This is a genomic window from Streptomyces sp. AK02-01A (assembly GCF_033795305.1).
Lineage (GTDB): Bacteria > Actinomycetota > Actinomycetes > Streptomycetales > Streptomycetaceae > Streptomyces.
The window spans coordinates 1-42,252 of the sequence record NZ_JARBAE010000054.1 but is presented as its reverse complement, the minus strand read 5'-3'; the positions used below and the strand labels follow the sequence as shown (position 1 = coordinate 42,252).

Sequence of the window (42,252 nt, the reverse complement as noted above, 5' to 3'; positions counted from 1 at the left end):
CGGCACCGGCATCCGCGCCCTCGACGAAGACGGCACCCCCTGCTCCTCCGACTACTACCTCCGCCTCACCGCCGACGGCGGCCGCATGCTCAAAGGCGAGATAGCACTGACGGCGGTACGTCCGACCGTGCCACTGCCCGGAGGAGGCGGGCCGCAGCCACCGACCGGCGACCTCGCTCTGCGCAAACCCGCCACGGCCAGCGGCTACACACAGGTCTACGGACCCGGTAACGCCGTCGACGGAGACACCAGATCGTACTGGGAGAGTGTCAACAACGCGTTCCCGCAGTGGGTCCAGGTCGATCTCGGAGCTACGTACGCCGTCAAGCGCGTTGTGCTCGCTCTCCCTCCGGACCCGGCGTGGGCCACCCGTACCCAGACCGTGGCCGTCCTCGGCAGTACGAACGGCACCAGCTTCACCACGCTCGCGGATGCGGCCGGCCGTGTCTTCGACCCCTCCAGCGGAAACAGCACCACGGTCACGCTGCCGACAGCCGCCAACACCCGTTATGTGCGGGTGCAGTTCACCGGCAACACGGGCTGGCCCGCCGGACAGCTCTCGTCCCTGAGTGTCTACGCCACCTGAGCCCGCCGTCCGGCGGAGGTGATATCTCCCGGGCGCGCACCAGGACCGGGGCGGCGGCCGACGAGCCGCCGCCCCAGTCCGGTCCCGGCCGACGGGAGCCGACCGGGACACGTACTCCGCCGGGCACCACGGTCGCACGGCAACGGCGCCGATTCGGCACCGGACAACGTTCATCCATTTGTAGCGTGTTGGTAGTCCGATACCAGATCTACGCGCGCAGACTGGCTCAAGCTCCTCCTCTTGTCGCTCCGCCCTCACCACCACTCCCCCACACGGAGGTTGACGGATGCTCAGGTCCAGACAGTCCCGCTTCCTGCTCGCCGCCGCGGCGACGGCACTCGGCGTCATCGCCGCGGGCTCGGGCTTCTCCGCCCAGGCCGCCGGCCCGGCCGCCGCCGCGACACACCGCGTGCTGTTCGACAACACCAAGGCCGAGACGGCGGGAAACGCCGACTGGGTCATCGGCTCCAGTCAGCCCGACCCACTGGGCCAGGACTCCACACCCTCGAAGGAGACGGACTGGACCGGCGGCCTGTCCGCATGGGGAGTGGCGCTCCAGAAGACCGGCGACTACACACTCAACACACTGCCGCCGGGCAACACCATCACCTACGGCGGTTCCGGCGCGCTCGACCTGAAGAACTTCGACACCTTCGTACTGCCCGAGCCGAACATCCGCCTCAGCGCCGCGGAGAAGACCGCGGTCATGAAGTTCGTGCAGAACGGCGGAGGTCTCTTCCTGATCTCCGACCACGACGCCAGCGACCGGAACAACGACGGCTACGACTCGCCCAAGATCATCAACGACCTGATGACCAGCAACGGCGTCGACAACACCAACCCGTTCGGCTTCTCGGTGGACATTCTCAACATCGGCTCCGGCAACCCGAAGGCCATCAGCGACAGCGGCAACCCCGTCCTGAACGGTCCCTTCGGCAGGGTGACCGGCAGCCTGATCGCCAACGGCACCACCTTCACCCTCAAGCCGGCCGACAACCCGTCGGTCAAGGGCCTGCTCTGGCGTTCGGGCTCCAGCACCACCGGTACCACCGGGGCGTTCTTCGCCACCAGCACCTTCGGCAGCGGCCGGGTGGCGATCTGGGGCGACACCTCGCCGGTCGACGACGGCACCGGCGCGCCCGGCGACACTCTCTACGACGGCTGGAACGATCCGTCCGCGACCAACGCCGCCCTCGCCCTCAACGCCACCGCCTGGCTGTCCGGCGACGGCGGTACCGGAGGCGGCGATGGAGGCGGCGGCGACTGCGCCTCCGGTCAGCTTCTGGCCAACCCCGGCTTTGAATCCGGCGCTTCGGGCTGGTCCGCCTCCAGCGGCGTCATCACCTCCAGCACCAGCAAGGCGGCCCACTCCGGCTCGTACAAGGCATGGCTGGGCGGCCACGGCACTTCCGGCACCACGACCCTCTCCCAGCCGGTGACCATTCCATCGGGCTGTGACGCCACACTCGGCTTCTGGCTTCACATCGACACCGCCGAAACCAGCACGACCGCCTATGACACGCTCAAGGTCCAGGTGGTCAACAGCTCGGGAAGTGTGCTCTCCACGCCGGCGTCGTACTCCAACGTCAACGCGGCCGCCGGCTACACGCAGCGCACCTTCGACCTCAGCGCCTTCGCCGGGCAGACGGTGACTCTGAAGTTCACCAGCACCGAGGGCTCCAAGCTGCAGACCTCGTTCGTGGTCGACGACACCGCGCTCACCGTCGGCTGACCCGGGCCCTGTCCGACAGATCCCGCCCGCTCAACGCGCTCCCGCTCTGTGGGCCGCTCCCGTACCGGGAGCGGCCCACAGAGTCGTATGGACGACGACCGCCGCCGGCTGACGGCCTGAAACGCCAAGGGAACGTCAGTCCAGGGAGCCTCACCGCCTTGTTCCTCCACTTCTCGAACAACAGCCCGCGCCCTCGCCACAATAAGGACATAGCGCCATATCGTTTGAGATGACCACTTTTCAGCGGGAGGAGACCCATGGGACAGCTCGACGGCAAGACAGCGGTCGTGACCGGTGGCAGCGCCGGAATCGGCCTGGCCGCCGCTCGTCGGTTCGCCGACGAGGGAGCACATGTGTTCGTGACCGGTCGGCGCCAGGCCGAACTGGACGCCGCCGTGAAGACGATCGGCCGCAACGCCACCGCTGTGCGGAGCGACGCGGCCGATCTGGCGGATCTCGACCGGCTCTATCAGACGGTGGCCGGCAGAGGCGGTGGCATCGATGTGCTCTATGCCAACGCGGGCGGCGGCTCGTTCGCGCGGCTTGAGGAGGTCACCGAGGAACACTTCGACAACGTCGTCGGCGTCAATGTGAAAGGCACCCTGTTCACGGTCCAGAAGGCGCTGCCACTGCTGAACGACGGGGCCTCCGTCATTCTGGCCTCGTCCATCGCGGGCAGCGCCGGCATGGAGGCGTTCGGCGTCTACTGCGCCTCCAAGGCCGCTGTACGGTCCTTCGCCCGGACCTGGGCCAATGAGCTCAAGGGCCGGGCCATCCGCGTCAACGCCATCAGCCCCGGGCCTATCGACACTCCGGGAGTCACCGGGCTGGGCCCGGACCGGCAGCAGACCTCCCCGATGGTCGAAGCCCTGGTCGACGCGACACCTCTGGGCCGCATGGGACGTCCCGAGGAAGTCGCGGACGCCGTCCTGTTCCTCGCCTCCGACCAGAGCACGTACATCACCGGCATCGAGTTGTTCATCGACGGCGGTGTCAACCAGATCTGACGGCACGCCGCGGCCCTGCCGGGCCACAGAACACCCACACGCCGCCGGCCGTCCGTCCGCCGGTGCGAGGGCCCTTGGCGGTGGTGTCAGGACCGACACGGAGGCCGCTCGCGCACCGTGCGGGCGATTTCTCGCACGGAATCCCATTTTTTTCTGTGCGCCACCGCGGGTGCGGCAGCACGGGCCCGGAGACCCGGAGAACCGGCTCCGCGGCCCGGCTGTCCGCCACGCGTACCAGCGAGTGTCGTTGCGCGACCGAAGCGACAACTGCCCCTGGAAGCAGCCCAGTCCACAGCGGACCGTGCGCGTTTCCTACTCCGGAGCCAAGATCACTTGCGACGGCGCGCCTCGACAACACTCCGCGCCTGTACGGCGGCGAAAGACCACTCACTCGCACACCTTCGCCCCCGAGTGACACCACAAGCCGCACTGTGAAGTCCCAACAGGGCCTACGCTTGCCGTACAGCGGTAATCCACGGGGCCCCCTGCGGCGGCCCACAGCGGAAAGACACCTACATGACATCCACGTCAGCGGTACCCGGAAACGTCGAAGCAACCACTGCCTCATTGCAGGCCGAACTTCCCCAACTCGAAGAACAGCAGCAGTCCCTCGAAAAGGAACTCGCCACTGTCACCGAGCGCCTGGAGTCGGTACGCGCCGCTCTGGGCGCGCTGCAGGCTCTCTCCCTCACCCGCCACATCCAGCCGGCGGCGCTTCCGGACACGGCGGCGGCAAAGCCCGTCGCCGCGACTGTCCAGAAGGCGGCACCGAAGAAGAAGCCCGAGCCGGTGGCAGGTCGGGCCGCCGCAGCCGTGGCCACCAAGACGCCCACGGCGGAGGCGCCGGTGGAGGAGGCTTCCGCGTCTGTACGCGCCAAGTCCCGCAAGGCCGCGGCCGGTACGAGCGAGAAGCAGAAGGCCGAGGAGCCCAAGGAGCAGAAGCGCCGTACGGCGAAGAAGCCCGCGCCCGCCGACGACACCGAGACCCGCTCGGCGAAGAAGACGGTTTCCGCGTCGGTGGACCAGCAGTCCAGTGGCCTGACCGAGCAGATCGTCGAGGTCCTGACGAAGTCGGGCAGCACTCCTGTCCGCGCCCGCGACGTGGCCCAGGCCCTCGGGCGCGACGACACTCCCGGCAGCATCAACGCCGTACGCAGCACGCTCGACCGTCTTGTCGCGACATCACGCGCCCACCGCGCCGGCCGCGGCCTCTACCAGGCTCCCACGAGCTGACCCGTCCTTCTCCCGTGTGCACAACACCCGCGGTGGCACGGGATGCTCGCGATGGCGGTCCCTCGGTGTGAGCTCGACCAAGGCGGAGCCGGGACAGCGATCCACGAGGAACCGGGGCGGAGAGCGCGGTGTGTTCATCCGGCGCGTCCGGCGCGACTGGAGACACTCGCACGGGGCCGCCACGGCCGCGCCCGCTCCGGATCCCGTCGGCCATGAGCTGTCCCGTAATCCCCCTGTACGCCGGCGCACGGCGTCGGAATGCCGTGCGCCACGAGGCGCGGGCAGGGCGTGTACATACGGTGCGGCGACGCGCCGCGACCACCGTGGTACGCGCGCCGGGGGTTGCGGGACGGCCCTTGGGCCTGTCTCCGAGCTTCGACCGCACACGGGAATCACATGCCGCCACGCTTGCCACAGCACTCACAGGCCCCAGCCAGGTCGTCCGGACGGCGCGCCGCTCGGGGGTGCGCGACGGCACCGGGATCACACCGCTACTTCGTCATGTCCAGGACGAAGCGATAGCGGACATCATTGCGGGCGAGGCGGTCCAGTGCCTCGTTGACCTGGTCCGGCCGCATGAGTTCGACATCCGCGACAATGCCGTGCTCGGCACAGAATTCGAGCATCTCCTGGGTCTCCACCGTGCCGCCGCTTCCGGCACCCGCCAGGTTCTTCGCTCCCACGATCAGGCTGAGGGGATTGAGCTTCAACTCGCCTTCGGGGATGCCGACGAGACAGAGAGTCCCGTCCATCGCGAGCGCGGACAGATACGGTTCCAGCGCGTGCGGCGCGCCGACCGTGTCGAGGATGAGATCGAACCGGCCTGTCTGCGCGGCCATCTGGTCCTCGTCCGTGGACAGGACCACATCGTCGGCGCCCAGTGCTCGCGCGTCCGCCGCCTTCTCCATCGACCTGGTGAACTGGACGACCTCGGCGCCGAGCGCGTGCGCGAGCTTCAGCGCGAGATGGCCGAGTCCGCCCATACCCACGATGCCGACCGTCTTGCCCGGGCCCGCGCCCCAGCGCCGGAGCGGTGAGTACGTGGTGATGCCGGCGCACATCAGCGGCGCGACACCGGCCGGATCGAGTCCCTGCGGCAGGGCGTAGACGAAGCGCTGGTCGAGGACGTACTCCGAGGAGAAGCCGCCACGGGTCGGATTCCCGTCCTTCCGGTCGACTCCGCCATAGGTGAGCGTGGGGAACTCGAAGCACCAGTTCTCCCGGCCGGCCCGGCACGCGGGGCACACACCGCAGGAGTCGACGATATTGCCGACCGCCACCTTGTCGCCCACCGCGAACCGGGAGACGTCACCGCCGACCGCGATGATCTCTCCGACCATCTCGTGGCCGGGCACCAGTGGATAGTCGCCGCCGTGGCGGATCGCGGAGATGTCGCTTGCGCAGACACCGCAGTACTCGATGCGTACGGCCACGTCCCCGCTCAGCGGATCCCGGCGCTGGAACTCCCAGGGCTTCAGCGGACCGCCCGGCTGTTGTGCTGCCCATCCGGTGACGTTTCGCATGATCTTTCGCTGCCTCTCGTTTTCTCGGACGGGCCGTGCTCTCCGGCTCCGCCGATCGTGGTCCGTACCGAGGACTCGTCCTCGCGCGGATCTCGCCCGGCCGGCGGGAAAGGGAAGCGCACGGCGGGCCCCGCTTCAAAACAAACTAGTTCGTTTACTCATCGGCGAACATAGCCTCGAAGCCCACACATGTCAAACAAACTAGTTTGTTTCGATGCGAGGAGGAGCGGGCCCCGCGCCCGGCCTCAGGAGATCCGCGTGCGGGGACGAGGGATGCCGTGAAGTCGCACCGAACGTCCCTCCAACCGGTCCGCGCCACGGGTGTCCGGACCGTAGACCTGCACATGAGAGAGGTGTGCGAGCTCGCCGAGCGGTGCCAGATCGAGCGGCTCTCCCGCCGTACGCGCCGTTTCGATCCGTACCGCCTCAAGGCCGGGAAACGCCTGGACCACCTGGTTCAGATCGAATCCGCTCTCGTCCGCGGTGAGCGTGAGCCGGGTAAGGGATGGCAGTCGCACATCGAAGATCCTCGGGTCGGAGCCGAGATAGAGCCTCAGATGCTTCAGCGTGGTCAGCGAACCAAGACCGACTGGCAGGGATCTGCCACGCTCCCTCGCGAGGAAGAGCGTGTGCAGCGCGAGGTCCGAGAGCGCCGAGAGATCCGAGATCCGGCGGCATCTGGAGAAGGAGAGATCACGAAGCTGACCGAAGCCGCGGAGGAATCCGAAATCGGTGAGGGCGTTGTTGTCGCGCAACGACAGCAGCGTCAGTTCGGCCGGGTTGAGGAGTTCTTCGAGGAGCCGGCCGGAGTGGTTGCCGTTCACCCGCATCTGCGCACGTCCTCCGGCGTGGTGGAGCCGGCGGAGTTGCTCCTCCGTATTCGCGATGAAGGTCTCCTCGCGCGGCAGTTGGGAGATCACATCGGTGAAGTAGCGTTCGGTGTCGTAGCGGGCCCAGGCGTTCATCAGGGCGCGGCGTGTGGTGGGGTTGGCCGGGACGAACCGCCGTAAGTAGCCGATGGCCGCGTCACTGGCGATGTGGGAGGCCGCCATCACACACAGGTTGGCCTGGGTGGAGGTCAGTCCGTCGGGCGGCGGCAGCAGCTCCAGGAGCAGAGGTCCCACGGCGGACAGCGCACCGGCCTGGGCCGCCGAGGCCGGCGGGATCAGTTTGTCCGCGTGCCGCTTCACCTGGTCGCGGATCGCCGGATCCAGGTCCGGTACATGCTCCAGGCAGGCCGTCGCGAGCAGATGCAGTCGTGCTTGTACGTCCGGTTCCTCGGCGCCACGGGCGAGGAGCCGGGTCAGCAGCTCGGCGCACTCACGCGGACTCGAATGCGCCACAGCCATCCGGATGACATCCTCCCACTGGCTGTCGTCCGCGTTCTTGACCAGCAGGCCGATGTCCCATGCCTCCACCGCGGCCTTCGCACCCAGGTAGTCCTGGAAGGTGCGGTGTACGAAGTCGACGGCGCCCGCCGCCGGTTCGCGCAGGATGCCGCTCCGCAGCAGGAGATGACGCAGGATCTGTCCGGCGTCTCCCTGCCGTTGCGCGTCGGGCACGGCGGGCAGCGCCTCGGCGATGATGTGCTCCGCACGGTCCCGGTCCAGTTCTGTCTGGCCGTTGCGGATCAGCCAGTACGCGAGTCGCTGGAGCAATTGGATCTGCGGCCGTTCGGCGAGCTGGACGTCTCCGGGCGCGTAGACATGGCGCTCCATGTCGCGGCGGGAAAGCAGCATGGAGAGTGCCGCGTCGTACAGCTCCTTGCGATCGGGCGGCAGATAGCCGCGGCGTGCCCGGTGCAGGGCGCAGATCAGGCCGCACATCAGCGGGTTGGTGGCGAGCCGGGCGAGGTCCTGTTTGCCGCGGATGGCGTCGTGCAGCGCGCCCTGATAACCGTCGAGGTCCGCGCGTTCCTCCTCCGTACGGCAGGTGGTGCGGGCGGCCTCGTGCCAGCGGCCGACGAAGGCGGCGATGTCCTCACGGCTCATCGAGGACAGGAGGAGTTCGGTGAAGCCCTGGTCCGCCAGCCAGGAGTCGGCGACGGCGGACGGGCGTGAGGTGACGAGCCAGAGGTTGCCGGGATAGGCGACGATGAGATCGGCGAGCCAGGCGCGGACCCGCTCCCGGTCGCGTTCCGGGATCTCGTCGATGCCGTCGATGAGCAGCAGCCCCCGGCGAGCCGAGAGCAACCGGTCGGCCCAGCCCTGCGGTTGGGCGCTGTGCAGCGGATTCTGCACGGCGGCCAGGAAGCCGTCGGGCAGAGGGAGCGCCGGCTGTCTGGCGATCGTGCGCAGCGGCAGGACGAAGGGAATGACACCGCGCAGATGTTCCATCCCTTCCGGCAGCCGTTGTCTGGCGGCGCAGACGGCGAGCCACTGTACGAGCGTCGTCTTGCCGGAGCCGGCGACACCGCGCAGCAGCACCTTGGCCTGGCCGGCCAGCGCCTGGTCGGCGGGGACGGGGCCGAGCGGCTGAGGGTCGGTGAGAGAGGAAGCGCATTCCTCGGACGCGACCGTCTCCAGGCTCAGATAGGCGGCGTCGAGCGGCCAGGTGGCCTCCGCGTGGCTGAGGTCCAGGCCGACGATCGTCAGGGTGCCGTACTTCTGCGAGATGTAGTCGGCGTACCGCTGTTCGAAGCGGGCGTCGAGTGTGGAGGCGGCCGGATTGCGTGTGACCAGAAGGTCGATCCTGGTGATCAGATCCGAAAGCTGGCGGCTCTGTTCGACCAGAGTGCGGGCGACGAAGTCGGAGCGCTGGGTGAAGAAGTGCAGGACATGCAGGCAAGTGGTTTCCAGCAGACTCCGGTAGAGCTCGGTGGCGTCCCATCCCAGGGTCAGTGTCAGCCCTTGGTCGAGTGCGAGGTCGAGAAGACGGCGGACCAGCGCGCGATGGCCGAGGCTCACGGCCTGGACGTCGTCCATGTCGAGTTCGCCGAGGGCGAGCAGTGTGCGGGCCACCGCGTCCGCGACCGCCTGGTCCTCCTCGGCGGGGATGGGACGTTCATGGGGCCCGGCGGTCTCGATGGCCCTGCTGACCAGCTCGGTCGAGAGCTTGCGGATGTCTTTCTCCGTGAGCGTGCGCTTTTCACCTCTGAAGGAGACAAGCCCGGAAATGCGTACCGGTTTGTCGACGAGGCCCGCTCCGCTGGCCTCGGACACGAACAGTTTCCTGATCAGCGGGGCGACGGCGCTCGAAGCGAGCCGGCTGCCGATGACTGCGGGATCCACGTGCCGCTCCCCGGGGCTGCGATGTACGACAGGCAGCGTAGCGGGGGCCGGGATCCGTTGGTCCTGAAACGGGAAGGCCGGTACCACCGGAGAGCCGGCCACGCAGGTGACGGACGCGCCCGGCACGGTGGTGGCCGTCGGATCCGCGGCCGGGACGGCGTCCCCCTGTCGCGCCGTTGCCGGTTACGCCCGTGGCCCGGAAGGAGCCGTGGTGTCTTCGTGCCGGGCACCGGGAGTCACGGGCCGATGCTCTGGACCGGCCCGAAGCACCTCGCACGGTGTCCGGGACCGCCCGTAACGTCCTGCCCATGGCCGGAGTTGACTCGGCTGACGGCCCAAGCGCTCGGAGGTTTCCCGTGACCGTATCTCCCTCCACCGACCGTGTCTCCGGCGCCGATCCGGAACTCGCGCGGTATCTCGCCGGGCATGCCGCTCCCGCCGCCTGCGCCGACGCTCTGATCCGCGACGACCAGGGCCGGATCCTGCTGGTCGACCCGACCTACAAGGCGGGCTGGGACCTGCCCGGCGGCATGCTGGAGGACGAGGAACCGGCGGTCGCGCTCGTCCGCGAGATCCACGAGGAGCTCGGTCTGACCATCGAGGTCGGCCGGCTGCTGGCCGTCGACGCCGTACCAGCCGGTGTCTACGGACGCACCGTGCTGGCTTTCCTCTACGCCGGCCATGTCCAGGGAGAGTGCGACGCGGCGGATCTGACACTGCAGGACAGCGAGATCCGCGCCGCCGGTTTCTTCGCCGAGGAGGAAGCACTGGAGCTGCTGCCGGAACAGCTCGGCCGACGTCTGGTCGCCGCGCTGCGCGCCGGGAGCGGCTCGCACACCGCGGTGCTGCGCGACGGCCGCCGGCCGCCGGTCCGCGAGCGCGACCACTACGCGCTGCTGCCGGCGCCGATGATGGCCGCCACCGCGCTGGTCACCGACACGGCCGGGCGCGTACTCGTACTCGATCCCGGTTACAAGGAGCACTTGGAACTGCCCGGCGGGATGGTGGAGGCCGGTGAATCTCCCGCGCGGGCCGCCGCCCGCGAGCTCGTGGAGGAGTTGGGACTGAGCGTCCCGGTCGGCCGGCTGCTGGCGGTGGACACCTCACCGGCGTCGGCGCGTGGTTATGGTCGCGCTCTGACCTGCATGGTCTTCACCGTGTCGCCGCTCACGCCCGAGCAGGCCAACAGCTTGGTGTTCGCCGACGGAGAGATCCGCGCCGCGTACTGGATGGACCGTGACGAGGCCGCGCGGCGACTGCCCGTCCGGCTGGCCGCCCGGGTCACGGCGGGCCTCGACGCCCTCGCCTCGGGCGGGGTCATTCACCTCGAACGCGGTGTGCCGGTCACCGTGCCGCCGGAGCTGACCGTGCGGGAGCGCGCGACCCAGGCCCGCGCCAAGATGGTCGAACGCCTGGCGGCCAAGGGCCTGTTGACCGACGTCCGGCTGCGCCACGCGCTGCTGGCGGTCCGGCGGGAGACACTGCTTCCGCGCTGCTACATCCGCCGGCCCACCGCCGCCGGCCAGCCGCCCGCATGGCAGTTCCTGGACGGCGCCGACCCACGTGACCAGGCGGAGTGGCTGGAATGGATCTACGACGGTGACTCGGTGCCGGTACAACACGGCGGAGAACCGCTCGACGGTCCCGAGCGCGGCCGGATCGTGACCGGCGGTGGTTTCACCGCGATGTCCACCGGCATGGACACAGTCGTCGAAGGACTGCAGGCTCTGAACGTGGTTGCCGGGGACCAGGTGCTGGAGCTGGGCACCGGCCCGGGTCTGGTCGCGGCGGCGCTGTGCGAAATCCTCGGGGACACCGCGATCACCAGCATCGAGACCGATCCTTATCTGGCGGAGGCCGCTCGCACCCGGCTGGCGCTGCTGGGACACCGGCCCCGGGTGGTGCGCGGTGACGGACTGTCTGGCTGTCCCGGCGAGCGGTTCGACAAGATCCTGCTGTCGTTCGCGGTCCGTAGTCTGCCCGTGGCCCTGCTGGAGCAACTCGCCGACGGAGGAACGCTGTTGGCGCCGGTCACCACCGGCTTCGCGGGCCGGCCGGCCCGGGCCACCGTGCACCGCACCGGACAGAGCCTGACAGCGGTGCTCCGGCCGGTCGCCTCCGGTCACCGGCCGGGCCGTGGGCTGGAGCTGGTCGTCCCGCCCACGCGGTGCTCCGACGGCCCGGTGACAGTCCGTACCAGCACATCGGTCCTGCCCACCCGCGCGGAAACCGGGTTCTGGCTCGCTGTGGGACATCTGCTGCCCGGCGTGGTCCACGACACGGGCGCCGACCAGGTGGCACTGTACGCACCGGCCGACGGCTCAAGCGTCACCGCCCGTCCCGAGGACGGTTCGTGGAGAGTGGAACGAACCGGCCCCCGCGACATCTGGCGCGAACTGGAGGATGTCCACGCCCGGTGGGTGCGGGCCGGGCGCCCGGATCATTACCGGATCGACCTTTCCGACTCCCTGACACAGCGGGTGACGGGCGGCTCCGGGCAACACCCACTGGAGTGGGAGCTCCCGTCGACGCCACTGGCCGCCGTACCTCCCGGACGCCGGGCAGCGGAGCCGGGCCTCACCGCCGCCGATCCGGCCGGTGGGCGCGCGACGCGCTGAGCGATCGCGCCGGCCCGCCGGGAACAACCAGACGCCACGCGTCCCGGCCCATGGACAGCCCAACGAACCATCACCTCAGAAGACCGGCAGGGACCAACGGTCACAGCACGAGGTCGGCCAGCCTGTCGACCTCGTCCAGACGGGCCACGGTAGGTGTGAACGTCAGCTCGTTCATTCCGATCGCGGCGAACTCCTCGACGATGCCGCGGATGCGCTCCGGTGTGCGGACGACACCTTCGGCGATGGTGTCGGCGTGGTCGCCCGCGTAGGCGTAGTACTGGCGGACGTAGCTGTCGGACTCGTCCGTGAACTTCGCGTCGGCGCAGAAGTAGGCGAGGCCGAGCAGCCGTGGCTCGCCGTCCCGGCCGGCCCGGCGCCAGGCGTCCAGGACCTCGCCCACCATCGGCTCCGCCCGCCGAGGTCCGCCGCCCGCGCCGGTCCAGCCCGCGCCCCAGCGGGCGGTGCGGCGCACAGCGCGTGTGCCATGGCCTCCGATCAGCACGGGCACCGGCTTTCCGGTCGGTGCCACGGCGCGCCGCTCGCCCGGGAAGTCACCTTCCTCGACGGCCTCGCCCTGCCAGGCGCGACGCAAGTACGCGAGCTGGCGGTCGAAGACGGCGCCGCGTCCCGCGAAGTCGCGTTCCGACGCGCGGTAGTCGGACTCGCGCGCGCCCACTCCCAGGCCCAGAGTCAGCCGGTCGCCGCTGAGTTGTGCGACCGTGGCGGTGATCTTCGCGAGCACGGCGTCCGGATAGGTGGGGCCCAGCACCGCGTTGGTCAGCAGTCCGATGCGGGAGGTGGCCGCGCCCACCGCGGCCAGCGCGGTCAGCGAGTCGTACGACGGATAAGGGACGCGGCCGATCGTGGAGACAAAGGCGAAGCCGCGCTCCTCCGCCCGCCTCGCCCAGTCCAGCACGAGTGGGCCGTTGGTGCCCGGAGTGGTGTTCGGGATGGCGATACCGATGCGCATGGCGCCATCTCCTTCCGTCTTCCGTCGTCGTTCAGGATCCGCCGGTTGACCGTGCCCCGCATCCCGGCACGGAAACCCGGACCGGACAGGGCCTGGCCGGCGCGAGACCGTACGACCTCAGGCGCGGGCGCGGTGGCGGTTCCTCAGAGAAGGCCGTGCGAGCCGTGGCCCAGTGCCTCCGGATGTGGACGCAGGGTCTCGATCCGCCGCTCGATCGCCTGCCGCGCTCCGTGTCTGCGGCCCGGCACATGGCCGCGCAGCGCGATGAGCGCCGGGGCCAGCGAGTGAGCCCGCGCCGGATCGTGGAGCTGTTCCCACTGGTGGTGTGCGCGGTCGACCGCGGCTTCGACGTCTCCGTCGTCGGGGGCCTGACCGCCCGCCAGGCGCGCCTCGGCCGCCGCCATCCACAACTCGCAGCTACGGGCCGCGTCCTGGGCGAGGCGGGCGAGGTCGGCCCGTACCTCCAGCCAGTGGATCGCCTGCGCCGAGCCGGGACCGTACATCCGGTGTGCCGCGCTCTCCCACAGGCCCGCGAGCGTCGCCGCCTCGGCGTGCCGACCGGCGCGAGCGGCGGCCAGGATCGCCGGATGCGGGTCCTCGTCGGGCCTCGCCGCCGTCTGCGGGACGGCCGGTGACCATCCCGGTGGCGCCGGCGTCCGCTCGTGGCTCACCGGCTCCGTCCCGGCGTGTGTCGTCGCCTGGACCGGCGGCAGGTCGACCGCCAGGAGCAGCGCGTCGTCCGCTCCGGCGCGTGCGGCGGCTTGCTCGTGAAGCTGGGCCAGCGGCGGCCTGGCGCCGCTGCGCCATATCGACGCGCACGCGGCCAGGTAGGCGGGAGAGGTGACCGTGCGGCGCGGCGGAGGCGGCGTGACGCGCCCGTACAGACGCGTGCCGTGGCCGAGCGCGATGCCCTCGGAGCGCAGCCGCTGCCACGCCTCCGTGTCGGCCACGAGATCCACCACCACCGTCGTGGTGCCGGGCCGGCGCAGCTTGAGCTCGCCGGCCAGCCAGTGCCAGGGCAGGCCGGTGTAGCGCACGGTCGCCGGTGTGGTGCGGGCCAGCGCGAGATGGACGAGACGCTGTTTGTGATCCAGGTGGAGCTGCCCCGCGATGTAGAGGGACAGCGGGCCCGGCGTGGCGGCCGCGGCGCGGATACGCGTGAGGACGGTCTGCGGGTCGAGTGGGTCGGCGAGTTCGATGACGGTCGCCGCGGCCGTTCCTGTCAGGGTGCTCGGCGAGACCACCGCGAGCGCGGCCAGTACGGATGCCGCGTCGATGAGGCAGCCTTTGCCGGCCGGCGCGGCAGCGAGCAGCAGCGCGGTCCCCGCGTCCCTGTCGTCCCCCATGGTCACCACAACGACACCGTATCCCGCTGGACCCGCCGCCGGTCATCAAGAGCACCTTCAGGTGTCAACTTCGGGTTGACGGCACGGAGGTGTCAACTTACGGTTGACACATGACGAATCCAGTCCGCATGACCAGTCCTGTCCGGCTCGACGACCTGATCGACGCCATCAAGAAAGTCCACTCCGAAGCTCTCGACCAGCTCTCCGGCGCGGTCATCGCCGCGGATCACCTCGGCGACCTGGCCGACCATCTGATCGGTCACTTCGTGGACCAGGCCCGGCGCTCGGGCGCGTCCTGGACCGACATCGGCAGGAGCATGGGTGTCACCAGGCAGGCGGCGCAGAAGCGTTTTGTCACAAAGGACTCCGGCGAGCAGCCGGATCTGGATCCCAGCCAGGGATTCAGCCGGTTCACCGAGCGGGCGCGGAACGTCGTGATGGCGGCGCAGAACGAGGCCCGCGCGGCGGCCAACGCCGAGATCCGTCCCGAGCACCTGGCGCTGGGTCTGCTGAGTGAGCCGGAGGCGCCGGCGGCGGAAGCGATCGTCGCGCAGGGTGTGCCGCTGGAAACCGTCCGGCGGGCCGTGACCGCGGCGCTGCCGCCGGCGGCCGGCCAGGTGCCGGACCTCATCCCGTACGACGCACGGGCGCGAAAGGCGCTGGAGCTCACCTTCCGGGAGGCCCTGCGGATGGGCCACAACCACATCGGGACGGAGCACATCCTGCTCGCCCTCCTGGAACTCGAAGACGGTACGGGCGTCCTCGCCGGCCTCGGCATCGACAAGGCGACCGCCGAGACCGCCATCGCCGCGGCCGTCGCCGCGGCCCAAGCGGCCGACGAACGGAAGTGAACTGACGGAGCGTCACCGCACCGGACCGGCGCTCTCCGGCGACGCGCTCCGGCCGGTCCGCCGTCCGGCGTCACTCGGCGTCCGGCGGACCACGCCGGTCCCGGCCCTTTCACGGTCCGGGACACCACTCGCGCCCGCCGCTTCCGGTCCGGCGCGTCCAGGGGATCACCGCGCGCGCGAGCGGGACCGCCGTAAACTGTGATGCGAGAAGCTCTGCACGGACAGATCGCTGACGCCCTGGACCGGAGAGGGCGGCAAGTCGATGAGAATCAGCAGCACCACGGATGACGGTGGCATGGCGAACCCGACAATCTTGACCGTTGACGACGACCCGGCGGTTTCCCGCGCGGTGGCCCGCGACATCCGGCGCCGGTACGGCGACCGGTACCGGGTGGTCCGCGCGGTCTCCGGCGACGAGGCCCTGGACGCGCTGCGCGAGATCAAACTGCGCGGTGAACAACTCGCGGTCATGCTCGCCGACTACCGGATGCCGGAGATGAACGGCATCGAGTTCCTTGAGGCCGCGATGGACCTCTTCCCGCTCGCCCGGCGGGTGCTGCTGACCGCGTACGCGGACACGGACGCGGCGATCGACGCGATCAATGTGGTCGACCTCGACCACTATCTCCTCAAACCGTGGAACCCGCCGGAGCAGCATCTCTACCCGGTGATCGACACGCTTCTGGACGCCTGGCTCGCGACTCCCGATCCGACGGCGACGGAGACCAGGGTGGTCGGACACCGCTGGTCCGCTCCGTCGTTCGCCGTGCGCGACTTCCTCACCCGCAATCTGGTTCCCTACCGGTGGCTCCTGTCCGACGAGCCGGAGGGAGCCCGGCTGCTGACCGCCGCCGGGGCCGCCGCGACCGATGTGCCGCTGGTCGTGCTGGCCGACGGCACCTCGATGGTGGCGCCCGCCGAGGGTGACCTCGCCGCGCGGGTCGGTCTGAGCACCGTCCCCACCTCCGACTTCTACGACCTCGTGGTGGTCGGCGGCGGTCCCGCCGGGCTCGGCGCCGCCGTGTACGGGGCCTCAGAGGGACTCCGTACAGTGCTGGTGGAGCGCGAGGCGACCGGCGGGCAGGCGGGACAGAGCAGCCGGATCGAGAACTATCTCGGTTTCCCCGACGGTGTCTCCGGATCCCAGCTCACCGAGCGCGCCCGTCGGCAGGCGCTGAAGTTCGGTGCCGAGATCCTCAGCGCCAGAGAGTGCGTCGCGCTGGAAACGGCCGGGTCGGCGAGAGTCCTGCGGCTGGGCGCGGGCGCCTCGATCACCGCCCATACGGTGGTCCTGGCCACCGGTGTCTCCTACCGCCGGCTGACCGCGCCCGGACTGGAGGACTTCACCGGCGCGGGGGTCTTCTACGGCTCCGCCGTCACGGAGGCACTGAGCTGCGAGGGCGAGGAGATCTTCATCGTCGGCGGCGCGAATTCGGCCGGCCAGGCCGCCGTGTACTTCTCCCACTACGCCCGGCGCGTCCACCTGCTCATCCGCGGCGGCGACCTGGTGCGGTCGATGTCCAGTTATCTGATCGACCAGCTCAACGCCATCGACCACATCGTGGTCCATCCGTGGACCGAGGTGGTCGACGGAAAGGGCAACGGCCACCTTCAGCAGTTGACTCTCCGGGACACCAGGTCGGGCGCGACGGACACGGTCAACACGTCCTGGCTGTTCGTCTTCATCGGCGCCGAGCCCCGTACGGACTGGCTGGACGGTACGGTCGCGCGCGACCCGCGAGGCTTTGTCGTCACCGGGCCGGATCTGATCGCGGACGGGCGGCGCCCGGCGGACTGGCCGCTGCACCGCGATCCGTACCACCTGGAATGCAGCGTGCCCGGAGTCTTCGCGGCGGGCGACGTGCGGGCCGCGTCGGTCAAACGCGTCGCGTCCGCCGTCGGTGAGGGTGCCATGGCCGTCACGCTGGTCCACCGCTACATGGAGGCGCAGTGACCGAATCGGACCGTCTGTCCCCGGAGCAGCTTCGCACCCTGTTCCTCTTCGAGTCGCTCGACGAGAGCCAACTGACCTGGCTGTCCGAGCGGGGCAGAGTGGAGCAGCGCGCCGGCGGAAGCGACGTGTACCGCGAAGGCGAACCGGCCACCTGCTTCTTCGTGGTGCTGAGCGGGGCGGTGACGCTCAGCCGCGGACTGCACGGCGATGACATCGAGGTCAACAGGACGGACCAGCGCGGTGTCTACGCCGGAGCCACCCAGGCGTATCTGGGCGACAGGGTCGACCAGGTCTATCCGAACACGCTGCGAGCCGTCAGCGACGCCGAGTTCTTCGTGCTGCCGGCCGACGAGTTCGCCGTCGCCATACGCACCTGGTTCCCGATGGCGCTCCATCTGCTGGAGGGCCTCTTCTTCGGAACGCGCGCGGCCAACACACTGATCAACGAACGCGAGCGGCTCCTCGCTCTCGGGTCGCTGTCGGCCGGCCTCACCCATGAGCTCAACAACCCGGCCGCGGCCGCCGTGAGAGCGACCGAGGCGTTGCGCGACCGAGTGGCCGGCATGCGCCACAAGCTCGCTCTGATCGCTGACGGCAGGCTGGACGGCACCAGGCTGCACAGCCTGGTGGAGTTGCAGGACGCGGCCGTCAAGCAGGCCGCCGCCGCGACCCCGCTGCCGGCCCTGGCCGCCGCCGACGCGGAGGACGAGCTCGGTGACTGGCTGGACGAACAGGGTGTGGTCAACGCCTGGGACCTCGCTCCGGCCCTCGTGGCGGGAGGCATCGGGCTGCCATGGCTCTCCACGGTCGCCGAGGCCGTCGGTGACGAACACCTGGACTCGGCGGTGCGCTGGCTGGCCTACACCGTCGACACGGAACTCCTGATGGGAGAGATCGACGACGCCGTGACCCGTGTCTCCGACCTGGTCGGCGCGGCCAAGCAGTACTCCCAGCTCGACCGCGCGCCTCAGCAGACCGTCGATGTGCACGCCCTGCTGGACGCCACTCTCACCATGCTGCGGGCCAAGATCCCGCCGACTGTCCGGGTGGTCAAGGAGTACGACCTGACACTGCCGAGGATCCCCGCCTACGGCGCCGAGCTCAACCAGGTGTGGACGAATCTGATCGACAACGCCGTCGACGCCATGAGCGGCACCGGCACCCTGACGCTGCGTACCTGGCGGGACGGCGAGCGGCTGCTCGTGGAGGTGGGCGACACCGGGACCGGGATCCCGCCGGAGGTCAGGCCGCGTATCTTCGAGCCTTTCTTCTCCACCAAAGCGGTCGGTGAGGGCACCGGCCTCGGCCTGGACATCTCGTACCGCATCGTGGTCAACAAGCACCACGGCGACATCCGAGTGGATTCGCGGCCCGGTGACACACGATTCCAGGTATGCCTGCCCATCACTCCCGAGCCCGACGAATCCGTCTCCGCGCGGACCGTCTGACCGTCCGGGAGCCGACGGCGCCGTGGCCTTCCGGCACGGCCCGGGCTGCGGGCGGCTCCGCGCCGCCCGATGATCGGATGCATGGCCCCGTCCGGCGCGCGTCCCGCCGCCTCGCTTCCCGTCGTCCGGCCGATGCTGGCCGTGCCGGGCGCGCTGCCCGCCGAGGACGAGGAGGCCGCGTGGGCGTTCGAGGTCAAGTGGGACGGCGCGCGCTGCGTCGTCGGTACGACCGGTGACGGGACGGTCAGGCTGACCAGCCGCGCGGGCAATGACGCCACCGTGACCTATCCCGAGCTGGGCGCGCTCGCCGAGCGGCTTCGCGGCCGGTCCGCGGTGCTGGACGGCGAGGTCGTGGTCCTGGACGCGCGGGGACACGCCGATTTCGGGCTTCTCCAGCGGCGGATGGGCATCGTGGACCCGCGCCGCGCCGCGCGGCTCGCCGTGGAGTGTCCCGTCCATCTGATGCTGTTCGACCTCATGTACCTGGACGGCCTGTCCCTGCTCGGGCTCCCGTACCGGGAGCGCCGCGCCGTCCTCGCCGGGCTGGACCTGGCGGGACCGCGCTGGAGCGTGCCCGCGTACATGGAGGGACACGGGCGGCAGGCCTGGGACGCCACGCTGCGGGCCGGATTCGAGGGCGTCGTGGCGAAACGTCTGTCGTCCCTCTACACACCGGGCGTGCGGTCGTCCCACTGGCGCAAGACAAAGCATGTGACGACTCTCGACGTGATCATCGGCGGCTGGTCGGAGGGCCGCGGCGGGATCGCCGGGCTGCCCGGCGCCGTCCTGGTCGGTCTGGAGGAGCCGGCCGGGCTGCGGTACGTCGGCTCCGTCGGGTCGGGACTGTCCGACACCGAACGGCACGACCTGGCACGGTACTTGGCGGTGATCGCCAGCCCCGGCCCGCCGTTCGTCAACCCGGTCCCGGTGCCCGGCGCCCACTGGGCCGAGCCCCGGCTCGTCGCCGAGATCACCTTCTCCGGCTGGACCGCGGCGGGAATTCTCCGGCACCCGATCTGGCACCGGCTTCGCCCGGATCTGACGCGCCTCGGGTGACACGCGGCCGTCGGCCCACCGGAGGCCGGGACGTACCGACCGCCGCTCTGACCGGCCCACACCCAAGTCTGCTTCCGGCATTCACTTGATCGACTGCGGATGAAGCCGCGTGTTTCTGCCCCGTTCTCCTGAGTCGATCAAGTTCCTCATAGCCTCCGGCCGCTGCGTGCGGCCGCGCTTGCGAGGTGCGTCAAGGAGATACGAGTGAGTGCTATGCAGGGCATCGATTTGTCGGAGACAGGTCAGCCCGCCGATTCCGTTTCCGGACCGGCGAGAGAAGGCGGAACACAGTACGAGGTTCTCGAAGCCATCGAGGCACAGGCCCGCCGCGCCCCTGACGCGCCGGCCCTGGTCGACGCGACGGGACGTTCCACCTACGCGGAACTGGCCGAGGAGAGCGCCGCTCTGGCCGACGCGCTCGCGGCTGCCGGCGTACTCCCCGGCGATCTGGTCGGGCTCTGTCTGCCGCGCGGCCGGGCGGCGGTGACGGCGATGCTGGCGGTGCTGCGGATCGGAGCCGGCCATGTGCCGCTCGACCCGGCCTATCCGCCGGCGCGGCTGGCTCTGATGATCGAGGAGGCACGGCCCCGGCTGGTGCTGGTGCCCTCGGACGCCGACGCTCCGCCGCTGCCCGCCGGGACCGAGATACTGCGGACGGGCCGGCCGGACCCGCTGCCCGAGGCGAAGCCCGTCGGCGAGTACGCGCCGGAGGATCCGGCCTATGTCATCTTCACCTCCGGTTCCACCGGCCGTCCCAAGGGTGTTGTGGTCCCGCGGCGCGCGCTGGCGCACTTCTGCCGGGCCGCGCGGGAGCGGTACGGCTTCACGCCGGAGGACCGCGTACTCCAGTTCGCCTCGCTGAGCTTCGACGCGAGCGTCGAGGAGATCTTTCCTCCGCTGACCGCCGGCGCGACCGTCGTCATCCGCGACGAGGACATGATCAGCCGGCCCGATCTGTTCCTGGACCGCTGCGCGGCGCTCGGTGTCACGGTGCTCGACCTGCCGACGGCGTACTGGCACGAGCTGGTCACGGCCATCGACCGGGACGAGGCCACGCTGCCCTCCTGTGTCCGCATGGTGATCGTCGGCGGCGAGGCGGTGCACGCCGAGGCGGTCGCGCGCTGGCGGGCACGCGTGGGCTCCGGCGTGCGGCTGCTCAACACCTATGGGCCGACCGAGACGACCGTGGTGGCCACCGCCGCCGATCTGACCGAGTGGTCCGGCGCCGGTCCGGTGCCGATCGGATCACCGCTGACGGGTGTGGTCTGCCGGGTCGTGGCGGCGGACGGCGCCACCGCGGCGGCGGGAGAGCCAGGCGAGCTGCGCGTCGGCGGCGCCGGCCTGGCCACCGGCTATCTGGGACGTCCCGATCTGACCGAGGAGCGTTTTGTCACGGGACCCGGCGGCGAGCCGGAATACCGTACGGGCGACCGGGTCCGGCAGCTCTCCGACGGAGCGTTCGAATATCTGGGACGGCTCGACCAGCAGGTGAAGATCCGTGGCTTCCGGGTGGAGCCCATGGAGGTCGAGACCGCGCTGCGGAAGCTGCCCGGTGTCAGTGACGCGGTCGTCCTGGTGGACGAACGGGCCGGGGGGCCTCGGCTGGTGGGCCATCTGCTGACCGAGCCGGACGGACCCGACGCCGCCGAGGTCCGGCGGCTGCTGGCGGAGGATCTGCCGCACTATCTCGTGCCCGCGGTGTTCTCCGTCCATGACGCCTTCCCGCTGACCGTCCAGGGAAAGGTCGACCGGGCGGCGCTGGCCGAGACGGCGCCGGTGGCGCCGGTCGCGGAGGACGGCGCAGCGCCGGTCCTCTCCTCGGCCGAGGAGCGTGTCGGCGCGGTGTGGCGGGATCTGCTCGCCGTCACCGCCATCGGTCCCACCGACGACTTCTTCGCCCTCGGCGGCGACTCGCTGCATGCCATCCGCATGATCAGCAGGCTGCGCCGGGAGTACGGAGCCGAGCTCACACTGAGCGGGCTGTACGCGGCGCCGACGCTCGCCGAGGTGGCGGCGGTGGCCGGTCAGAAGCCCGGGAAGCGGCAGGAGGAGAGTGCGGAGCCGGACAGCGCGGCCCCGGACGCCACCGGCCCGGTGACACTGTCCCTCACCCCGCTCCAGCGTGACTTCTGGATGTCCGAGCAGGTGTCCGCGGAGCTGCCCGCGCACACGCTCGGCATCCGCTACCGGTGGGCCGGTGCCGTGGAGCCCGCTCTGCTGGCCGACTGCCTCGGTGAACTGACGGCTCGTCATCCCGCTCTCAGGTCCCGCTTCCCGTACGAGGGCGGCGAGCCGGTCATGCTCGTCGATCCCGCCGGGACCGTTTCCCTGAGCGAGGTCGATCTGCGGGAGCTGGCGCCCGAGGACCGGGAGGCACGGGCCGGCCGGGCGCGCCGGGAGTTCACGCACGGGCGGCTGGACCTGGCGGAAGGTCCGTTGGCGCGCGCGGTGCTGCTGCGCACGGGCGGTGACGACGAGCTGCTGCTCGCCGTGCACCACCTGGTCTTCGACGGCTGGTCGGTCGGAGTGTTCGGCGACGAACTGGCGCGGCTCTACCAGGCGATGGCCGGCGGACGGGAAACGGCGCCGACCGCGGCCGAACGGCGGGAGACCGCGTCCCGCCAGCTCGCGGAGCTGGTCCGCCACCAGGCGCCCCGTACCGCCGGCGCCACGCTCACCGCCTACTGGCGCGACCGCTTCGCCGATGCCGACCTGGATCTGGAACTGCCGGCCGACCGGCCGCGTCCCGCCATGCAGTCCTTCGCCGCCGGGCGGGTGTCCAGGGCGCTGGCCCCGGCCGCTCTCGATGAGCTCCGCGCCTGCGCACGCGAGCATCACGCCAGTCTCTTCATGGTGGTCCTGGCCGGCGTGCAGACTCTGCTCAGCAGATACACCGGGCGCGGCGACGTGACCGTACTCGCGCCGGTCGCGGGACGCGACACCGCCGCGCGGGAGTCCCTCGTCGGCGCCGCGCTCAACATCCTGCCGCTGCGCGGCGACGTCTCCGGCGAGCCGACGTTCACGGAGCTGCTCGGCCGGGTGAAGGGATCCGTCGTCGGCGATCTGGAGCACCAGGATCTGCCACTGCCGGACATCATCGCGGCGATCGGACGGACCGCGGCCGGCCCGCGCAACCGGGTCAGTGGTGTCACCGTCACCGTGCACAACACTCCGGCGCCGGGACGTTCCCTCGTGCGGTACGCGGGTGAGGAGGCGCCGGCCGCGACCATGACGGATCTCGCGATCGGCCTGGACTTCCCGCTGGACGGTCCCGTCCTGACCGTCGACTACGCCGCCGAACTCTTCGACGCGGAGCGGATGGAGGCGCTGCTGGACCATCTGCTCGCGCTGCTGCGCGCGGCGGCCGTGGCGCCGGCCACGCCGGTGAGCGGGCTTCCGATGCTCACCGCCGCCGAGCGGGACCGGATTCTGTACGAGTGGAACGACAGCGCGGCCGAGGTGCCCGGCGCGGGCAGCCTGCAGGAGCTGTTCGAGCGGTGCGCGGCGCGGAGGCCGGACGCACCGGCGCTCACCTCGGGATCCGAGACCGTCAGTTACGGCGAACTCAACAGCCGGGCCAACCGGCTCGCGCGTGTGCTCCGCGGCAAGGGAGTCGGACCCGGCACACGGGTGGCGATCTGTCTGGACCGGGGCATCGAGCTGTTCGCGGCGATGTGGGCCGTGCTCAAGGCGGGCGGTGCCTATGTGCCGCTCGACCCGGCCTATCCGCAGGACCGGCTGCGCTACATGCTGGAGGACAGCCGGCCGGTGGCCATGGTCACGCGGCTCGACCTGGCCGGCGTGCCGTCCGCGCCGGACGGCGTGGCGGTCGTCGCGCTGGACCGTGACGCGGCGCTGACCGACGCCGAGGACGACAGCGATCCGGTGGTTCTCGGGACACCGGCCGATCCCGCGTATGTCATCTACACCTCCGGCTCCACCGGCCGCCCGAAGGGCGTCGTGGTCACCCACGAGAACCTCGTGCACGCGGTCCACATGTGGCAGCGCGCCTACGATCTGGACCCGGAGTGGACGTATCAGCAGGCCGCCAGCTTCTCGTTCGACATGTTCGTGGGCGAGACACTGCGCGCGCTGTGCACCGGCGGCCGGCTGGTGGTCGTCCCGCGCGAGGTGCTGCTGGATCCGGCCGCTCTGTACGAGCTGATGCGCACGGAGCGAGTGCGGTGCACCGAGCTGGTGCCGGCGGTGCTGCGCGCGCTGCTGGCGCATGTCGCGGCGTCCGGCGAACGGCTGGACTTCGTACGCCTGTTGATCGGCGGCGGCGAGAAGTGGCAGGTGCGGGAGTACCAGGAGGCCCAGCGGCTGGTCGGTGCCGGAAACCGGGTGGTGAACGCGTACGGAGTCACCGAGGTCACGGTCGACAACGTCTACTTCGACGGTGATGTCAGTGAGCTCCCGGCGGACGCGCCACTGCCCATCGGCCGGCCCTTCCCCAACAACCGTGTGTATGTGCTGGACGCGCACGGGCTGCCCGTCCCGGCCGGAGTGGTCGGCGAGATGTATCTCGGTGGCGCCGGAGTCTCTCCCGGTTACCACGACCGGCCCGAGCTGACGGCCGAGCGGTTCGTCCCCGATCCCTTCGCGGGCAGGCCGCGCGACGGCGCCATGATGTACCGGACCGGAGACAGCGCCCGGTTCCGCCGCGACGGCACGGTCGACTTCCTGGGCCGGCTCGACGACCAGGTCAAGGTCAACGGCTACCGGATCGAACTGGGCGAGGTCGAGGCCGCTCTCGGCGGGCTGCCCGGCGCCATGGCATGCGCCGCCGCCGTACACGTACTGCCGTCCGGGACCGCACAGCTCGTCGGCTATCTGGTCGCGCGGCCCGGCACCGAGTTCACCGAGACCGCGGTCCGCGAGGCGCTGGGCGCCTCGCTGCCGGTCCATATGGTCCCGGCGCGAGTGGTCGTACTCCCCCGGCTGCCGCTCACGCCCAACGGCAAGCTCGACCGGCGCGCCCTGCCGGCGCCGCCGGAGGGCGGGACGGCGTCGGTGGCCGTCCCGCCACGGACCGCGACCGAGAAGCGGATCGCCGCCGTCTGGGCGGAGGCGCTCGGGACCGGCCCGATCGGTGTCGACGACAGCTTCTTCTCCCTCGGCGGCGACTCCTTCACCGCGCTGCGGATCGTCCGGCAGATCGACCCGTCGCTCGCGCTGGTGGAGCTGTACCGGCAGCCCACCGTACGGGCGCTGGCCGCGCTGCTCGACGCGCGGGAGTCAGGACCGGGCCCGGAACAACGGCGGTTGCTGCACCGGCTGACACCCGCGGACGCCGACCCGGCGGCCGGCGGTGTCACCGTCGTGGCGGTGCCCTTCTCCGGCGGCAGCGCGATCTCGTACCAGCCGCTGGCCGCGCGGCTTCCGGCGCACTGGAGCCTGTACGCCGTCGAACTTCCCGGCCACGAACACAGCCGGCCGGACGAGGCGTTGCTGCCGGCCGGCGAGGTGGCCGCGCTGGTGGTCGCGGAACTCCGGTCGCTGACCGGGCCCGTGCTGCTCTACGGGCACTGTCTCGGCTCCGCCGTGACCCTGGAGATCGCCCGGCAGGCCGAGGCGGCCGGTGTGGACCTGACAGGAGTCGGCCTCGGCGCCAGCTTCCCCACCGCCCGGCTGCCAGGACGGTTCTTCGACTGGCTGCACCGGCTGATTCCGGCCGACCGCTTCACCTCCGACCGTGAGTACCTTTCCTATCTGCGCTCGCGCGGTGGCTTCACCGATCTGGAGAGCGCCGAGCAGGAGGAGTTCGTGCTGCGCAATGTGCGGCACGACGCCCGGGACGCCGAGGAGTACTTCACCGAGGCGTACCGGCGCGCCGAGCCGGACCGGCTGCGGGCGCCGGTGCTCAGTGTGGTGGGCTCCCGCGACCGGGTCACCGAGCTCTACCAGGAGCGCCACCACGAGTGGGAGCACTTCGCCGACGACGTCGAGCTGGAGGTCCTGCCCAAGGCGGGCCACTTCTTCGTCAAGACCCACGCGGAGCCGCTGGCGCGGATCCTGGTGGAGCACGCGGAGCGGTGGCGCAACACCGACGCCCGTCCGTCGCGCGAGGAGCCGGCCATGGACGGGCCGGCCGACGCGGAGCCTCGCGGCCTGCGGGACGGCGCGGTGTCGGGCCGTACGGAACAGGGCCACCGGGCATCCCGCGACGCCACGCCGAGTCTGTCCCGGTTCGCGGTGGTGGCTCTCGGCCAGTTCCTCTCGATGATCGGCAGCAGCCTGAGCACTCTGGTGCTGAGCATCTGGGTCTATCAACGCAGTGGATCGATCACGGACTTCGCCGTGGTCAACGCGGTCGGCATGCTGCCGGGCATCCTCGTCGGGCCGGTGGCCGGAGCGATCGCCGACCGCTGGAACCGGCGGCGGGTCATGCTGGCCTCCGACTCGGTGGCGGCCCTGGCGATGGGTGCGCTGGGTCTGCTGGTCATCGGCGACGGCCTGGAGATGTGGCAGGTCTATCTGGCCGTCTCCGTCACCTCGGTCGCCGGTGCCTTCCAGCGACCCGCCTATCTGGCGGCGGTCGCGCAACTCGTGCCGAAGCGATATCTGGGTCACGCGAACGGGATCAGCCAGCTCGGCGTCGGCGTCGGAACGGTCTTCGCGCCGATGATGGGCGCCGGACTGATCGGTGTGATCGGCATCCGTGGCGTCGTCCTGATCGATGTGCTCAGCTTTGTCGCGGGCGCCGGCACACTGCTGGCGGTCCGCTTCCCGAACAGCCTCTTCCGGCGCCGCGACGAGCCGTTCGGCAAGGAGATCGCCGGCGGCTGGCGCTACATCACCCGCCGTCCCGGCCTGCGCACCGCGCTGCGCTTCTTCGTCATCGACCACGCCTTCTACACCCTTGGCTTCGCGGTGATCACGCCGATGCTGCTGATCGAGCAGTCTCCGCTGATGCTCGGCGCGGCGCTGGCCTCGGCGGGCCTGGGCGGCCTGACGGGCAGCCTGGTCATGGGGCTGTGGGGCGGTACGGCCCGCAGGGCCGGCGGAATGATCGTGTTCATGGGCGTGGCCAGTGGCGCGATGTTCGTCATCGGCATCGGAGCGAGTCCGTATCTCGTCGTGGCCGGCATGTTCGCGCTGGCCTTCGGCGAGTCGCTCGCCGACGGGCACTGGATCGCGCTGATCCAGACGAAGGTGGGACTGGAGCTCCAGGGCCGTGTCCTCGCCCTCTTCATGACTCTGATGATGCTGACGATGCCGCTCGGCTATCTGGTGGTCGGGCCGCTGGCCGAGCACTACGTACAGCCACTGCTCGAACCCGGCGGCGCCCTCGCCTCCACCGTCGGCGCGGTGATCGGCACCGGACCCGGCCGGGGCCTGGCCCTGCTGGTGGTCGTCAGCGGCCTGCTGCAACTGGGCTGGGCGGTACGGGGCTGGTACGACCGCCGGCTGCGGTTCATGGAGGACGAGCTGCCGGACGCCGTACCGCCCGCCGAACTCGGCGACCTGGACGCCCTTCAGCGCGAGGCGGACGCCCAGCTCGCCGAAGTCCCGTCGGCCAAAGCCGGGGCCCGCGTGGCCGCCCGGGTCTGACCCGCGTCTCTCCGGTCGCGCTCGACCGGCCTTCCTGTTCCACATTCTGCGAGGAGCTTCCATGCCCACCCCTGTCCCGCCGCCCGCCACCGCGCCACCGGCCGGGTCTCACCAGGCGCCTTCGGACGCGTACGGCACGCCGCTGATCGATGTCTCCGGGCTGGTTCCCGGCGCCCGGATCCTGGTCAAGGACGAGACCCGGTACGCGTCGGGCAGTCACAAGGAGCCCGCGGCGCGCGCCGTCGTGGCCCGTGCGGTCGCCGACGGACACCGTCATGTCACCATCGCGACCTGCGGCAACTACGGCCGGGCCATGGCAACCGCCTGTCATGTCGCCGGAGTCGAGTGCACGGTGGTCCTGCCGGCCGGCTGGAGCGACGGCGGCGAGTCGATGCGCGCGGCGGGAGCCCAGGTCCATCTGGTCCCGGGGGCCTATGAGGACGCCGTGGACGAGTCCCGCCGGCTCGCTCGTGACAAGGGCTGGGTCGACGGCAATGTGGACGGCCCGTATGTCGACGCCGTCCTGGAGGGGCACGGCGTCGTGGTGTCCGCCCTGCGCGCGGAGCTGGCGGAGGAGCCCGCCGCGCTGTGGATCCCGGTCGGAAACGGCACCACCGTCATCGCCGTCCGCCGGCGGCTGCGGGACCTCGGCTGGCACACGGTGATCAACGGCGTGGGCTCGGCCGGCAACAATCCGGTACTGACGAGCTGGCCGGGCGCCTACCGCACTCTTCCGCCCGAGGCGGTCAGCACCACCGACCACAACCAGCCGCTGGTCAACTGGCACGCCCTGCAGGGCGAAGAGGCGATGGAGGCGATCGCCGAAACCGGTGGCGCCGTTCATGGCGTGGACGACCTGCAGCTCTGTGCGGCGCGTGCCGCGCTGGCGCCGTACGGAGCCCATCCCACCGCCGCCGGTGCCGTCGCGCTGGCCGGGCTGCTGGCCCGCGCGCAGGACGGCGGCCTGGCTCCAGGCACCCATGTGGTGCTGCTCAGCGGCCGCTGAGCACACGCTCCGCCCGGCTCCGGGCGCGGTGACACCGCCCGGAGCCGTCCACCCCCCACCTGCTTACACCCGGTAATTGGAGTCATAGGAGACATCATGTCGAGAGCCCCTGCAAGTGTCCGCCCGGTCACGCTGTTCACCCGCGCCAGGGTGACGCCCGTCGATGAACGGGTGTTTCTCGTCAAGCTGGCCGTGCTGGCCGTACTCACCGCGGGCGGCGCGGCGCTGGCCCTGCGGCCGGAACCGGTGGCGATCGCCGCCGGTGTGATCCTGCTCGGGGCGATGTTCACCCATGCCGTGGAACTCCAGCACCAGTGTCTGCATCACTCGGCCTTCCGGCGGGCCCTGCCGCACCGGCTGGTCGGCATACCGCTGGGCATTCCGCTCATGGTCGTCTACAGCCACTACCGCGTGCGGCACCTCCAGCACCACCGGTACCTCGGCACGCCGCAGGACACGGAGTTCTTCGGTTTCGACACGCGCGGCCCGCTCACCGTGCCCGCCCTGCTGCGCGGTCTGTTCGACTATCCACGGCTCGGCTCGGTGGTCCGGGAGGTCGCTCGTTCCGTCACCGGACGCTGGAGCTATCCGTACGGGCATGTCGCACCGGCGATGCGCCGCCGCATCGTCGTCGAGTACACGATCCTGGGCGGCGTACTGCTCGCCGCCGCGGGCCTGGTCGCGGCCGGGTACGGCGAGTATGTGCTGCGGCTGTGGGCGCTTCCGCTGCTGCTCGCGGTGCCCATGCATTTCCTCGTCGAGCTGCCCGAGCACATCCTGTGCGACACCGAGACCACGGATGTGCTGCGCAACACCCGCTCGATCCGCGGCAGTTGGCTCAGCACCTGGTACACCAACGGCAACAACCTGCACATCGAGCACCACGCGGCGATGGCCGTACCGATCAACCGGCTGCCGGAACGGCACGGCGAGACGCGGGACTTCGGTCTGCATGTGGAGCGTACGTACCTGGACTTCTACCGGCTGCTGTGGAATGCGGTGGGAAGCAAGGGAGGACGAGGCGGCACGGGCCGGGACGGCACGGGTCTGGAGCTGACGGCCACGGAACTGACGGCCACGGAACTGACCGCGTCGGCGCCCGCCCAGCCCTGACGAGCGCCGGCCCCGGGACCTCTTCGGACCGTCTCTCCCACCGGGTCCGCGGCGCCGGAGCCGTACGACGGACGGGCCCGGCCGGACTGGCCGGGCCCATCCCTTCTCCGGTGGTCACCAGGCGACCGGAAGCGCGTGAACTCCGTAGACGGCCATGTCGTTCCTGAAGCGGACGTCCTCGAACGGCACGGCGAGCCGCAGGCCCGGCAGCCGGCGGACGACGGTTTCCAGCGCGATCTGCAACTCCGCCCGGGCGAGCGGCTGGCCGAGGCACTGGTGCACACCGAAGCCGAAGGCGACATGGCGGCGGGCGTCGCGCGCCACGTCCAGAGCGGCGCCGGAGGGAAAGGCTTCCTCGTCACGGTTGGCGGCGTTGAGTACGCACAGCACTCCCTCGCCCGCGCGGATGACGTGGCCGCCCACGCTGACGTCCTCGGTGGCGACCCGGCCCAGCCCGGTGTGCACGATGGTCAGATAGCGCAGCAACTCCTCGACCGCGCCCTTGACCAGGGACGGATCGTCGCGCAGCCGGGTGAGCTGAGCCGGCTCGCGCAGCAGCGCGAGCACCGACAGCGCGGTCATGTTCGCGGTCGTCTCATGACCGGCGATCAGCAGCAGCCGGCCCATGGCGGCGATCTCCTTGACACTGAGCTCGCCGCGGGCCAGCAGCCGGCTGATGATGCCGTCGTCGGGCTCGCGCTCCTTGTCCTTCGCCAGCCGGGTCAGATACTCGACCAGGTCGTCCAGGGCGCCACGGATCTCGTCCGGGGTGGAGTCGTCGTGCAGCAGGACCCGGCTGCGGTGCTGGAAGTAGTCGTGGTCCTCGTAGGGCACGCCCAGCAGGCGGCAGATGACCAGGGACGGCAGCGGCAGCGCGAACTCCGGGACCAGGTCGGCCGACGTGCCGGCGGCGGTCATCCGGTCCAGCAGATCATCGGCGACGCGCTGGATGTCGGGACGCATCGCTTCGATCTTCTTCACCATGAAGTCCGCGGTGAGCATCCGGCGCAACCGCGCGTGCTCCGGGTCGTCCATGCGGATAAAGCTCGCGTCGCCTCCGGTGAGCTTCTTGCGTCCCTCGCTCAGGAACGGGAAGCCGGGCCGGGTGGACTCCGCGCTGAACCTCCGGTCGCCCAGGACCGCGCGGACATCCTCGTGCCGCGTGATCAGCCAGGGCTGGGAGCCGTCCCACAGGGACACCCGGGTGACGGGCGACTCGCGGCGCGCCTTCTCGTACGCGGGCGGCGGTGCGAACGGGCAACTGCCCCGGGCGGCGGGAGCGGTGAGCGGAGAGGTGGGCTCGGTGACGGTCATGGGGGCTTCTCCTTCGCGCTGGATGGCGGGCGTGTTCCGCGGAGAGGACCGGGCGACAGGCGAAATACCTGACAAAGTCAATTAACGCACGGTCACGCTAGCTTCGCTGAGCGTGGAGGGAAAGAGCTTGGAGGAGCCGGTTCCACATTGGCCGAATGCCGACCGCGCGAACACCCGCGCCCTTGCGCGGTGATGCCGTTACAGTGCCTCCATGTCGGACGCCGCTACGGCCCTGGATCCCACAGCCGCGCTCGAAAAGACGCTGGCTTCGCTGTCCTACCTGCTCACCCGCTCCCAGGCACACGACTGGCAGGTGTCGCAGGCCGGCGTCACCGCCCGCCGTTCGGACGTGTATCTGCTGCTGGCCCTCGACATGAGCGACGGCGTGAGCCGCGTGGGTGACCTCGCCACGCTGCTCATGGTGGAGCCCTCCCATGTCACCCGGCAGATCGACCGCCTTCAGTCACAACAGCTCGTCGAGCGCACTCCTGATCCGCTCGACGGCCGCGCCCGCCGGGTGGCGATCACGGCGGACGGCGCGGCACTTCTCGCCCGGCTGCGCGGGGCCAACCGGGCCGGCCTGCGCGGAGCGCTGCACGGCGTCGCGGAGGCGGACATCGCCACCACCGTCGCCGTGCTCCAGCGGCTCGTCGACCGCTACGCACGCCAGATGCGTACGCGGGTGCTTCCGGAGCTCGCCGGAACCGAGGACGCGGACCTGTCCGGCGCGCAGGACACCGTCTGACAGCGCCTGCTCCGCCTGCCGGATTCTTCGGTTTCGCCGCGCGCACGCTTTCCCGGCAGGCGCGCCTCCGGGACGCCCGGAGATCATGGTGTGACGCACCGCACAGAGCTTGTACCGTGCGTCCGTGGGGCTGTCATCCTCGGTTCACCTCCGAAGACGAACGTGCGAACGGTCATACTTCCGCCCTTTCCGGAGAACACTCCATGTGCCAGCAAGGTTTCTGTGAACACCACTACGCTCCCGAGGACGAGTCCTCCGGGGCGACCGGCCGGCGCGCGGTGCTGAGAGCCGGAACGGCGCTCGGCGCCGGCGCCGCGCTCGCCCTCGCTCCGCTGAGCTTCGCGGAGGCGGATGAGGTCACGGCCGGTGGAGTGCCCGCGGAGGGCGAGGTGACCCGTGTCATCAGCGGTCATCTGGACACCGGAGTGGCGGATTTCGTGTATCTGCCGGTGGAGGTGCCGCGCGGCGTCAACCAGATCGCCGTCTCGTACACCTACTCCAAGCCGTCCGTGCCGGCCGGGACGCCCGGCAACTCCTGCGACATCGGGATCTTCGACGAGCGCGGCACCGAGCTCGGCGGCAGAGGATTCCGCGGCTGGTCGGGCGGGGCCCGTACGTCGTTCGTGGTCAACCACGACAGCACGACCACACCGGGCTATCTGCCGGGGCCCGTCAACCGGGGCACCTGGCATGTGGTCCTCGGTCCCTATCAGGTCGCGCCTCAGGGAATGGACTACACGGTCACGGTGACCCTGCGGTACGGCGCTCCCGGTGCCGCCTTCGTGCCGGACTATCCGGCCACGCGTGCCAAGGGACGCGGGCGGGCCTGGTATCGCGGCGACGCTCATCTGCACACGGTCCACTCGGACGGCAAGCGGCTGCCGTCCGAGGTCGCGGCCGGGGCCCGGGCGGCCGGGCTGGACTTCATGATCTCCACGGATCACAACACCTCCTCCTCGCACGGAGTGTGGGGCGAGCAGGCCGGCCAGGACCTTCTGATCATCACCGGTGAGGAGGTCACGACCCGCAACGGTCACTGGCTGGCGCTCGGGCTTCCGGCGGGAAGCTGGATCGACTGGCGCTACCGCGCCCGGGACGGTGCCTTCTCCCGCTTCGCCAAGCAGGTGCACCGGCTGGGCGGCCTGGTCGTTCCGGCGCATCCCTACTGTCCGTACATCGCTTCGCAGTGGAAGTTCGGTTACGCCGAGGCCGACGCGGTCGAGGTGTGGAACGGGCCGTGGACCTACGACGACGAATCGGCCGTCGACACCTGGGACGCCCTGCTCGGCGAGGCGATGCGCCGTGGGGACGGCTGGCAGCCGGCCATCGGCAACAGCGACGCGCACAGCGAGCCCCAGGTCATCGGTCTTCCTCACACGGTGGTCAACGCCGAGAACCTGAACCGGGACGCGATCCTGGACGGCATCCGCTCCGGCCGGTCCTGGATCGCCGAATCCTCCTCCGTGTCGGTCGCTTTCACCGCCACGGGCCGCGGCCGGGTGGCCGGGATCGGCGAGACGCTCCGGCTGCCTTCGCAGGCCCCGGTCGACGTACGCGTCGAGGTGGCCGGAGTCCCCGACGGCACCGTGCGCCTCATCACCGACGAAGGCCAGATGCACCAGGAGTCGCTCGACGCCTCCGGTGCCGGGACAGTGGTGTGGCGCACCACGGCCTCGCTCGCCGCGTATGTCCGGGCGGAGGTCCGCCATCCGCTCGCCGACGGCACTCCGGGCAAGGGCAACACCATGGCGGCGGCCCTGCAGTGGGGCCCGATGGCCGCGCTGACCAATCCCATTCTGCTGCGGAGCACCGACAGCGGGCACTGAGGGCCGAATGCCGAGAGCGGGGCGGTCGGGGGCCGTCCCGCGATCCCGGGCGGGCGGACCCGCGGCAGCCGAAGTGATCAACGCGCCGTGCGAGCGGTCGAGTTGCTGTGGCAGACTGCCGGGCATGTCGATGATCGCGGGAGGTGTGGTGTGAGCGAGCCGCGGTCCGCCCCGACCATCGGGCAGCTCGTCCTCAGCAGACAGCTCCGGGCTCTGCGTGAGAAGGCGAGCCTCAGCCGGGAGGAGGCCGGCCGGCTGCTGCGGGTCACGGCCGCCACCGTCCGCAGGATGGAAATGGCCGAGGTCGGTCTCAAAGTCCCGTACATACAGGTCCTGTTGCCCGCGTACGGCGTGCCCGACGAGGAGATCGCGGTCTTCCTGCGGCTGGCCGACGAGGCGAACGAGCCGGGCTGGTGGCAGCGGTTCCACGACATCCTGCCGGAATGGTTCAGCGGGTACGTCAGTCTCGAAGAGGCCGCCAAGACCATTCGCTCCTACGAGCCGCATTTTGTCCCGGGGCTGCTCCAGACCGAGGACTACGCCCGTGAGGTCCTGACCGCCGGGGCCGTGGGAAAGACGACCGATCCCGGCCGGGTGGATCGTCATGTCGCACTGCGCAAGGAGCGCCAGACGCTGCTCACACGCCCGGACGCTCCGACGTTCTGGGCCGTGCTCGACGAGACCGTGCTGCGCCGGCCGGTCGGCTCGCCGTCGGTGATGCGGGCGCAGATCGACAAACTGCTGGAGATGGCCGAGCGGCCGAATGTGACGCTGCAGATAGCCGAGCTGGCGGCGGGGCATCACCCCGGTACGTACAGTCCGTTCGTCCTGTTCCGCTTCGATGTCCCGGAAGTGCCCGACATGGTCTATATCGAGTATCTGACCGGCGCGCTCTATCTCGACAGAGCCAACGAGGTCTCCGGGCACATGGAAGCCATGGACCGGATGGTGGCGCACGCGGAATCCGCGAGCCGCAGCAAACAGCTTCTCGCCGGTTTCCGCAAGGAGCTCTGAATGAGCTCGCGCCGCTGCTCGTCGCACCGTCCGACGCCGGTCGGACACATGGCGGCGGCCCGTCGCGCTGTCACGGCCACGCCGGAGAGCGAGGAGAACGCCGTGGTCGCCCGTATCCGGTGAGTCCGTCCTTCAGCCGGACGGCGCGGTGTGTCCCCGCTGTTCGGCCGCGGGCGGCCTCCGCGCCGCGTGCAGCTCGCCCAGTGTCCGTGCCAGCTCCTCCGGCGTGAGCGGGCCGGCCGGGAGTGTACGGGTGCCTCCGGCGCGCAGACCGTCGAGGAGGAGCGCGAGAAACCGCCGCCAGGAGCCGGGCGCGACCGCTTCCGCGGCCGGCACCGCGCGGCCCAGCGCCGCCAGTGTGAAGAGCAGGTCCTCGACGGTGAGATCGGCGCGGACGGTGCCGTCCTCACGGCAGCGCTCCAGCAGCCCGCGGACCGTCTCGGCGTTGTGCGCGTGCAGCGTCTCCAGTGTGGGCACTCCGGCGATGCCCGTGGTCATCAGGTCGGTGGCGCCACGGTCGGCGGCCAGGCCCTCGAAGATCCGTTCAAGGTAGCCGTTCAGGCCGGCCCACGCGTCGGCCGCCGCGCGCGCCCGCTCGCCCGCCTCGATGGTGGCCGCGAGCACATCGTGGAAGACGGCCTCGATCAGAGCGGCCCGGTCGGGAAAGCGCCGGTAGAGCGTGGCGTTGCCGACACCGGCCCGGCGTGCGATGACATCCAGCGGCGCTTCCACGCCCTGTTCGGCGTAGACCTCACGGGCGGCCGCCAGTACCCGTTCCCGATTGCGCCGCGCGTCCTGTCTCACATCCGTACCGTATCGCGACCGAGGAGGTGTCCCCCACTTGCCCGTGGAGCCAGGACGCGAGGATCCGAAGTGGTCGTCGGCCGGGTGCCGTTCCGGTATTCGCCGTCCTGGCCGGAAGGCTCTTCGCGCATCGCGACCGGACTGTCCGCGATCCGCGACGCCGATATCATCGCCGTCATGAGGTACGGCCGGATCGTCACGCGTGGCACCCACGACGAGCCGGTCCATGAACAGGGTGCCCACGCATGTCCGCACGCCGCGCACGCCGGGCTGATGTCCGGCGACTGACGATTCGCCGCACCCGCGCACCCGTGGGAGCCCGACCGAGAAGGACCGCACCGTGCCCGACGGAAAGCTCCTGGCAGTCAGCGATCTGCACGTCGTCTACGAAGAGAACCGCGCGCTGGTCGAGACGCTGCGACCGGGATCGGACAAGGACTGGCTGATCGTCGCGGGCGATGTCGCGGAGAAGTACGCGGACGTCGAATGGGCACTGCGGCTGCTCAGCGACCGGTTCGCCAAGGTGATCTGGGCGCCGGGCAATCACGAACTGTGGACGCATCCGCAGGACCCGTGCGACCTGCGCGGCGAGAAACGCTATCTGCATCTGGTCGATCTGTGCCGGAAGCTGGGCATCGCCACTCCCGAAGACCCCTATCCCGTCTGGGACGGTGCCGGAGGGCCGGTGGCGGTGGCTCCTCTGCTCGTCCTGTACGACTACTCGTTCCGGGCGCCGGGCACCACCACGACGGCGGAATCACTGCGGGTGGCGACCGAGGCCGGTGTGGTCTGCACGGACGAGTACCTCCTGCATCCCGATCCTTACCCGGGCCGGGACGCCTGGTGCTGGTCCCGGGTCGCGGAGACCGAACGCCGGCTCTCCGCACTCGATCCCGCCCTGCGCACAGTGCTGGTCAACCACTTCCCGCTGGTCCGCGAACCCACCCGGATCCTGCGCCACCCGGAGTTCGCGCAGTGGTGCGGGACCGAACTGACCGCCGACTGGCATGTCCGTTTCCGCGCCGCCGCGGTGGTCTACGGACATCTGCACATCCCCCGGGTCACCTGGCACGACGGAGTGCGCTTCGAGGAGGTCTCGGTCGGCTATCCGCGCGAATGGCGGCCCAGGCCACCACGGGTGGCGCTGCGTCAGATACTGCCCGCGCCGCTCGGTACGGGCGGCCGGTGACCGACACGGAATCCGGCCTTCCGCCGCTCTCCGGCGGGCCGGCTTCCTCGCTCCGCCGTACGAGTCCGCGTGAGTCGCGTTCCTGACGATGCGTCATACGCGCGCGAGGCAACTTCCAGGGCCTTGCGATCCACGGCACCAGCCCCGCTCGCTGATCCAGCCCGATCCGGACGAAAGAGCCCGGAGGCCGAGACCCGCCTTTTCGTGTACTGGATTCCGGCACGGTGATAGCACCGCCTCCGAACATACAATCCGATTCTCTCAACGCAATATCTTCACCGCGTTGACGCCGTGCCGCCGTGACGCTTGACGGGAGATCGATTAATTCTATGGTTGGGACAAGACGCTCATCAGTCGGATGCCAAGGCGGAGGAAGAGCGGTCAGAATTCGTCAACGACGCCCCGGCGTAAGGAAAACCAAGTGACGATTGCTGAGCCGGATTCCAGCGAGAGCGGAGCCGCGTAACAGCCTCTGGGCTCTTGGCATTTCGCGGCACGTGGAGTGAGATGACAATGCTTCAGGTTTCGGTGGTCGTACCGTGTTACAACGAGAGCGAGGTGCTCGGGGCCTTTCACAGCGCTTTGATCGCCGCCCTCGAACCAACCCGGCAGAGTTTTGAGATCTGCTATGTGGACGACGGCAGCAGCGACCGGACAAGGCGCCAGCTCAGCGAGCTCGCCGGCACCGACCCGCGGGTCCGTTACACCTCCTTCAGCCGCAATTTCGGCAAGGAGGCCGCCATGCTCGCCGGGCTGCGTATGTCCCGGGGCAACGCGGTGGTCCTCATGGACGCCGATCTGCAGCACCCTCCCGAGCTGGTGCCTCGCATGATGGAGCTGCACCGGCACGGTTACGACCAGGTCGTCGCGCAGCGCGACCGGGCGGGCGAGAGTGCTCTCCGTACCGCTCTCAGCAGGGTCTACTACCGGCTGGTGCGGCGCTGTATGGATGTCGAAGTCGTGGACGGCGCCGGGGACTTCAGACTGCTGTCGCGCCGGGCGGTGGACAGTGTGCTGTCGCTGCCCGAGAGCAACAGATTCTCCAAGGGGATCTTCTCCTGGATCGGATTCGACACCGCCAGCTTCACGTACAGGAATGTCAAGCGAGCGGCCGGGCAATCCAAATGGGGCGGCAGGAATCTTCTCAACTACGGCATTGACGGGCTTCTCTCCTTCAACAGCCGTCCGCTGCGTCTGGCGATCCACACCGGCCTGTGCCTTTTCCTGTCCGCGCTCGTCTACGCTCTGTGGATCATCACAAACGTCGCCCTGTACGGCGTGGACGCGCCGGGCTACACCACCTTGATGACCTCCGTCGTGGCACTCAGCGGAATTCAGCTCGCCACTCTGGGCGTGATCGGGGAATACGTGGGGCGGATCTATCACGAGGCCAAGAACCGCCCGCACTACGTGGTCCGCGAAACGGACACGTCCCGTGCGGCGTTCCCGGTCGGTGGCCCGTCGTCGGCGGCCTTCGCCCAGTCGCGTATGGAGTCATAAGGGCTCTTACGCTTTCCAGTTCTCCGGCCGCACCGCGTGCGGCGTCCCCGGCACAGCCATGCGTTCAGCCGTTCCCGCCTGAGCGCTGTCCCGTGGACGACGGTTGGGACCAAACCCGAAAGGCAGTGATGGACATGGCCGCGGGCGCATCGAGCGTCGCCATCCCGAGGCAGCCGGGCGGAAGACCCCGGCCCCGGCGGGAGAACGGCCACGGGGTATCCGTACGGCCATGGACGACGATCTGGACGCTCAGCCTCTCGATGCTGCCTCTCGGGCTTCTCGCCATGGCCGCATGGCTCGGGCGTCATGTCCGCCCCGGCGCGGACGAGTGGTGCTTCCTGCCCGCCGTCCGTGACCATGGCGTCTCCGGACTGGTCGGAAAGTTCTACTTCACGGACAACGGACGGCTCACCAACGGTCTGCTGGTCGGGCTGTACGCGAAATTCGGCGTCGCGGGGCACCAGTGGTTCGCTCCGGTCAGCGCCGTCGTCGTGCTGGGTCTGCTGTGGGCCGTGACCGCGCTGCTGCTGAGCAGGTCGGGGCGGACGGTTCCGCGCGGAGTCCCGCTGCTCGTCGCGTCCATGGTGACGGCGGTCTTCCTCTTCGCGACTCCCAACACCTACAAGACCTTCTACTGGCCGGCGTCCTCCGTCTCACACACCGTCGCGCCCGTGCTGGCCTGCGCCGCGGTGATTCCGCTGCTGCGGGCCCGGACGCGGCGGGGAAGAATCGCCGCGCTGGCCACCGTGCTGGTGACGGGGCTCCTGCTGGCCACACTCTCGGAGGAGGCGGCGGTCGTCGCGCTGGTCGTGCTCGTGGGCGCGCTGCCGCTCAGCCGGTGGACCGTCGCCGAGCGCGTACGCTCCTACGCCCGCACCTGGTGTCTGCTGGGCATCGCGGGAATCGGGGCCGGGACGCTCGTACTGGTCACCTCGCCCGGGTCACGCCACCGGCGTGAGCGATACGGCGCCGGGACCACCTCGATGCTCGCGCCCGACTCACTGATCGCGTCGCTGCGCGCGTACAGCGACATCCTGGTCACCGTCTTCACCACCTGGCAGTACGTGGGAGCGGTCGCCGCCGGTGTACTGCTGGGCCTGCTGGCACGGATCCGGCAAGGGCACACACCGATCGCGACGCCGGGCCGGCCGCTGTTCCTGTTGTCCGCGGCCGCCCTCGCCTTCCTTGTCTCCGGCTATCTCTGCACGGTCATCACCTATCCCCTCTTCGGCGCCCGGGTGGTGACCGCGACACGCACATGGAACGACTACCTCCTGCTGTATGTGATGGTGCTCGTGGGCGCCGGGGTGCTGCTGGGACACGCGCTGCGAACGCGCCGGTGGCGTACGGGCGTGATGACAGCCGTCTGCGCCGCGTTGTGCGCCGTGGCGTGTGCCGGACTGGCCGTCCCACTCGGCCACTTGGGCAAGGACATGGCCGTACGGGCCCAGAAGTGGGACCACCAGGATCACTGGCTGCGCGCCCGGGCGGCGGCCGGCGCGAAGGTCCTCCCGTACACGCCGATGCCGCTCAGCGGAATGGGCGAGCCGTTCGGCGGCAATGGACACGGGAGGGCCTGGCCGGCCAGATGTGTCGCCGACTACTACCATCTGACGCGGATCACCTACTCGAAGCGACCGCACTGACTCCGGGCCGGAGACGGTCCGGCACACGGGAGCTGGCGCGTCGTCACGGCCGGAGCCCGTACGATCACTCGTGGTCCCGGGCATAGTAGAGTCGGCGCCCATGTCGAAGCCTGATGATCTGCTTGTTGACATCGCCGCCACCGTGGAGTCCGAGCAAAGCAATCAGATGTCCCTCACCGTCGTCGTCCAAGGTGCTGTCGTCACCGGACGGCTGGCGCCCGAGGCCGTCTGGCGGGAGCGAGTGGCCGAGGTGCTGGAGGATTCGGAGCGTCTGGGACCGTTCTCCGCCATCTTCATGTCAGCCGGTCCGAACTCCCGCTCACAGCAGCGGAACGCGCCGCCCACGCATCTTCATTTCCATGTCGCACGGATCCTCCAGGGAACTCTCGGCATCCCCGAGACCGGTGGGATGTACCGCATCGCCATCGAGGACGTGAGCGCCTGGACGGTGGGAGACTTCAGCTACTCCGACACCTGAGCCCTTCTCCGGCGACCGGCATCCGCCACCGGCCGATCGGTACCCGTGCGGCAAGGGCACGGGTACCGGTCGTGAACTCGCTCCGGCTATGCGTGCGAGGTGCCGGCCGTACTGTCCGGACCCGGCGGTTCGACCTCGTTGAGCCGGCGCCGCAGATGGGCCCGTTCGGGTTCGGTACCGACCAGATCGAGCGCCTTCCGGTAGGCCGCCGCGGCCTCGGCGTACCGGCCGAGCCGCTGCAGCAGCTCCGCCCGGGCGGCCGGGTACGGGTGATAGCCGCGCAGCCGTGGCTCTCCGGCCAGCTCGTCGAGGAGCGTGAGGCCTGCCTCCGGCCCGTCGCGCATCGCCACCGCCGCGGCCCGGTTCAGCGCGACGACCGGCGACGGCGCGAGCGCGAGCAGCACATCGTAGAGAGCCACGACCTGCGGCCAGTCGGTGGTCGCGACATCCACGGCCTCGTCGTGCAACGCGGCGATGGCGGCCTGCACTCCGTACACGCCGGGCGGCCCGCCGGTCAGCGCGGCGAGCACCAGGCCACGGCCCTCCTCGATCATGGTGCGGTCCCAGCGGCCGCGGTCCTGGTCGTCGAGCAGCACGAACTCGCCGTCCGGACCGGTCCGCGCGTCGCGTCGCGCGTGGGTCAGCAGCAGGAGCCCGAGCAGTCCGGCGACCTCCCGCTCGGCGGGCAGCAGCCGCCGCAGGATCCGCGCCAGCCGGATGGCCTCCTCGGCCAGGTCGAGCCGCTGCAGCTGAGGGCCCGAGCTGGCCGCGTAGCCCTCGGTGAAGATCGAATAGAGGACCTGGAGCACCCCCGGCAGGCGCTCCGGAAGCTCGTCGGCGCCGGGCACCCGGAACGGGATACGGGCCTCGCGGATCTTCTTCTTCGCGCGCACGATCCGCTGGGCCATCGTCGCGGAAGAAACGAGAAACGCGCGCGCGACCTCCGGCGTCGTCAGCCCGGCCAGACAGCGCAGGGTCAGGGCCGCGCGGTCCTCGGCGGGCAGAGCCGGGTGGGCGCAGGTGAAGAAGAGCTGCAGCCTCTCGTCAGGGAGATCGCTGTCCGCGTCCGGGGACGGTGTGGGGCCGGCGCGGCCGGCCTCCACCTGCAGGACGGCGAGCCGCGCCGCGTACGCCTGGTCCCGCCGCAGCCGGTCGACGGCCCGGCGGCGGGCCGTCGTCAGCAGCCAGGCGCCGGGCCTGGCCGGAACGCCCTCGACCGGCCAGTGCACCAGCGCCGCCTCGATCGCCTCCGAGGCGACCTCCTCGGCCAGATCGAGGTCGCCGAAGCGGCGGACGAGTGAGGCGAGCAGCCGGCCGCGCTCCTCGCGGAACACCGACTCCACGGACGACTCGGCGACGGCTCGCTCGTCCATCGCCGTCAGATGTCGAACTCGGCGACCGGCCGCACCACGACGGAACCGCCGCCGCGCGAGCCGGGACAGCGTGCGGCCCAGTCGAGCGCGACATCGAGATCCGGTACGTCGATGACGTCATAACCGCCGAGGACCTCACGGGTCTCGGCGAACGGTCCGTCCGTGACGGTACGGTCGCCTCCCGGCCCCACCCGGACCGTGGTGGCGGTGGTCAGGTCCTTCAGCGCGTGCCCGGAGACCAGCACTCCCGATTCCTTCAGCGCCTTGTCGTACGCCACCCAGTCCTCGTACTCGCATCCGTCGGCGGCTTCGGGTGTCGCGGCACTGTAGATCAGCAACATGTACTTCATGGTCCGGCTCCTCTGTGTCCTGCTGTGTCCTCGCGCGGCGGGTTGCCGTACGACATGACGACGAACGGGACCCGCTCAGATCGACACGCCTCCGGAAAGTTTTCCAGCTTCTTTTGCCGGGAGGGGTACTGAAGCGCGCGGTACTAAAGCGCGCTGTTGCGGGTGGGCCTGCGCTGCGGGCCGCCGGCGGACGCCTTGGAGGAGACGGAGGAACGGCGGCTCCGGCCGGGACGGCCGCCGCCGCGGGCCGTGGACATACCGCGCTTCGGACGCTCGTCGGCCGGGTTGGTGATGGTGACGGGGATGCCGGTGGGGGCCTGGGCGCCGGTGATGCGGGAGAGGGCGGCTTCGCCGGAGCGGACCTGGGTGGTCTGCGGCGTGATACCGGCGTCGGCCATCAGCCGGCTCATCTCGCGGCGCTGGTTGGGCAGGACGAGGGTGACGACGCTGCCGGACTCGCCGGCGCGGGCGGTGCGGCCGCCGCGGTGGAGGTAGTCCTTGTGGTCGCTGGGCGGGTCGACATTGACGACGAGGTCGAGATTGTCGACATGGATGCCGCGAGCGGCGACATTGGTGGCCACCAGCACGGTGACATGACCGGTCTTGAACTGGGCCAGGGTACGGGTGCGCTGGGGCTGCGACTTGCCGCCGTGCAGCGCGGCGGCGCGGACACCGCTGTTGAGCAGATGTTCGGTGAGCCGGTCGACGGCGTGCTTGGTGTCCAGGAACATCAGGACCCGGCCGTCACGGGCCGCGATCTCGGTGGTCGTGGCGTACTTGTCGGCG

The 42,252-nt window shown here is 70.4% G+C and carries 29 protein-coding genes; 20 read left to right on the top strand and 9 right to left on the bottom strand.

The window, feature by feature from the left end; genetic code table 11:
* The 4 genes from PV679_RS32055 to PV679_RS32040 all read left to right on the top strand — a co-directional run.
* On the top strand, positions 1–586 hold a 586-nt coding region (locus PV679_RS32055; RefSeq protein WP_319684283.1), incomplete at its 5' end, for a discoidin domain-containing protein.
* 286 nt (positions 587–872) lie between these two features.
* A complete protein-coding gene (locus tag PV679_RS32050) occupies positions 873–2,318 on the top strand; it encodes a hydrolase (RefSeq protein ID WP_319684282.1) in 1,446 nt (481 codons plus the stop codon).
* Between the two features lie 257 nt (positions 2,319–2,575).
* Entirely contained in the window at positions 2,576–3,325 is a 750-nt protein-coding gene (locus PV679_RS32045) for a glucose 1-dehydrogenase (protein WP_319684280.1), read from the top strand.
* Positions 3,326–3,841: 516 nt separating this feature from the next.
* Positions 3,842–4,558, top strand: coding sequence for a hypothetical protein (locus PV679_RS32040; protein ID WP_319684278.1), 717 nt, complete (start codon positions 3,842–3,844; stop codon positions 4,556–4,558).
* 491 nt (positions 4,559–5,049) lie between these two features.
* Here PV679_RS32040 and PV679_RS32035 read toward each other — a convergent pair whose 3' ends face one another.
* Together PV679_RS32035 and PV679_RS32030 are read right to left on the bottom strand one after the other, a co-directional pair.
* On the bottom strand, positions 5,050–6,081 hold the full coding sequence (locus PV679_RS32035) for an NAD(P)-dependent alcohol dehydrogenase (RefSeq protein ID WP_319684277.1): 1,032 nt from the start codon (positions 6,079–6,081) through the stop codon (positions 5,050–5,052).
* A gap of 245 nt (positions 6,082–6,326) precedes the next feature.
* Positions 6,327–9,311 carry an NACHT domain-containing protein gene (locus PV679_RS32030; RefSeq protein WP_319684275.1) on the bottom strand — a complete coding sequence of 995 codons (2,985 nt, stop codon included), beginning with the start codon at positions 9,309–9,311 and terminating at the stop codon, positions 6,327–6,329.
* Positions 9,312–9,667: 356 nt separating this feature from the next.
* Here PV679_RS32030 and PV679_RS32025 point away from each other — a divergent pair, with 356 nt between their 5' ends.
* The gene (locus tag PV679_RS32025) at positions 9,668–11,929 is read left to right on the top strand and encodes an NUDIX domain-containing protein (protein WP_319684273.1); all 2,262 of its coding nucleotides are present in this window, start codon (positions 9,668–9,670) and stop codon (positions 11,927–11,929) included.
* Between the two features lie 100 nt (positions 11,930–12,029).
* Here the strand turns inward: PV679_RS32025 and PV679_RS32020 are convergent, their stop codons facing one another.
* Positions 12,030–12,899: an LLM class flavin-dependent oxidoreductase gene (locus tag PV679_RS32020; protein ID WP_319684272.1), complete on the bottom strand. Its 870-nt coding sequence runs from the start codon at positions 12,897–12,899 to the stop codon at positions 12,030–12,032.
* A gap of 143 nt (positions 12,900–13,042) precedes the next feature.
* A complete protein-coding gene (locus tag PV679_RS32015) occupies positions 13,043–14,245 on the bottom strand; it encodes a hypothetical protein (protein ID WP_319684287.1) in 1,203 nt (400 codons plus the stop codon).
* Positions 14,246–14,355: 110 nt separating this feature from the next.
* On the opposite strand from PV679_RS32015, the gene PV679_RS32010 reads away from it, so the two are divergent.
* The 7 genes from PV679_RS32010 to PV679_RS31980 all read left to right on the top strand — a co-directional run bounded on the left by PV679_RS32010 (position 14,356) and on the right by PV679_RS31980 (position 29,227).
* Positions 14,356–15,096 carry a Clp protease N-terminal domain-containing protein gene (locus PV679_RS32010; RefSeq protein WP_319684271.1) on the top strand — a complete coding sequence of 247 codons (741 nt, stop codon included), beginning with the start codon at positions 14,356–14,358 and terminating at the stop codon, positions 15,094–15,096.
* A 295-nt stretch (positions 15,097–15,391) separates the two neighbouring features.
* Positions 15,392–17,050, top strand: a complete 1,659-nt coding sequence (locus PV679_RS32005) for an FAD-dependent oxidoreductase (RefSeq protein WP_319684270.1) — start codon at positions 15,392–15,394, stop codon at positions 17,048–17,050.
* Positions 17,047–18,498, top strand: coding sequence for an ATP-binding protein (locus tag PV679_RS32000; protein ID WP_319684268.1), 1,452 nt, complete (start codon positions 17,047–17,049; stop codon positions 18,496–18,498). The genes PV679_RS32005 and PV679_RS32000 overlap by 4 nt, the downstream gene beginning before the upstream one ends.
* Before the next feature lie 81 nt (positions 18,499–18,579).
* The gene (ligD, locus tag PV679_RS31995; protein ID WP_319684266.1) at positions 18,580–19,554 is read left to right on the top strand and encodes a non-homologous end-joining DNA ligase; all 975 of its coding nucleotides are present in this window, start codon (positions 18,580–18,582) and stop codon (positions 19,552–19,554) included.
* A 213-nt stretch (positions 19,555–19,767) separates the two neighbouring features.
* Positions 19,768–27,108, top strand: coding sequence for a non-ribosomal peptide synthetase (locus PV679_RS31990; RefSeq protein WP_319684285.1), 7,341 nt, complete (start codon positions 19,768–19,770; stop codon positions 27,106–27,108).
* A gap of 61 nt (positions 27,109–27,169) precedes the next feature.
* On the top strand, positions 27,170–28,114 hold the full coding sequence (locus PV679_RS31985) for a pyridoxal-phosphate dependent enzyme (RefSeq protein ID WP_319684264.1): 945 nt from the start codon (positions 27,170–27,172) through the stop codon (positions 28,112–28,114).
* Between the two features lie 96 nt (positions 28,115–28,210).
* Positions 28,211–29,227 (top strand): fatty acid desaturase family protein, encoded by a 1,017-nt coding sequence (locus PV679_RS31980; RefSeq protein WP_319684263.1) that lies wholly within the window; start codon positions 28,211–28,213, stop codon positions 29,225–29,227.
* A 114-nt stretch (positions 29,228–29,341) separates the two neighbouring features.
* Here the strand turns inward: PV679_RS31980 and PV679_RS31975 are convergent, their stop codons facing one another.
* A complete protein-coding gene (locus tag PV679_RS31975; RefSeq protein WP_319684261.1) occupies positions 29,342–30,541 on the bottom strand; it encodes a cytochrome P450 in 1,200 nt (399 codons plus the stop codon).
* A gap of 211 nt (positions 30,542–30,752) precedes the next feature.
* Between PV679_RS31975 and PV679_RS31970 the strand changes: the two genes are divergently transcribed.
* The 4 genes from PV679_RS31970 to PV679_RS31955 all read left to right on the top strand — a co-directional run bounded on the left by PV679_RS31970 (position 30,753) and on the right by PV679_RS31955 (position 34,249).
* Positions 30,753–31,286, top strand: a complete 534-nt coding sequence (locus PV679_RS31970; RefSeq protein WP_319684259.1) for a MarR family winged helix-turn-helix transcriptional regulator — start codon at positions 30,753–30,755, stop codon at positions 31,284–31,286.
* Positions 31,287–31,489: 203 nt separating this feature from the next.
* Positions 31,490–33,112 carry a CehA/McbA family metallohydrolase gene (locus PV679_RS31965; protein ID WP_319684258.1) on the top strand — a complete coding sequence of 541 codons (1,623 nt, stop codon included), beginning with the start codon at positions 31,490–31,492 and terminating at the stop codon, positions 33,110–33,112.
* 150 nt (positions 33,113–33,262) lie between these two features.
* Entirely contained in the window at positions 33,263–34,126 is an 864-nt protein-coding gene (locus PV679_RS31960) for a helix-turn-helix transcriptional regulator (protein ID WP_319684256.1), read from the top strand.
* A complete protein-coding gene (locus tag PV679_RS31955) occupies positions 34,127–34,249 on the top strand; it encodes a hypothetical protein (RefSeq protein ID WP_319684254.1) in 123 nt (40 codons plus the stop codon).
* A 9-nt stretch (positions 34,250–34,258) separates the two neighbouring features.
* Here PV679_RS31955 and PV679_RS31950 read toward each other — a convergent pair whose 3' ends face one another.
* Complete coding sequence (locus PV679_RS31950; RefSeq protein ID WP_319684252.1) at positions 34,259–34,930, bottom strand: helix-turn-helix domain-containing protein; 672 nt, start codon at positions 34,928–34,930, stop codon at positions 34,259–34,261.
* Positions 34,931–35,270: 340 nt separating this feature from the next.
* Here PV679_RS31950 and PV679_RS31945 point away from each other — a divergent pair, with 340 nt between their 5' ends.
* From PV679_RS31945 to PV679_RS31930, 4 genes are all read left to right on the top strand, one after another.
* The gene (locus PV679_RS31945; protein ID WP_319684251.1) at positions 35,271–36,119 is read left to right on the top strand and encodes a metallophosphoesterase; all 849 of its coding nucleotides are present in this window, start codon (positions 35,271–35,273) and stop codon (positions 36,117–36,119) included.
* A 507-nt stretch (positions 36,120–36,626) separates the two neighbouring features.
* Positions 36,627–37,619, top strand: coding sequence for a glycosyltransferase family 2 protein (locus tag PV679_RS31940; protein WP_319684249.1), 993 nt, complete (start codon positions 36,627–36,629; stop codon positions 37,617–37,619).
* A 134-nt stretch (positions 37,620–37,753) separates the two neighbouring features.
* Complete coding sequence (locus PV679_RS31935; protein ID WP_319684247.1) at positions 37,754–39,265, top strand: DUF6056 family protein; 1,512 nt, start codon at positions 37,754–37,756, stop codon at positions 39,263–39,265.
* 100 nt (positions 39,266–39,365) lie between these two features.
* Positions 39,366–39,743, top strand: a complete 378-nt coding sequence (locus PV679_RS31930; protein WP_319684246.1) for a hypothetical protein — start codon at positions 39,366–39,368, stop codon at positions 39,741–39,743.
* Positions 39,744–39,829: 86 nt separating this feature from the next.
* On the opposite strand, the gene PV679_RS31925 is transcribed toward PV679_RS31930, so the two are convergent.
* The 3 genes from PV679_RS31925 to PV679_RS31915 all read right to left on the bottom strand — a co-directional run.
* The gene (locus tag PV679_RS31925; RefSeq protein WP_319684244.1) at positions 39,830–41,116 is read right to left on the bottom strand and encodes an RNA polymerase sigma factor; all 1,287 of its coding nucleotides are present in this window, start codon (positions 41,114–41,116) and stop codon (positions 39,830–39,832) included.
* Positions 41,117–41,121: 5 nt separating this feature from the next.
* A complete protein-coding gene (locus PV679_RS31920) occupies positions 41,122–41,466 on the bottom strand; it encodes a YciI family protein (protein ID WP_319684242.1) in 345 nt (114 codons plus the stop codon).
* Between the two features lie 143 nt (positions 41,467–41,609).
* The coding region (locus PV679_RS31915) for a C-terminal helicase domain-containing protein (RefSeq protein ID WP_319684240.1) at positions 41,610–42,252 on the bottom strand (643 nt) is incomplete at its 5' end.

Bases quoted from the DNA above. Each gene is read 5' to 3' on its own strand.
- PV679_RS31975 (WP_319684261.1), bottom strand. From the start codon at position 30,541: ATGACCGTCACCGAGCCCACCTCTCCGCTCACCGCTCCCGCCGCCCGG.
- PV679_RS32010 (WP_319684271.1), top strand. From the start codon at position 14,356: ATGACGAATCCAGTCCGCATGACCAGTCCTGTCCGGCTCGACGACCTG.
- PV679_RS31930 (WP_319684246.1), top strand. From the start codon at position 39,366: ATGTCGAAGCCTGATGATCTGCTTGTTGACATCGCCGCCACCGTGGAG.
- PV679_RS32050 (WP_319684282.1), top strand. From the start codon at position 873: ATGCTCAGGTCCAGACAGTCCCGCTTCCTGCTCGCCGCCGCGGCGACG.
- ligD (WP_319684266.1), top strand. From the start codon at position 18,580: ATGGCCCCGTCCGGCGCGCGTCCCGCCGCCTCGCTTCCCGTCGTCCGG.
- PV679_RS32045 (WP_319684280.1), top strand. From the start codon at position 2,576: ATGGGACAGCTCGACGGCAAGACAGCGGTCGTGACCGGTGGCAGCGCC.
- PV679_RS32040 (WP_319684278.1), top strand. From the start codon at position 3,842: ATGACATCCACGTCAGCGGTACCCGGAAACGTCGAAGCAACCACTGCC.
- PV679_RS31970 (WP_319684259.1), top strand. From the start codon at position 30,753: ATGTCGGACGCCGCTACGGCCCTGGATCCCACAGCCGCGCTCGAAAAG.
- PV679_RS31985 (WP_319684264.1), top strand. From the start codon at position 27,170: ATGCCCACCCCTGTCCCGCCGCCCGCCACCGCGCCACCGGCCGGGTCT.
- PV679_RS32015 (WP_319684287.1), bottom strand. From the start codon at position 14,245: ATGGGGGACGACAGGGACGCGGGGACCGCGCTGCTGCTCGCTGCCGCG.
- PV679_RS31965 (WP_319684258.1), top strand. From the start codon at position 31,490: ATGTGCCAGCAAGGTTTCTGTGAACACCACTACGCTCCCGAGGACGAG.
- PV679_RS31990 (WP_319684285.1), top strand. From the start codon at position 19,768: ATGCAGGGCATCGATTTGTCGGAGACAGGTCAGCCCGCCGATTCCGTT.
- PV679_RS31955 (WP_319684254.1), top strand. From the start codon at position 34,127: ATGAGCTCGCGCCGCTGCTCGTCGCACCGTCCGACGCCGGTCGGACAC.
- PV679_RS31920 (WP_319684242.1), bottom strand. From the start codon at position 41,466: ATGAAGTACATGTTGCTGATCTACAGTGCCGCGACACCCGAAGCCGCC.
- PV679_RS32035 (WP_319684277.1), bottom strand. From the start codon at position 6,081: ATGCGAAACGTCACCGGATGGGCAGCACAACAGCCGGGCGGTCCGCTG.
- PV679_RS31925 (WP_319684244.1), bottom strand. From the start codon at position 41,116: ATGGACGAGCGAGCCGTCGCCGAGTCGTCCGTGGAGTCGGTGTTCCGC.
- PV679_RS31980 (WP_319684263.1), top strand. From the start codon at position 28,211: ATGTCGAGAGCCCCTGCAAGTGTCCGCCCGGTCACGCTGTTCACCCGC.
- PV679_RS32005 (WP_319684270.1), top strand. From the start codon at position 15,392: ATGGCGAACCCGACAATCTTGACCGTTGACGACGACCCGGCGGTTTCC.
- PV679_RS31935 (WP_319684247.1), top strand. From the start codon at position 37,754: ATGGCCGCGGGCGCATCGAGCGTCGCCATCCCGAGGCAGCCGGGCGGA.
- PV679_RS31940 (WP_319684249.1), top strand. From the start codon at position 36,627: ATGACAATGCTTCAGGTTTCGGTGGTCGTACCGTGTTACAACGAGAGC.
- PV679_RS32020 (WP_319684272.1), bottom strand. From the start codon at position 12,899: ATGCGCATCGGTATCGCCATCCCGAACACCACTCCGGGCACCAACGGC.